At 40.9% G+C, this 57,671-nt stretch carries 58 protein-coding genes, 1 tRNA gene, 5 pseudogenes and 1 riboswitch (2 of these 65 cut by a window edge); of the genes and pseudogenes, 6 read left to right on the forward strand and 58 right to left on the reverse strand.

The genetic code is table 11. From position 1 onward, the window contains the following. Positions 1–110 carry the 5' end (the start) of a branched-chain-amino-acid transaminase gene (gene ilvE, locus ASG46_RS19985; protein WP_008342856.1) on the reverse strand. Its footprint begins 805 nt before the window's first position, so 110 of the gene's 915 nt are visible here — the first part of the coding sequence; it begins with the start codon at positions 108–110; its stop codon lies beyond the left edge, outside the window. Between the two features lie 432 nt (positions 111–542). On the opposite strand from ilvE, the gene ASG46_RS19990 reads away from it, so the two are divergent. Next, on the forward strand, positions 543–1,586 hold the full coding sequence (locus ASG46_RS19990; protein ID WP_056705895.1) for a lactonase family protein: 1,044 nt from the start codon (positions 543–545) through the stop codon (positions 1,584–1,586). A gap of 16 nt (positions 1,587–1,602) precedes the next feature. Here the strand turns inward: ASG46_RS19990 and ASG46_RS21655 are convergent. The 9 genes and pseudogenes from ASG46_RS21655 to ASG46_RS20030 form a co-directional block, all read right to left on the reverse strand. Continuing rightward, positions 1,603–1,804: pseudogene (locus ASG46_RS21655) on the reverse strand (hypothetical protein). Then, complete coding sequence (locus ASG46_RS19995; RefSeq protein ID WP_056705897.1) at positions 1,782–2,201, reverse strand: YkvA family protein; 420 nt, start codon at positions 2,199–2,201, stop codon at positions 1,782–1,784. Before ASG46_RS19995 ends, ASG46_RS21655 begins: the two are co-directional and overlap by 23 nt. A gap of 95 nt (positions 2,202–2,296) precedes the next feature. After that, the gene (gene dltD, locus ASG46_RS20000) at positions 2,297–3,463 is read right to left on the reverse strand and encodes a D-alanyl-lipoteichoic acid biosynthesis protein DltD (protein WP_056705901.1); all 1,167 of its coding nucleotides are present in this window, start codon (positions 3,461–3,463) and stop codon (positions 2,297–2,299) included. After that, positions 3,463–3,699, reverse strand: coding sequence for a D-alanine--poly(phosphoribitol) ligase subunit 2 (gene dltC / locus ASG46_RS20005; protein ID WP_017358152.1), 237 nt, complete (start codon positions 3,697–3,699; stop codon positions 3,463–3,465). Before dltC ends, dltD begins: the two co-directional genes overlap by 1 nt. A 21-nt stretch (positions 3,700–3,720) precedes the next feature. Further along, entirely contained in the window at positions 3,721–4,905 is a 1,185-nt protein-coding gene (gene dltB, locus ASG46_RS20010; RefSeq protein WP_008342868.1) for a D-alanyl-lipoteichoic acid biosynthesis protein DltB, read from the reverse strand. Next, positions 4,902–6,407 (reverse strand): D-alanine--poly(phosphoribitol) ligase subunit DltA, encoded by a 1,506-nt coding sequence (dltA, locus tag ASG46_RS20015; RefSeq protein WP_056705903.1) that lies wholly within the window; start codon positions 6,405–6,407, stop codon positions 4,902–4,904. Before dltA ends, dltB begins: the two co-directional genes overlap by 4 nt. A 14-nt stretch (positions 6,408–6,421) precedes the next feature. Beyond that, the gene (locus ASG46_RS20020; RefSeq protein WP_024427820.1) at positions 6,422–6,571 is read right to left on the reverse strand and encodes a teichoic acid D-Ala incorporation-associated protein DltX; all 150 of its coding nucleotides are present in this window, start codon (positions 6,569–6,571) and stop codon (positions 6,422–6,424) included. A 254-nt stretch (positions 6,572–6,825) separates the two neighbouring features. Continuing rightward, positions 6,826–8,091 (reverse strand): Kelch repeat-containing protein, encoded by a 1,266-nt coding sequence (locus ASG46_RS20025; RefSeq protein WP_056705906.1) that lies wholly within the window; start codon positions 8,089–8,091, stop codon positions 6,826–6,828. A 765-nt stretch (positions 8,092–8,856) separates the two neighbouring features. Then, entirely contained in the window at positions 8,857–9,036 is a 180-nt protein-coding gene (locus ASG46_RS20030; RefSeq protein ID WP_017358156.1) for a hypothetical protein, read from the reverse strand. Between the two features lie 268 nt (positions 9,037–9,304). Here ASG46_RS20030 and ASG46_RS21020 point away from each other — a divergent pair, with 268 nt between their 5' ends. Next, a complete protein-coding gene (locus tag ASG46_RS21020) occupies positions 9,305–9,661 on the forward strand; it encodes a hypothetical protein (protein ID WP_056705909.1) in 357 nt (118 codons plus the stop codon). Between the two features lie 83 nt (positions 9,662–9,744). Here the strand turns inward: ASG46_RS21020 and ASG46_RS21395 are convergent. The 23 genes and pseudogenes from ASG46_RS21395 to ASG46_RS20130 form a co-directional block, all read right to left on the reverse strand. After that, positions 9,745–10,044: pseudogene (locus ASG46_RS21395) on the reverse strand (HNH endonuclease); the annotation flags it as partial. Further along, on the reverse strand, positions 10,034–10,390 hold the full coding sequence (locus ASG46_RS20040; protein ID WP_056705912.1) for a hypothetical protein: 357 nt from the start codon (positions 10,388–10,390) through the stop codon (positions 10,034–10,036). The pseudogene ASG46_RS21395 and the gene ASG46_RS20040, both read right to left, overlap by 11 nt. A 40-nt stretch (positions 10,391–10,430) precedes the next feature. Next, a complete protein-coding gene (locus ASG46_RS20045) occupies positions 10,431–11,024 on the reverse strand; it encodes a hypothetical protein (RefSeq protein WP_056705915.1) in 594 nt (197 codons plus the stop codon). A gap of 159 nt (positions 11,025–11,183) precedes the next feature. Then, the gene (locus tag ASG46_RS20050; RefSeq protein ID WP_056705918.1) at positions 11,184–12,413 is read right to left on the reverse strand and encodes a PIN domain-containing protein; all 1,230 of its coding nucleotides are present in this window, start codon (positions 12,411–12,413) and stop codon (positions 11,184–11,186) included. Positions 12,414–12,612: 199 nt separating this feature from the next. Continuing rightward, on the reverse strand, positions 12,613–12,813 hold the full coding sequence (locus ASG46_RS20055) for a hypothetical protein (RefSeq protein ID WP_056705924.1): 201 nt from the start codon (positions 12,811–12,813) through the stop codon (positions 12,613–12,615). 183 nt (positions 12,814–12,996) lie between these two features. Further along, positions 12,997–13,416 carry a nucleotide excision repair endonuclease gene (locus ASG46_RS20060; RefSeq protein WP_056705927.1) on the reverse strand — a complete coding sequence of 140 codons (420 nt, stop codon included), beginning with the start codon at positions 13,414–13,416 and terminating at the stop codon, positions 12,997–12,999. A 145-nt stretch (positions 13,417–13,561) separates the two neighbouring features. Then, a pseudogene (locus ASG46_RS20065) lies at positions 13,562–14,091 on the reverse strand (tyrosine-type recombinase/integrase). Beyond that, positions 14,088–14,569 (reverse strand): annotated as a pseudogene (locus ASG46_RS20070) (ArpU family phage packaging/lysis transcriptional regulator). The pseudogenes ASG46_RS20065 and ASG46_RS20070 overlap by 4 nt, the downstream one beginning before the upstream one ends. 14 nt (positions 14,570–14,583) lie before the next feature. Continuing rightward, positions 14,584–14,706 (reverse strand): hypothetical protein, encoded by a 123-nt coding sequence (locus ASG46_RS21500; protein ID WP_257787580.1) that lies wholly within the window; start codon positions 14,704–14,706, stop codon positions 14,584–14,586. Between the two features lie 94 nt (positions 14,707–14,800). Further along, a complete protein-coding gene (locus tag ASG46_RS20075) occupies positions 14,801–15,523 on the reverse strand; it encodes a hypothetical protein (protein WP_056705930.1) in 723 nt (240 codons plus the stop codon). A 508-nt stretch (positions 15,524–16,031) separates the two neighbouring features. Further along, the gene (locus tag ASG46_RS21400; protein WP_235562261.1) at positions 16,032–16,196 is read right to left on the reverse strand and encodes a hypothetical protein; all 165 of its coding nucleotides are present in this window, start codon (positions 16,194–16,196) and stop codon (positions 16,032–16,034) included. A gap of 29 nt (positions 16,197–16,225) precedes the next feature. Further along, positions 16,226–16,357: a hypothetical protein gene (locus ASG46_RS21505; protein WP_268414074.1), complete on the reverse strand. Its 132-nt coding sequence runs from the start codon at positions 16,355–16,357 to the stop codon at positions 16,226–16,228. Between the two features lie 365 nt (positions 16,358–16,722). Beyond that, positions 16,723–17,141, reverse strand: a pseudogene (locus ASG46_RS21660) (DNA cytosine methyltransferase); the annotation flags it as partial. A 277-nt stretch (positions 17,142–17,418) separates the two neighbouring features. After that, a tRNA-Arg gene (locus ASG46_RS20085) sits at positions 17,419–17,492 on the reverse strand. Between the two features lie 120 nt (positions 17,493–17,612). Then, a complete protein-coding gene (locus tag ASG46_RS20090; protein WP_008345914.1) occupies positions 17,613–18,137 on the reverse strand; it encodes a YfcE family phosphodiesterase in 525 nt (174 codons plus the stop codon). 14 nt (positions 18,138–18,151) lie between these two features. Then, on the reverse strand, positions 18,152–18,754 hold the full coding sequence (locus ASG46_RS20095; protein ID WP_200939638.1) for an XTP/dITP diphosphatase: 603 nt from the start codon (positions 18,752–18,754) through the stop codon (positions 18,152–18,154). Positions 18,755–18,764: 10 nt separating this feature from the next. After that, entirely contained in the window at positions 18,765–19,493 is a 729-nt protein-coding gene (rph, locus tag ASG46_RS20100; protein WP_007501599.1) for a ribonuclease PH, read from the reverse strand. 151 nt (positions 19,494–19,644) lie between these two features. Beyond that, positions 19,645–20,706, reverse strand: coding sequence for a GerMN domain-containing protein (locus ASG46_RS20105; protein ID WP_056705936.1), 1,062 nt, complete (start codon positions 20,704–20,706; stop codon positions 19,645–19,647). 101 nt (positions 20,707–20,807) lie between these two features. Then, positions 20,808–21,626 carry a glutamate racemase gene (racE, locus tag ASG46_RS20110; RefSeq protein WP_110487332.1) on the reverse strand — a complete coding sequence of 273 codons (819 nt, stop codon included), beginning with the start codon at positions 21,624–21,626 and terminating at the stop codon, positions 20,808–20,810. A 7-nt stretch (positions 21,627–21,633) separates the two neighbouring features. Next, a complete protein-coding gene (locus tag ASG46_RS20115) occupies positions 21,634–22,074 on the reverse strand; it encodes a MarR family winged helix-turn-helix transcriptional regulator (RefSeq protein WP_007501606.1) in 441 nt (146 codons plus the stop codon). A gap of 149 nt (positions 22,075–22,223) precedes the next feature. Further along, the gene (gene gerE / locus ASG46_RS20120) at positions 22,224–22,448 is read right to left on the reverse strand and encodes a spore germination transcription factor GerE (protein ID WP_003184172.1); all 225 of its coding nucleotides are present in this window, start codon (positions 22,446–22,448) and stop codon (positions 22,224–22,226) included. A 206-nt stretch (positions 22,449–22,654) separates the two neighbouring features. Further along, complete coding sequence (locus ASG46_RS20125) at positions 22,655–23,971, reverse strand: CitMHS family transporter (RefSeq protein WP_017358236.1); 1,317 nt, start codon at positions 23,969–23,971, stop codon at positions 22,655–22,657. Between the two features lie 155 nt (positions 23,972–24,126). After that, positions 24,127–24,987, reverse strand: a complete 861-nt coding sequence (locus ASG46_RS20130) for a LysR family transcriptional regulator (RefSeq protein ID WP_007501609.1) — start codon at positions 24,985–24,987, stop codon at positions 24,127–24,129. 135 nt (positions 24,988–25,122) lie between these two features. Between ASG46_RS20130 and ASG46_RS20135 the strand changes: the two genes are divergently transcribed. Further along, on the forward strand, positions 25,123–26,253 hold the full coding sequence (locus ASG46_RS20135; protein ID WP_048002079.1) for a 2-methylaconitate cis-trans isomerase PrpF family protein: 1,131 nt from the start codon (positions 25,123–25,125) through the stop codon (positions 26,251–26,253). A 141-nt stretch (positions 26,254–26,394) separates the two neighbouring features. Here ASG46_RS20135 and ASG46_RS20140 read toward each other — a convergent pair whose 3' ends face one another. The 5 genes from ASG46_RS20140 to ASG46_RS20160 all read right to left on the reverse strand — a co-directional run bounded on the left by ASG46_RS20140 (position 26,395) and on the right by ASG46_RS20160 (position 30,937). Continuing rightward, the gene (locus tag ASG46_RS20140; RefSeq protein WP_026050129.1) at positions 26,395–27,111 is read right to left on the reverse strand and encodes a biotin--[acetyl-CoA-carboxylase] ligase; all 717 of its coding nucleotides are present in this window, start codon (positions 27,109–27,111) and stop codon (positions 26,395–26,397) included. A 71-nt stretch (positions 27,112–27,182) separates the two neighbouring features. After that, on the reverse strand, positions 27,183–27,641 hold the full coding sequence (locus tag ASG46_RS20145; protein ID WP_007501614.1) for an acyl-CoA thioesterase: 459 nt from the start codon (positions 27,639–27,641) through the stop codon (positions 27,183–27,185). A gap of 123 nt (positions 27,642–27,764) precedes the next feature. Further along, on the reverse strand, positions 27,765–28,529 hold the full coding sequence (gene sdhB, locus ASG46_RS20150; protein ID WP_008345969.1) for a succinate dehydrogenase iron-sulfur subunit: 765 nt from the start codon (positions 28,527–28,529) through the stop codon (positions 27,765–27,767). A gap of 1 nt (position 28,530) precedes the next feature. Beyond that, positions 28,531–30,291, reverse strand: coding sequence for a succinate dehydrogenase flavoprotein subunit (gene sdhA, locus ASG46_RS20155; protein WP_007501620.1), 1,761 nt, complete (start codon positions 30,289–30,291; stop codon positions 28,531–28,533). Between the two features lie 37 nt (positions 30,292–30,328). Next, positions 30,329–30,937 carry a succinate dehydrogenase cytochrome b558 subunit gene (locus ASG46_RS20160; RefSeq protein ID WP_007501622.1) on the reverse strand — a complete coding sequence of 203 codons (609 nt, stop codon included), beginning with the start codon at positions 30,935–30,937 and terminating at the stop codon, positions 30,329–30,331. A gap of 283 nt (positions 30,938–31,220) precedes the next feature. Here ASG46_RS20160 and ASG46_RS20165 point away from each other — a divergent pair, with 283 nt between their 5' ends. After that, complete coding sequence (locus tag ASG46_RS20165) at positions 31,221–31,664, forward strand: YslB family protein (RefSeq protein WP_008345974.1); 444 nt, start codon at positions 31,221–31,223, stop codon at positions 31,662–31,664. A gap of 168 nt (positions 31,665–31,832) precedes the next feature. Here ASG46_RS20165 and ASG46_RS20170 read toward each other — a convergent pair whose 3' ends face one another. From ASG46_RS20170 to zapA, 15 genes are all read right to left on the reverse strand, one after another. Continuing rightward, positions 31,833–33,068 carry an aspartate kinase gene (locus ASG46_RS20170; RefSeq protein WP_056705939.1) on the reverse strand — a complete coding sequence of 412 codons (1,236 nt, stop codon included), beginning with the start codon at positions 33,066–33,068 and terminating at the stop codon, positions 31,833–31,835. 131 nt (positions 33,069–33,199) lie between these two features. Continuing rightward, positions 33,200–33,377: riboswitch (Lysine riboswitch) on the reverse strand. A 61-nt stretch (positions 33,378–33,438) separates the two neighbouring features. Further along, positions 33,439–35,211 (reverse strand): excinuclease ABC subunit UvrC, encoded by a 1,773-nt coding sequence (gene uvrC, locus ASG46_RS20175; protein WP_056705941.1) that lies wholly within the window; start codon positions 35,209–35,211, stop codon positions 33,439–33,441. Between the two features lie 139 nt (positions 35,212–35,350). Then, positions 35,351–35,665 (reverse strand): thioredoxin, encoded by a 315-nt coding sequence (gene trxA, locus ASG46_RS20180; RefSeq protein ID WP_007501629.1) that lies wholly within the window; start codon positions 35,663–35,665, stop codon positions 35,351–35,353. A gap of 246 nt (positions 35,666–35,911) precedes the next feature. Continuing rightward, entirely contained in the window at positions 35,912–37,390 is a 1,479-nt protein-coding gene (locus ASG46_RS20185; protein ID WP_041506755.1) for an alpha-N-arabinofuranosidase, read from the reverse strand. A gap of 75 nt (positions 37,391–37,465) precedes the next feature. After that, positions 37,466–38,443, reverse strand: a complete 978-nt coding sequence (locus ASG46_RS20190) for an electron transfer flavoprotein subunit alpha/FixB family protein (RefSeq protein WP_017358243.1) — start codon at positions 38,441–38,443, stop codon at positions 37,466–37,468. 44 nt (positions 38,444–38,487) lie between these two features. Further along, positions 38,488–39,261, reverse strand: coding sequence for an electron transfer flavoprotein subunit beta/FixA family protein (locus tag ASG46_RS20195; RefSeq protein ID WP_056705944.1), 774 nt, complete (start codon positions 39,259–39,261; stop codon positions 38,488–38,490). A gap of 31 nt (positions 39,262–39,292) precedes the next feature. Beyond that, positions 39,293–40,072, reverse strand: a complete 780-nt coding sequence (locus tag ASG46_RS20200) for an enoyl-CoA hydratase (protein ID WP_056705947.1) — start codon at positions 40,070–40,072, stop codon at positions 39,293–39,295. A gap of 25 nt (positions 40,073–40,097) precedes the next feature. Further along, on the reverse strand, positions 40,098–40,682 hold the full coding sequence (locus ASG46_RS20205; RefSeq protein WP_017358246.1) for a TetR/AcrR family transcriptional regulator: 585 nt from the start codon (positions 40,680–40,682) through the stop codon (positions 40,098–40,100). A gap of 174 nt (positions 40,683–40,856) precedes the next feature. Then, a complete protein-coding gene (locus ASG46_RS20210; protein WP_056705950.1) occupies positions 40,857–42,566 on the reverse strand; it encodes an AMP-binding protein in 1,710 nt (569 codons plus the stop codon). A gap of 100 nt (positions 42,567–42,666) precedes the next feature. Beyond that, a complete protein-coding gene (locus ASG46_RS20215; protein WP_056705953.1) occupies positions 42,667–43,122 on the reverse strand; it encodes an Imm63 family immunity protein in 456 nt (151 codons plus the stop codon). Between the two features lie 162 nt (positions 43,123–43,284). After that, positions 43,285–43,689 carry a DUF350 domain-containing protein gene (locus tag ASG46_RS20220; protein ID WP_007501637.1) on the reverse strand — a complete coding sequence of 135 codons (405 nt, stop codon included), beginning with the start codon at positions 43,687–43,689 and terminating at the stop codon, positions 43,285–43,287. Between the two features lie 14 nt (positions 43,690–43,703). Further along, positions 43,704–46,061, reverse strand: coding sequence for an endonuclease MutS2 (locus tag ASG46_RS20225; RefSeq protein ID WP_056705974.1), 2,358 nt, complete (start codon positions 46,059–46,061; stop codon positions 43,704–43,706). A 21-nt stretch (positions 46,062–46,082) separates the two neighbouring features. Continuing rightward, entirely contained in the window at positions 46,083–47,795 is a 1,713-nt protein-coding gene (gene polX / locus ASG46_RS20230) for a DNA polymerase/3'-5' exonuclease PolX (protein WP_056705956.1), read from the reverse strand. 114 nt (positions 47,796–47,909) lie between these two features. After that, entirely contained in the window at positions 47,910–48,443 is a 534-nt protein-coding gene (locus tag ASG46_RS20235; RefSeq protein ID WP_025207758.1) for a CvpA family protein, read from the reverse strand. Positions 48,444–48,450: 7 nt separating this feature from the next. Beyond that, on the reverse strand, positions 48,451–48,708 hold the full coding sequence (gene zapA, locus ASG46_RS20240) for a cell division protein ZapA (RefSeq protein WP_008345998.1): 258 nt from the start codon (positions 48,706–48,708) through the stop codon (positions 48,451–48,453). 134 nt (positions 48,709–48,842) lie between these two features. Between zapA and rnhC the strand changes: the two genes are divergently transcribed. Next, positions 48,843–49,766, forward strand: coding sequence for a ribonuclease HIII (rnhC, locus tag ASG46_RS20245; RefSeq protein WP_041506750.1), 924 nt, complete (start codon positions 48,843–48,845; stop codon positions 49,764–49,766). A 41-nt stretch (positions 49,767–49,807) separates the two neighbouring features. Here rnhC and pheT read toward each other — a convergent pair whose 3' ends face one another. The 3 genes from pheT to ASG46_RS20260 all read right to left on the reverse strand — a co-directional run bounded on the left by pheT (position 49,808) and on the right by ASG46_RS20260 (position 54,392). After that, positions 49,808–52,222, reverse strand: a complete 2,415-nt coding sequence (gene pheT, locus ASG46_RS20250) for a phenylalanine--tRNA ligase subunit beta (protein ID WP_041506749.1) — start codon at positions 52,220–52,222, stop codon at positions 49,808–49,810. Positions 52,223–52,237: 15 nt separating this feature from the next. After that, entirely contained in the window at positions 52,238–53,272 is a 1,035-nt protein-coding gene (pheS, locus tag ASG46_RS20255) for a phenylalanine--tRNA ligase subunit alpha (protein WP_041506748.1), read from the reverse strand. A 376-nt stretch (positions 53,273–53,648) separates the two neighbouring features. Further along, positions 53,649–54,392 carry a TrmH family RNA methyltransferase gene (locus ASG46_RS20260; RefSeq protein WP_056705959.1) on the reverse strand — a complete coding sequence of 248 codons (744 nt, stop codon included), beginning with the start codon at positions 54,390–54,392 and terminating at the stop codon, positions 53,649–53,651. 113 nt (positions 54,393–54,505) lie between these two features. On the opposite strand from ASG46_RS20260, the gene sspI reads away from it, so the two are divergent. Then, positions 54,506–54,727 (forward strand): small acid-soluble spore protein SspI, encoded by a 222-nt coding sequence (gene sspI / locus ASG46_RS20265; protein ID WP_056705962.1) that lies wholly within the window; start codon positions 54,506–54,508, stop codon positions 54,725–54,727. A gap of 45 nt (positions 54,728–54,772) precedes the next feature. Here sspI and cstA read toward each other — a convergent pair whose 3' ends face one another. Further along, a complete protein-coding gene (gene cstA / locus ASG46_RS20270; protein ID WP_039168858.1) occupies positions 54,773–56,569 on the reverse strand; it encodes a carbon starvation protein CstA in 1,797 nt (598 codons plus the stop codon). A 349-nt stretch (positions 56,570–56,918) separates the two neighbouring features. After that, positions 56,919–57,671: the 3' portion of a M42 family metallopeptidase gene (locus tag ASG46_RS20275; RefSeq protein ID WP_017358255.1), read on the reverse strand. Its footprint extends 336 nt past the window's final position; 753 of the gene's 1,089 nt are visible here — the last part of the coding sequence; the start codon falls outside the window, past its right edge; its stop codon occupies positions 56,919–56,921.

A 57,671-nucleotide genomic window follows, 5' to 3' on the forward strand; every position in this document is an offset into this window, starting at 1 on the left:
AACACACCGTCACCATATAAGAAGCCATGATCATAAACTGAAATTTTCGCATCCTCTTTTTTCACGAGTTCATCGTTTAAAAAGATCCACTGTTCCTTTTGGTCTTCCATCTTCAGTGAGCACCCTCTCTTTCAAACAAAAAGTAGTTGAATTTTCAGACACTTTATATTGAAGTGTCTCACGCTTACTCTGCGTGTCTGTTTGCTTTTGTTGAACCCATCTTACGCCGCTTTCCATACAGTGTCAACAGCATTTTTAAAATTATTAGACAATTTAGACTAATCAAAATAAAATGTATACGCTTACACCTTTGCTAGACAAGGAATGAAAAAACTTAAAATTTTTTGTATTTTTTCTTCAATTTATTTACTCTACATGAACGGTTTTCTTTTGAACAAGCTTTTGTAATATTTTTTCACACGGTTTTTGAAGAATATTGTGAGATTTCATTGCGTTTGTTTTTTCCTTCATCATGCCTTTCTAAAGCGTTTTCCTATGAATTTGTGATAGAATGAGAGCATCTAATAGAAGGAGGGCAATACATGGCTAACATCAGAGGTTATATCGGAACGTATACAAAAGGTGACAGCAAAGGAATCTATTCTTTTACTTTAAATACGGACAAGCAGCAGATTGAACAAGTAGAAGTGGCTGCAGAACTTGAAAATCCTACATATTTAACTGTCTCAGATTCCCAAAAGTTTGTGTATGCTGTTGTGAAAGAAGGAGCACAGGGCGGTCTTGCTGCGTATCAAATTGATGCCGACACCGGCGCACTTCGTTTCATCAACCAAGAGCTTGCCGATGGGGCTTCTCCTTGTCACGTCAGCGTGGACAGCCAAACGAAAACAGCGTTTACAGCAAACTATCATAAAGGAACAGCAGAGATGTACGAAATTGATGCTGAAAACGGCTCAGTGATCCGCACGCTGTCACAGGCGCAGCATGAAGGCACTGGACCAAACGAAGACCGTCAAGAAAAACCGCACACTCACTTTATGGGTTTGACACCTGAGGAACAATTTGCAGTAGCTGTTGACCTTGGCACAGACGGAATTTATACGTATAAGAAAGAAAACGGCAAACTTGAGCTTGCCCATACATTTGAAACAAAACCAGGAAGCGGCCCTCGTCATATCACATTCCACCCAACGAAACCTGTGGCCTATGTGATGACAGAGCTCAGCTCAGAGGTCATTGTACTTCGTTACTTTGAAGATGGTCATTTCGAAGAGATCCAAACGATCGCAACCATTCCTAATGACTTCACAGAGAATAATCAAGGCAGCGCCATTCATGTGTCTTCTGACGGTCACTTTGTGTATGCAGGAAATCGTGGACATGACAGCATTGCCATTTTCAAAGCAGATCATGACGGCAAACTAAGCCTCGTTGAAATTGCTTCTTCTGAAGGAAATTGGCCTAGAGACTTTGTCCTTGATCCAACAGAAGAATTTCTCGTCGGCTCAAACCAAGAATCTAGCAACCTTGTGTTATACAAACGTGACAAAGAAACCGGTCGACTCACTGTCTTACAATCAGACATCACCGTTCCGCATCCGGTTTGTGTGAAATTTTTAGGATAATGAAAAAAGCCTCCGTTTAGGAGGCATTAGATTGTTGACAAAGGGCTAAAATGAACTTTATTTTAGCCCTTTGTCTTTTTTTCAGCGTAGTTGAAAACCCTTGAAGTCTAGGAAGAACGAGCACCGGAGCGCAGGACTGACAAAGAATGCGAGGGTTTGTCTACACGCTGAAGCCTCCGTTTAGGAGGCTTTTCTTTAAGCAGACGGCATACCGTCATCTTCAAGCTTTTGATCAATGAAAGACGTATCGCTTTTTTCACCGAACCATTTTCCCAGCCTGTCTTTTGCTTTTCCTTTGACATCGTCATCAATGTACATTGCGACTTGAAGCAGAGCAAATGTGATGGCGCCTAGATCATCTGTGTAGCCGATCCCCACCAATGTATCAGGGATCAGGTCAATCGGAAGGATAAAGTACCCTAGCGCCCCAATGATGAGGGTTTTCGCTTTAACCGGTACTTCGGGTTTTTGCAATGTATAATAAAGTAATAACACAGCATAGACAAGAGAAACTCCAGCTTTTTGTGCCGTCTTTTTTAACTTTTCCCAAAAGGCATGATCATTAAAATGCTTCTTTGAACGCTTTAATAGTTCTTTTTTCTCAGAACGATTCATCGTATCGCCTCCATATTCAGCATAGCCCTTCCACCTTATTTATACAAGAAATCCACTCATTCGACAAACAAAAAGCAGCAGAAAGCTGCTGCGTTCTACTGCTCTTTGTAAAATTTTTCGATCGCCTTATCGATGTATACCCATCCTTTATACGACACATGAATCGTATCCTTAAAGAAATATGGGTCATACTCATGCGAAGTCAAATCTGCGACTTCATACCCATTATCTCGAATTTGACGATTGATTTTTTGATAATAATCTGTACGTCCCTCTTTCGGAAAACCAGTGTAATCATACCATTTTCCGTTGACGGGAATCGTCACGAATAAAGGCTTCGCCCCTGCCTGTTTTAAAATATCCAGCATGATCTGGAAATCTTTATATTCAGGTGATGCTGCATAAGAATTGTCACGACGAGAACCCTTCATCTTTTTCATGATCGGCTTCAGCTTGCGGTCAAACAGTCTCTGATCAATATAAAACGGGTTGTCCCCTGCTTTTTCAGATCCTAAGACGCTCGCTTCTTTTTCAAGCTCAGTCCATGTTTTCCCTTTCACTGAAGGAGACGGACGAAGCTTGCGCTCATGCCCAGACCCGATCGTATAGTACATGTCTTTCTTTTGAAGCATGCCATAATACATTTTTGCAATAGGAGAAATCGCGCCATAGGCGAATTTGTTCCCAGAAAGCTCTGCTTTAAAAAGCTCTGTGATGACCATGTCGTTCTTTACTGCCTTAAACTTCATGATTCTTTTGATGAGCTCTTTTTTCACAGCTGGATCAATTTCTTTATTATAAGCGAGATCAAGCGCCTGAAGCGCTGAATAGTTAGGAGCAAAGTGATTCTCGTCTGATCCCCATTTGACAAACCACTGCGGGGACACGATAAACACAAGCTTTTTCCCTTTTAATTCATCCATATGCGCTGCAAAGTTCATGGCATGAATTAATGATTGCGATCCACCTTTTCCAACAAGATAAGGTGTAAACCCTTGAGGATTTTCATGAAAGAAATTCGAAGGGTGATATGGATCAAAACGTGAGAGTTCAGAAGATCCATAGATCGGCAAATAAGTTGGATCTTTTAGCATTTCATCTTGTAAATAAAGCCCTTGGAACATCCCTGGATCTAATTCTGTGGCTGACTTTTGTAATTTGTCTTTTGGGATCAGATGTGAGAGCCATGTATTTGGTACAAGAAGAACACCAATGAATAGAACAGCCGCTAAAATAAGCGGCCCAAAAAAACGCTTTTTCATTACTTCATCTCTGCCAGCTGCTCAGCAATGTGATTCGGTGTATCCCACACATCACGATCAAATTCTGTAATCGGAACCATAATTCCTAGCTGACTTTCAATTGCCATGAGCAATTCAACTGTACCAAATGAATCAAGAAGACCTTCTTCAAAAATCGCAATCTCTGGATTTTCTTTCACAACGTCATCCTGACAAACCTCTGCAATAATACCGAATACTTGATTTTTAAATTCCATAATTTTCTACTCCCTTATCCATTAATGATGAAATGGTTTTCCTGAAAAAATATAAAAACCGAAACAAATGACGTGGAATGTAATAATGATCGACACAACCATTGTGACCTTATTATCCGGCCACCACTTGTGCTTTTTATTCCACTTCTCAAATAAATTGTAACCGGACATCACAACTGCATGGTATAGTCCGTAAATAATATATTGAAGGGCGAGACCATGCCAAGCACCCATCAATAGAAAGAGGACAAAGTACCCAATATTTGATACAGCCATCCGGTTCTTGATCCACTTCTTCTTTGTCATAAAGAACACAAATCTCATAAACACATAATCTCTGAACCAGAAGGATAGCGACATGTGCCAGCGATTCCAGAAGTCTTTAATATTACGGCTGATAAACGGTTTATTAAAGTTTTCTGGTGATTTAATACCCATGATATAACTCACACCTACAGCAAATGCTGTATATCCAGCAAAGTCAAAGAACAAATACATACTGTACGCATACATATACGTTAACTGTTGAACAAAGTGACTGCTGCTAATGTGATGAATATTCATCAGAATATATGTGTGAATGAGATAACCAATAATGAACTTATATAAGAACCCGATAAAAATTTTATGAATCCCTGCATATAAAAGATCACTGTACACTTCTTTTTCAGGCGGTGTATCCATATCCTTTTCAAACCGGCGGTAACGGTCAATTGGACCTGACGAAATCGTCGGGAAAAAGACGATGAAATAGACCAAACGGTGAATCGGGATTTTCTTTTTAATCAAGCCGTCTCTCGTCTCGATAATTAACTGAACACCTTTAAATGTTAAGTACGAGATCCCTAAAAAGCTCAGCCAGTTCATTGGTGGCGGTTGATGCGGCTGATGAGTTAAAAAGAACGGTAAAATCTTTGATAGTACAAGCGGCAAAATAGATGCCACCACTGCCATATAGAAGACAGACGCCTTGTTCGCCTTCAACCGGTACGCAAGATATAGGCGGATAATCAAGACTTGCCATACTGTGAACAAGAACAGCAACAAAGCGCCATGTGCATCCTTTGAGAAAATAAGCGCGAGTGCCACAACCGTTGCAAACATGTTGTAGCCCTGCATTCTTTTGCCGCGAAGACCAAGAATCATCGTCGGCAAAAGAAGAATACCAATTAGAATGAAGAAAAAGAATGAACTAAACGGAATCATAGAAGAACCTCTTTCGCGATTCTTTTACGGTCAACCTTCCCGTTTGGCGTCATGTACAGCTGCTCAAGATAGACAAACTTTCTTGGAATCATGTACGCAGGCAGTGAATCCGCCATTTCTTTCTTAATCGCACTTGTCAGCTGATATTCTTTTTCAAAGGAATGCTCAGTTGGGACAATGGCTGCAATTAAGTACTCCACATGCCCGTTTGGCTGGAATGGCACAATCACACAAGCATTGACATACGTTGTCTCGCTCACATGATATTCAATTTCTTCAAGCTCCATCCGGTATCCATGTAGCTTAATTTGGTAGTCCAGACGACCGTGGCACGTAATCAAACCATCCTGCGCCACACCTGCGTCACCTGTGCGGTAAGCAGGGCGTCCTTCGTATTCAAAGAACACTTTATCCGTTAAGGCTTGTTCACCTAAGTAGCCTCTCGTGACGCTTGGCCCCACGATGACAATTTCCCCTTTTTCCCCATCAGGGAGTGTCTTGCCTTCTTCATCTAAAATGACGATATCTGTATCCGGTTTGGCATAACCCACTGGTAAAGAATCGTGCTGTTCAAGAATCTCCTGCGTGACTTCAATCGATGTAATCGCAACAGTTGCTTCAGTTGGACCATACGTATTAAAGACCTGCGCCTTAGGAAAACGCTCAAGAAGCGCACTTACTACAGAGACAGGAAGTGCCTCTCCGCAGAAAAGGAAAACGTTTAGCTTTGGTAAAAGCTCACCTGTAAAGGATGGGTCCATTAAGCACATTTGCACAAAGGAAGGTGTTGATGTCCACACTTCAACGTCAGATTGACCAAGTGCTGCAAACATATCCTTCGGCTTATTCACAAGATCTTTCACTAAACAGTACAGCGTGCCGCCTGATTGAAGCGCTGGATAGAGATCCATCACTGATAAGTCAAAAGAAAATGGCGCTTGATTTAAGAACGTGCGCCCCTCACCAATTGGGAAATCGCGGCACATCCACTCTGTAAAACTTTCTAAATTATTGGCTGTTACCTGAACGCCTTTCGGTTTTCCGGTACTGCCAGACGTATAAATAATGTAGAAAACATCATCTTGTTGAACCCACTGCGTGGATGGCGGTGCTTCTTTTTCAAGTGCTAAAAGCGATGCCGCACTCTTCACTTCAATGTGTTCTTCTACATCTAATACATTCTTCTCATTTGCACATATCAATAGACTGGCTTTTGAGCTTTCAATGATTGAGACGATGCGCTCGACAGGTATGGAGATGTCGACCGGAATATAAGGTCTGCCTGATTTCACAGTACCTAAGAAAGAAATCAGCATCTCTGGCTCCATATGACCGTAGACAATGACAGGTGCACTGTCAGTTGCGACTGCATCGATCGCACCAGCCATTTGGTCTGATAAACGCCAAAGCTCATCATATGTGATCGAAGCATGTTGAGAAACAAATGCTGGCTGTGTCGGTTTCGTTTGTTGGTATTCATGAATCGTGTGTAATAGTTTCATAGTTTAATCTCCAATTAAAAATCGTTGTAAATGAATGATCCCGTATTTGCTGTATGGAATCCGTAAATAAAGAACAATAATAGCAAAATAAGTAAGTAAAAGCTTGTATATCCTATCCATTTTACAGACTTATTTTCTGATAGCTTTTTGAATAGCATATTGATAACCTCTTTTCTTTTGACACTTATAAAGACGCATGGATCATCAAAAGAGTTTCATATCAAAACATAAAAATTTTAAGAATTGATGAAAAAAAGATGTCCAAAGTATGAACGTGTCTTCGGGTAAAGCTGTCTTATTGTAACAAAGATTTAATATAATTGAAATGAAATAGAAGCTTAAATTTGCCTTAAAATTGCCGAAAACTGTCGAACAAACGTAAAAGCCACCTAGTTAGACTAGATGGCTTTGATGTTATTTACTTTTTATATTTATTCACTTCGAACATGAGAATGTTGTTGAATACCACATAGTCCTTTTTACTTTCAAAAGGACCTTTGTTGTTGTCATGCTCGTCAATTTCATAAAACCCTGGACCTTCGCCAGCATCACGTTTTTTGTACCATGATAGGAAGGCGTTGACTTCTTTCATTGAAAGGTCATACTCCTTTTGCAAACCATTGACCATTGTGATGATGAGAAGAGCATCGCCGTCTTCATCTGTTGTATCGTCTTTTGGTGGTGTGGTTGGTTCTGGGTCTTTGTCGCCAGGTGGTTCAGTTTCAGTGTTTTTAAGACTCTTTAATGAGATAGATAAATTAGATTTGAAATTTGCTCTAGCGTTAGTAGGGGCACTTGAACTTTGTTCAACTCCTCCAATTACATAGAGTGTATCATCAACAAGTGCGGATACATGTCCCATTCGATAAGGTGCAGAAGTGTTAGGTATAGTTTTTGATGTCTTAGTTTCTAAATCATAGAGTGTAACTCTAGAAACTCCACCCGTTCTTATAATATAATTTTCATACATGACTGCAGAATAATAGGGTGCAATAGCTCCACCACTACTAACTCCCCTCCATTGATCTACTATAGGATCATATTCATAAATTCCTTTTACTAAGACCTCTGATCCAGATAAAATGTAAAGCTTATTCTTCACAACCACTGCATTTCCCGAAGTAGCTTCAAAATTAAATTTTTTCTTTTTGGTCCATTCTTTTGTTTTCAAATCATAACTAAAGGTATTGTTGTACCTATCTGCCTTTAATGCACTATCGTATCCAACTACATAGATCTTCCCATCAATGGCACCTGCATATAAATTGTAAGCAGATACCTTTCTTTCAAACGGGAGCTCTACTGAATCTTCCCAAGTATCCATTTTGATATTATAAACTTCTACGCTATTTGTTAATCCTTGTTCTGTTCTCCCCCCCATTACATATATACGATCATCAACAATTACACTGGCAGCACCCATGCGGCCTGTCTTCATACCAGCTTTTTCTGACCATTTATCTAACTTCGGATCATATACATAAGTAGTATTAGAATATGCCTTACTTGGACCCGTTCCACCTATTACATAGATTTTCCCATCATATACTTCACTTACAGCTCCTACTCTTGCATCTGGTAACTCTTCTCGTTTTTCCCATTCAAGCGTTTCTGCTTTTATTGATTGTAATGGATAACTTAATGCAGAAAATAATAAAATGAAAATAAAAAACCATTTTTTCAAGATAACCACACTCCTTCAATTTGTTTACACAACAAATATCGGATAGTTATTTATTTTTTTCATGTTTTTGTTACTTATATATATATTTATTACTTATTTACTTACTGCTTCCCCAATGCGCCTATAAATTTCCAAAATCAGACTTCCTCATTAGAATCAATTCATATTTTTGTATTCCTCCATCAAAAAAACCCATGATTCATGGGTTTCTTCTCAGTCCGTTATTAAAAAATCCGTCACAAGGCAAACAAGTTCCACGTTTTCATCCAGCCCTCAAAAGCTTTGATACACACGTCCCCAAAACCAATAGAAAGGATCTCTAAATCAGGTTTCTCCTGAAAGCGCGTGACTAACTAGCTTCTTGTATCCTCATAACATTTCTCAAATTTCTCTTCAAGTGCATCATATAAGTAATCATGTTCGGAAAGTATAAATCTCAAAGCATGCTCTTCTATAAAATACCCTTTTCCAGTATCAACTCTATAGCCAAAGAACTGCTCCCCTTGTCAATCACTGATTTGATTTTGTACACCCCAGAATTCCTCCTTACTCATTTCATATTCTCCTTCTACTATACACCTTAATTTTTTAAGTTAGAGAAAGAATGTTCTTTCTATTTAACATTAATCTCTGCGATGACTGAGCAGGAGATTCGTAAGGCTGTTAAGAAGCTTGTCTTAATTAATGGTGTATTAGGATGAGATAAAGAGAAGAAAAAATGAAGGTTCATAAAAAAACGCCCTTCCAGTGGGAGGGGCTGTGTAATTAACTATTTTCTTTGGAGTATTTTTTTATCAATGATTCACTAATCCTGCTTACGATATAGATCGCAACCGCTAAAATTAGCATCAACGGAAACATACCTAAACGATTATCTGCAACATAAACAATGATCCCCACAATGATAGCTACTACGATTGCCGTTAAAAAATGCTTCACCGCCATCTCACCCCTTTGTTTAAATCATATACATTTTATTACATAAAAATTGGAATTAAAACACCTTTTTGCTTATAATAAATTATATTACATTTTCTTACAGAAAGAAGGTTGGTGAAAATCTTGAGATCTTTGTTTCTTGTTAGTTTGTCTTTGGTGTTAATGCTTTCTGTCAACAGCACTCCTTTATTGGCGCAGCAGAATGAAGTGATTTCTAAAAATCAAATAAACTATGAACCTTCCCTATATGTTACTAGTGAGAACTTATTAAATAATGAATTGGAAGCTCGAGCAAAATTGGGACGGACAATTCTCATCTAATTACACTATACCTTCTTATGTAGTTGCATCAGCTGCCACCTATGGGATGTTTCATATTACAAGATACTTAACTGCAACTTTACAGCTTGGACCTGCTGCAGCTGCTGCGTTTGCTGGGATGGTATCTGGTTATGTCTCGGCAAAAGGTGAAATAAAATTAAAAGCAGTACAAAAGTATAGATGGATTAAGAAGTATACTAAAGCTGAATACCAAGCAACCACAAAAATATATGTTAACGGCAAATACAAAACAACCACAACAAAAAAATGGATCTCGGAAGTAGATACTAACATCGATCGTGTTAAATAACAAAAAAGTCCCTTCATTATTATGGAAGGGCTTTTCAGTTTACTATTGTTACCCATCGTGATATTCAGAAGCAGACGTGATATACACATGCTTTCAAGGTTGTTTAAGTCTAATTCCAATATGTGATGAACCATGTCAGTAGGTATGAAACGCTCTAGTTTTAAACAGCTTTGACAAAGGTAATTGTCTCGCATTAGAACAAGTTGTCTTGTCTGTTCCCATTCTCGTGATTTATAGAAACTTGTTGATTGTTTATCTCGAACATGTTTGTTGTAATACTTCGCTTCCTGCTGCTTACCATCAGCATGAGCAGGACAATAACCATCCCTTGTTAACTCCCTGCACCCTCGCAGCTTACACTCTCTCAATGGTTTAGGTGGCATCTGATTCACCAGCTTTTCTCTTATCTATCATTGCAAACAAAACAAAGGCATGAAGATGCCCCACTTTCTGTACAGCATAAAACTCCCTGTACTCCCTCTGATATGATGCTAGATAGGATCGTGCTGCTTCATAGGGTAGAATCTGGCTGACATGCAGGAGGCTGTCTATAGCTTGCCTGTCCCTCACACCGTAAGAACCGAGCATGCCTAACCCCCTGATGATCTTCCCATCTGCCCATATGCATCCCCTTTTATTAAGGGCTTTAAGTCCGTTATACAATTGGTCTGTCCTTATTGCGTGTCCAATTGCTGTGTTAATGATTAGTTCCCTGAGTGAGTTGTCCACGTTGTGTCCCTCCCCAAAATAAAAAGCACCCCGAAGGATGCTAATTTCTATAATATCTATATTTAGCTTTTACACTTTTCTTTCCATCTTCCAACGCCTTGAATATATATCTGCATTTTTCAACCTTACTATACAGATTTTCATAATCATATTTTTGTCTATTGATAAATATAAATTGTTGGTGAGATTCAATTAGTTCTACCAAATCGTAATCAATATATCTATACACAATATTTTTGTTTTCTGCTAGGATTTTATTAAATTCTCCAACGAATGTATGAAAGCCAGCTTTCACTTCTTCTTCATTAATGTCAGAATTATTGAAAGTAAGCTCTAACAGATACAAGCCATTAAAACTGGGTCTTAGCAAATATAATAATTCATCAATTTTAGTCAAAGTTTCAGTTACATTGCTCATAAAAACTTCTTTTTCTCTGTGCTGGATCTGAATCCTAACTCCGTAATACGTAATTGCCCCGCCTAATATCGCTCCTGTAAAAGCAATTATTCCGGCCCACATAGTTTCTTTATCCTTAAAAAACAAATTTATAATTCCTGAATAAATCAGTAAATCTCCAATAAATAGAGAAAGTATTATAAAGATTAGTATGATGTCTTTTTTATCAAGCCTCATATCTTATCTCCTACCATTTATATTGGAAGAAAGCGATTAAACGGGCCTATCCGAAAAATTATCGAAAGTACCTCTAAAAGATTCTTTTTATTTTTAGAAATTCTTATAACTTCAATTTGTCATTCTAGTGACAAACAGTCATTTGATTGCAAATTCACTTCAAGAAATTTCATTAAATACATATGAGCTAAATTCGTCTATATCCAACATTGCATTACCTGATTTATCTATTCTCATACTTATTCCAATATCGTTAAGTAATATATCCATTATAGATTTTGAGGTAAATTGGCCAAATTTTTTTGTTGCTAAATCCGCTAAATTACTCAAGTAAAGATCTCCTTGTTCAAAAAATACATCGAGCTCTATGACTATAAATTCACAAAATTCTTTCATTAATTTCTTCTTCTTTTTTTCATGAAACTCCCTTGCTGTAAGTTGAAAAGGAGTATTCCTTTCTTGCATTGAAGAAAATGCCCGATTATCAGAAATAGACATAGCATTATATGCTTCGCTTACTTTTTTAACTTCTGAAACAGCAGATTGATCCAAACCACCTTTTACCTCTATGAAACCAAGGGAACTAAACATATAGAAGCTCTTCTTTGAATGAAAAGAAAATTCATTGAGAAGCTCTATTCTAGGACCAATAGTTCTTCCTTTTGCTTCATACCACCAGTCTTCTTTTTTTTCATCAGTTAGAAAAATTACACTGGATTTATTTTTTTTTGCATAATCTAATACTTGTCTCCAAAGAATATAGTCACCATACTTATTTTGTATCTGTACTCCATTGTAAAACCTAATACCTTTTTTATCTTTTAAGTCCATATATCCAGGAGGTATATTCTTAGAGAATCTATCGTCTGCATCTACCATTATTACTTTAAGTTCATCCTCGGTATAAGGGTCACCCACTCTATTTTTATATAGTTCGTTAATTTCAGATCTAATTAAATCTTCTTTCAATAGATCGTCTTTTTCACTTATGTTTTTAAGATCTTTAACCTTTCCTTCAATCACAGTTTTAATTTCTTTCACTAAGAACTCCACATCATTTATGTGTCTTTTTTTATACCTTGATAAATCACTATCAAGAAATTCTTTAACTTTTTTCGGGATTTTTTCAAAAGCATCACATACTTTATCATTTGATCCCCTCTGTTCTAAAATAACTGATTTTCTATTGTAATGATATTCTAAACCCACTTGATGTGGCATCCATAAATTATCTTTATATTTATTAAGTAGTTTAAGAATTTGTTCTGATGTTTCCTTGGTATATCTGTACAAATTGAGTAAAACATTTGTGTCTAAAACAATGATAGACTCTCTCCAAATTTTCTCATCACTTTTATCAAAGTAAAACTCGCGGAATTTTTCTTTCAATTTATTTTCCCCCAATTATATGCTCATATTATTTATCGAACTAAATTGGATAATTTGAATAGGTTGTGTATTTTGTCGAACGAAAAAACGACCTCCTCTATGGAAGCCGCTCTTAATATATCACCTAATACCATCATAACCGCTATTAGACAAAACGCTTTGCCAAGATCGTTCCAATAGAAAAGCGTCCTTTAGACGCTCACTTAACTTTAAGGATGCTAACACTGGTCACATTATCTAATTGAATTAGATAATCTGTTTTTCTATTCACATCAGTATACTCAAACCAACCGCTAGTATTTTTAATTTTGCCTGAAAGTTCTTCTTTACTATCAGCTGAAATCAAAGTTGTTCTTGTATTATCGTTATCGAACTTAAAAACCACTTTAAAATTAGGCAATTCGCTCACCTCCCACCTTTATATCGACAGGACAGAAGCATTTGAAATGATTTTGCAAACTTTGTCGAACGAAAAAGCGCCCCCAAAAGGGAAGCCGCTCACAATTTATCACCTAATACCATCATAACCGCTCTCAGACAAAATGCTTTGCCAAGATCGTGCCAAAAGTGTGTCATTTTCAAATTAAAGTCCAAATTGATCCATTGACTCATCAATTCTCTTTTGCTTCTCCAAACTACGCTGCTTAGCTTCTTCACTTAGAAATACATCATCAAATCTTGAAGTTTTATAAGTATATGCCTTTTCGACATTTAATTTGGGTTTCAATATATTAATTATGTAAGTTTCATAGATGTCTCTTTCTGTTTCGTCATCGCAGAAGAAACCACTCACTTCGTAAAAGTTATGAGCCACATCTTTTAGCGATGTTTTCCCTGCAAAATGGCCCTTCACTCTGCCTCTCATATCTTTTGCCTTACCAACATACAAAACGTCATCGTTACATCCAAAGATGATATATATCCCGCTCCGATTTGGGATGTTGTGTAATTCATCATTTTTAAAACTGAATATCATTTGAGGAATTTCGATCTTGATAGACATTAATATTTCTCTCCTTCTACTACACCATAACATATAGCGTGTTGTACTCGCGAAATCGCTGTAATGCTTGATACATAAAGGTATTTCTAAACCTCTTTAACGACTGCACTCTAGGATATTTTTTGGTGCAGTAATATTTTAACAATTATATCTTAAACTTCATCATTGCGTAATCCATATTGTCTTGATTAATTCCGATGTACCTCAATGTGATATCTGGACTAGAATGAGTGAATATTTCTTGTAGCATGGCCACATCCTTTGTCTGTAGCCGAAGGTCTTCCTTAATGTGTGCGTGCCTATTTCAGTAATTTTCACTTTCTCAGCCGCTTCCCTAAGAATGCGATATGCAACAGATCTATCTATAGCTTTGTTTTCCCCTTGCCTGCTTTTAATCACATATGAACCGTCTTTTAGGTCCTTGGCATATGCTATCAATTCATTTCTAACCGATGGCGGTATGCGAATTCTCTTTTGCTTCTTCGTTTTTGTCTCCCTGAGGACCAGATGTGTTTTCAACAAATCTTCTTTTTTGATCTTAAGGATATCAGATATCCTTAATCCGGTACTGATCCCCAATATGAACAATATATAATTCCTTCTATTTTTCCTTTTTAGATAGGCCTTCATTTGCTCCACTTTGTCAAAATCTCTTATCGGCTGAACAAAATTCATGGCTTGCCCCCCTTGTAGACTTCTTCTCTAAGTGCGAAGGCTAAACGGTAAAAGGCCTTATTTTTAAATCGGTAATAGTTCCGCTGGCTCAGACCCATTTCCGTGTAAATCTCGTAATCAAACATTTCTTCGTCTTGCATATAAAGCATGACCAAGATGCGTCGCTCTTTTTGCGTTAGACGATTAATACACCTTTCGATTCGCTTCATATATTTTTCACGCTCAATCTCCCAATACATTTTTTAAGCGCTGCTTCTTCTGTGGATGAGTGGAACTGATTTGAAAAACTCGGCGGCGTAATGGTGTAAGTTGTTGTGATCTTTGGAAGAAAATCCTCAGGCGTTTGGAGCCTTAACATTTTATACTTTTCTAGCATTCTTTCCATCTTGAATCTTGTTTTTTCCTCGTCAATTTGAGGGATATCTAAATTCATTTGATCTGTTTGTTCTTTTGGGTTCTTATCATTTTTATTAGTCATCCCAATCACTCCCTTTATTTTCGACGCATGGCCCCGCCTTTGGCTCTTCTCAGTCTTTGCATGTTTTGCCCCATCAACTCTCTTAAATCTCTGTCAGTGAGCTTCTGCGGCTGTTTCTTTGGCTTATCCTTCTTCATGGCTGCTCCTTTCCGACAAATAAAAAACGGACACCAACCAGCACCCTTAAAAGGTGTTGATCAGTGTCCGCAGGCTCTCCGTCTTGGACTTAATCTACTCAATATGAAATGTCTTTCCATATAAATCTTCTTTTTTGAGAAGCTTGGTTTTCTTACATAGAATATAATCTTTATGATCTCCTACCAAGAATGAATTCTTATCTATAAGGTGAATTAAATACCATTTGTTTTTCTCTTTATCTTCCCAGTAAAGTACTCTATCTGTATACCATTTTATACATTTGAAAATAGGTTTCATTATTGATGGCACTGGCAATGTAATAATAAATAATATTAAACCTATAACTAAAACTTCTTTAAATGTCCCGCCATTATCAATCGCTAAAACCATATTATAAAATGCAAAATAAAAACATAGAAAACATGCAAAAAAGAGAATAACAACAATGCATTTCAACCATTTATTTGATGTTATTATTCTGGAAATTTTGCTTTCTTTATTTGTAAAAGTAGACTGAATAAGCAACCATATAAATTGCCCTAAAATTAATATACTCACCTTAGCATCTTCATTTATTTTTATTAAAATAAATGTTGCTCCAGTGTATAAAATAATTGTCCATAACAATGTATGAAAAATGTGCTTAACAGCATTAAAGAAAAATAATTTTTCTTTAGAAAAAAACTTTTTTTCAACAATACCCGCTGAAATAAATGAAATTGGCCTTATGGCACTAAAAACAATTATCAATGTTACTACAATACTTGGAATCTTATAATATTCTTTCAATCCTTTTAAGATTTCATTGATATCCATTTAAGTCTCTCCCTTTTTATTTTTTTAATATAGAAGGATTAATTACAAATATGTCAAATTAAAGATAATTGTACCAAAAAATACTTTAAGGAAGGAGGTTAAATGATGAAATGTATTTACTGTACTAGTGAAACATCTTTTATAACAATTGATCATGATTATATTTGTGAACCATGTGCAACTTCCAATAATTATGAGGTATGTACTAAGTGTGGGAATTATTTTGTTAATGGCTCATCAAATAGTTCATCTTGTCCAAGTTGTGAAGAAAAAGGATTAGATTAAAATCTTAATGTTTTATTAACGAGTCTTAAAAACTCATTTTAAGACTCGTTTTAATATCAGATAGATTTTTTGAATAAAAATCCTTCTTTCGCTTGTGAATGAGTTATTTAAAGGCGTTCATTCTTTAATGATTTGATTTTGTTGCTTTTTATTAAGTTTCATATGTTTTCTCCTATCCAAAAGTCGCTTCCGGCTCTTCATCCGGCGTCACTTGATCAATTTCTCATTCAATATCGAGATCGAGCTTCACTCCATTTTGACTTAATCTCATTAGCAAGATTTCAAAGTCATTTATATGTCTCAGCGACTTCAATTCGTGGCTTGTTCGATAGTTAATAGCCCATTCCTTATCTCTTTTATAAAGAGAAATTGGTATCTCAAAATTCATGTTTTCGTCATGCTCACATTCAAATAAAATTATGGCGTGTTCAAAGATGCTCTATGATCTGTCCTCATTCCGTTCCACTTCAACTCTAAACTCAAACGTTCATACTCTGGTCCGTCATCAAATTCAACTTCAAGCCCGTCAGTTTCTACTTGCTTTGCCACATACTTCTTCCATTCATTAAAGAGGTCAGACAGTACGATAGTCTTTTCTTTTTACTCGATCATTAAATTCTTGAAGTTCTCAAGCAGTTTGCGGTTATCACATGATGCTTCTTATATCATTTCGACTAGCACATGATCCAGCTTGGTGATGTATTCTGAGTAAACGTAAGTTTTAAGGTACGGGACAATGACGCTTTCTATTTGTTTTCAATGACTTTTCTTGCTTCTCCACCATATGAAGCAAACAGGTCTTCAAGCGCTTTTGAAACTCCTTGCTTCAATTGTTCTGCGATCAAATTTTCAACGATTTCATTTTCTAATTGATAACATCTTTAATATTTTTTTCCTCCTAAGCCGCTAGGCTGTTAGTTTGCTTTATTATGATATTTGTTCATGTGTTCAAGTACACATAACTCAGGTAAATTCGCCCTGACCAGCTGCTCTGCGAATTGCGGCGGAACACTATTCCCCCCCTGCGTATTTGATCCGATTTGTTACCGATGTTAAATGTATATCCAGGCGGGAACCCCTGCCCTGCAAATAGTCCGTTTGGTTGCAACATACGCAATCCGATGTCTGCGATCCTCTGGCCATTTGTGCAAACTGTTGTTAATGGGAAACGGCCTTTTGTTGTAATGGTATACAATGGCTCGTCTAATTGCTGGCCTAAGCCTTGACCGTAATACTTAGTCAAAAAGGCAACGGTCACTAGTCCGAATCTATTGCCGCCAGCTGTGATCGTGTGTAATGGTCGATCAAGTGAAAGACCTTTTACAACCTTTTCTACTGCATATTAAAGAAATTAATGCGCACCGTTTAATAAATACCCACGCTAGTGTACTATTATTTAAAAGAGTCTCAATTTATTATGTTTCTGAGCGTTTAGGCCACAGCCACATAGATACAACACACTCATACTATGTTCGACGTTTGCATCTATGCTCGTTTAATTATATGAAAAATTTGCGCAAAAAATTTAAAACGAGAACTAGCAGAAAACAAAAAAGCCAGAAACATTGTTTTATCAATGTTTCTGGCTTTTTAATGGTTTTAAATAAGTACGTCCCAGGAGAGATTCGAACTCCCGACCGACGGCTTAGAAGGCCGTTGCTCTATCCTGCTGAGCTACTGGGACATGTTGTTATGTAGTGTGCTTTGGCGTATTACCTCAGCGACAAGATTTATTATATTACTATTGTTCTTTAAAGTCAACGGTTTTTCGAAAGTTTTTTCATAAGGGGCAAATGCTGCCCCCTTATGAAATACCTTCCAATGTGACAGTGTTTTCGAGGTCTTGTATGACGTGACCTTCGTCCGTGAAAAACTGTACGTTTGCTTCGCTTCCATCTAGTGTCAGTATAGCATAGCTGCGCTCTTTGCGCACTCTTGGCAGGTGCACACTGCCTGGGTTAATGAGCAGTTTTCCTCTTAGCAGTTCACTGCCAGGGATGTGCGAGTGGCCAAAGCAGATAATGTCTGCGCCTAGCTCTTCTGCACGGTAGTAGACTTGGAGCAAGGATTGTTTGATGCCATGCAGATGTCCGTGAGTGAGAAATAGTTTTCCGCCTCCGTCGAGTGGGAGCAGGAGCTCTTCTTCAAAATCGCCCATAAAGTCACAATTTCCTTTGACGACTTTGTATCCTTCGAGTGCTGGGTGGTTCGTTTCGAGTTCTGAATCTCCGCAGTGAATCATCATGTCCACTTCAGCCGCATGCCGTTTGGCAATGGTTTGAAGTTCGTCTGTGAGTCCATGACTGTCACTAATGATGAGTATCTTCATGGCTTCATTCCCCCTTATTCATTTGCGTCTAGCAGTGATGAAAGCTTTTGAAGCGCGACCGCTCGATGGCTGATCTTGTTTTTCTCCTCTGGTGATAACTCGGCCATCGTCTGGTCTTTGTCTTTGACGATGAAAATTGGGTCGTATCCGAAGCCGTTTTCGCCGATCGGTTCTTCGGCGATGAAGCCTTCTACTGATCCTTCTACCGTTTGAGTCTCTTTGCCCGGTATACTGACAGCCAGGGCACATCTAAATCTAGCAGTGCGGTCTTCTTTTTCAATGCCTTGCAGCTCATTCAGCACCTTTTCCACGTTCTCGGCATCGTTTTTATGCTCACCCGCATACCTCGCTGAATAGACGCCAGGTTTTCCGCCAAGGTAATCAATCGACAGACCCGAGTCGTCTGCAATCACCATTTCACCTACTTTGGCTTGAATGGCCTCGGCTTTGATGATCGCATTTTCTTCAAAGGTATGTCCTGTTTCTTCGATCTCTTCCGTAAATCCGATGTCCGCTAGTGTTTTGACCGTGAATCCTTTTGGCTCAAGAATGGCTTTGAATTCTTTCGCTTTGCCCGCATTGTGCGTTGCGATGATGGCAGTTTTCATCCTGATCAAACCCTTCTCTTTATTCGATAACTTCTCCTGTCACTGCTTTTTGCTTTTCAATTAATTCTTTGATGCCTTTTTCGGCTAAATCAAGCAGTCCGTTTAGTTGTTCTCTTGAGAATGTCGCTTCTTCGCCAGTACCTTGAAGTTCAACAAAGCGTCCAGCGCCTGTCATGATGACATTCATATCCACTTCAGCTGAAGAATCTTCTTCATAATTTAAATCTAACAGAAGTCCCTGTTTAGAATCAATTCCGACGGATATCGCAGCTAAATAATCAGTGATCGGATTTTCTTTCAAAACGCCTTCTGATTGAAGCTTTTGAATCGCTAGTGTCATGGCAACAAATGCACCTGTAATAGAAGCTGTGCGTGTTCCGCCGTCTGCTTGAATAACATCACAATCAATCCAAATGGTGCGTTCACCAAGCTTTTCTAAGTCAACGACTGCGCGCAGAGCTCGTCCAATTAAACGCTGGATCTCCATTGTACGTCCTGTGACTTTTCCTTTAGATGATTCTCTTATCGTTCTTTGAGCTGTTGCTCTTGGAAGCATGCTATATTCTGCTGTAATCCAGCCTTTTCCTTCTCCTCTTAAAAAAGGAGGTACGCGGTCCTCGATAGATGCGTTACAAATCACCTTCGTATTTCCCGCTGAGATTAAGACAGAGCCTTCTGGGTGCGTAATGTAGCCTGCCTGTATTTCAATTTTTCTTAATTCGTCGTATTGTCTTTCATCTAATCTCATGTTTTACCTCCGTTACAATATACATTCCGCGCGGGTGTCAGCGGGGTTCTCCTATTAACTTTGACAACCTCGATCCGTTCTAATCGCTTGGAATAAAAAAGAGGCAGCGAATGTGCATGCCTCTTTTTATCCATTATATCAATGTGTGACGTTAAAAACTACCTGTATTCACTTGTTCTGGTCTTGAAACTGGCTTTGTGAGCTCTGCTCCTTTTTCGTTCACAAGCTCTGCCTTTCCGTTTACCTTCACAGACACGCTTTTCACATCTGGCAACTCTGTTAATGTCAGCACAATGCTATCAAGAACTTTTTGTGAAATGACCTTTTTCTTTTCATCTGCACTGCCAAAAATGGATTCATTGAAATCTAGTGTCACATGACCGTCTTTTACTTTCGGGACATCATTGAGCTTCACATCTTGATCAAAGTCTGTCAGCAATTGGCTTGTTTTGCTTGGCCCAGAGACGAGCTCATCAATGGCTGCTATAATTGGATCATCCTCGTCTTTTGGTGCTCTTTTGGTCACCGGGACATAGTAGGTCTGTTCATCAGATTCAGCTAAATAGTAGACGGTCACAGGCTTTGTTGATGTCATATCAGCCGCAGCCTCGTGCTGAATATTAATGCCGTCCTCTCTGCTTAAATCATCTGAAATCGGTGTCCCATTCACAGGCATCTCTTTTAATTCATGGCCATTCATCTTTAATTTGACTTTCGCTACCGAATCAAACTGCGTTAATGTCCAAGTGACTGATTGTAAAATGCGCTGTTCGTCTTCTTTTTTATAGTTTTTGAATTCATTTGAGAAATCAACAACCGCAGTGCCATCTTTAATATCGACAGATACGCTCGTGTCCGCCGGCAGCACGGCTCTGAACCCATTTGGCATCAGGTTAGAAATCGGTCCCCCGTCTACGAGGTATTCAAGTGTTTGTTTCGCACTTCCTTCGTTCTTCGGCAGCGGAATGGATTGAGACACAACATATCCATTTTTATCAATTAAATATAATTCTCTCATGACGGTATCTGCTTGCTTCTCTTCTTTTCCTTCTTTCGCTGTTTGTTTCTCTTCTTTATTTTCTTTCACAAACGTGACATTTTGTGGTGGATCAATCTCTGTTTTCGCTTGGTCTGTTTGAAACAATCCGCATCCTGATAAAAGCATGGCTGACGCAATACACGTAACAGCTGCTGTAGTTCCTTTTTTCAGCATACTTCACCCTCCTCTAGTGGTTTGTACTAGTATGTATACGAGCTCCCTCAGAGGATTAGACCCTTTTCATAAAAAAATAACCCACTTCCATGAGAAGTAGATTATTGCTGATATACGTGTTCAAGCGAAACCGTTTCGACCTTTCCTGGCAGGTAGCCGAACCAGTCTTGAGCGATGTTTTGAAAGTTTTGCTGCTGCCCTGTTGTATAAAAAGTATGAACAGGCTCTTCCTTCGAATCATTTAACAGCCCTTTATATGAAAGAATTGTGCTCGCTTCTCTCGCTGTCTCATCTCCTGATGAAATGATATTGACGCCACTGCCCATAAAACGCTGAATCGGTTCTTTTAAAATCGGGTAGTGCGTGCAGCCAAGAATGAGCGTATCAATGCCTGTTTCTTTCATCGGTTCAAGAGAAGCTTTTACGACTTCATCTGCTGCATGATCTAAAAACGTACCACTTTCCACAAATGGCACAAGCAATGGACATGCCAGACTTTGAACAGTTAGTCCTGCTTTTAAAGAGAGCAGTGCTTCTTTATAAGCTTCACTTTTGATCGTATTGGCAGTGCCGATCACGCCAATATGCTGATTGTTTGTGACCTTGATCGCTGTGCGGGCTCCGGGCTGGATCACACCAATGACCGGGATATCAAGTGTTGCTTTAATTTCATCAAGTGCTATCGCCGTCGCAGTGTTACATGCAATGACTAGCATTTTAATATGGTGATGTCTTAATAGGTAGTGCGCCATTTCCCATGTATATTGAAGAACCTCTTCTTCTGCTCGAGGGCCGTATGGACATCGTTTTGTGTCGCCTACATAAATAATTTTTTCTTTTGGCAGTTGTCTCATGATTTCCTTCGCAACGGTTAAACCGCCTACGCCGGAATCAATCACGCCGATGGGTTGATCCAACAAAATCGCCTCATTTTCTTTTCATTTGCTGCTGTAGTTTCGTTAAAGACTGGTTGAAAACGATGGCTTCTTCTTCTGAGAAAGCCCCTAGAAGTTCACTGACGTATTCTTGGCGTTTGACAATCACTTCTTGAATGATCCGCTCACCTTCAGGTAATAAATGAATGCGAACCACGCGGCGGTCAGACGGATCTTTCACCCGTTCAACAAGTTCACTTTTTTCCATTCGGTCAATTAAATCGGTTGTCGTGCTGCAAGCCAAATACATCTTTTGTGATAGCTCACCTATTGTCATATCTCCGAATTCATAAAGCCACTGAAGCCCTACAAATTGAGGAGGTGTAATCGTATATTGATTCAGAATTTCTCTACCTTTTTGCTTAATGATTGCAGCAATATGGCGCAATGATTTTTCAATTTCTGCAACATGGCCTGACTCATTCGTTTCCATTTCATTGATACCTCACTATAGCATCTCACTTTGATTAAAACGTACATTCCTATTTTCCTCGTTTTTCAATGAAATTGCAAGAAGAGACTCATGGAAACGATATAGAAATAACCGGCTCCTCCCTGGTGCGGAAGGAAAACCGGCTGACGTTAGAGCTCTAGCTCACCCATACGCAGAAGCTCGACTACGGCCTGTGAACGACCTTTGACTCCTAGCTTTTGCATGGCATTCGAAATATGATTTCGAACAGTCTTTTCGCTAATAAAAAGCTCGCTTGCAATTTCTTTTGTTGTTTTATCTTGGACGAGCAATTCGAATACTTCTCTTTCTCTTTTGGTTAATAGCGGCTTGGATTGAAACTCTTTCTCCTTCAAGTATTGTAACCCTCCTTGCTAAGGTGAGAGCTCTAGTCTCTATAGAATGGGATTCTGTATAGTCGAGATATCATATGCCGGGTACTTGAGGTAGGTGACGTTAAAATCGAGAATTCCCGCAGATGAGCGTCCAATTTCCTCCCCTTCAAGCCGCACAAAAAAGGACGAGTCCCCTATAGAGACATCGTCCTTGATCAAACAAGCTTTTAAAATATCGAAATGGCTCCTGTTAAAAGAGCAATAAGTGTTGTAAACAGGGCTGTGAGTACGGTCCATAGCAGTGCGTACTTTTGCAAATCACCAATATCTTTATTCAGCATACTCACAAGCAGTAATGTTGAAGCGACAAGCGGACTCAGCAAATGGACAGGCTGTCCGATAATAGAGGCGCGCGCAATTTCTACTGGATCAATTCCGTAAGCTGCGCCGGCTTCAGCTAAGATTGGCAGCACCCCGAAATAATACGCATCATTTGAAAGAACAAATGTAAATGGCATACTCGTCAAAGCGACAATGAGTGGAAAAAATGAGCTGTATGAATCTGGAATCATGTAAATGACCAAGTTAGCAATGGACTCCACCATTTTTGTTCCCGAAAAAATGCCTGTGAAAATTCCTGCTGCAAACACAAGGGTAATGACCGTTAAGGCATTTCCTGCATGCGATAAAATCCGCTCACGCTGATCTTCAACTTTTGGATAGTTGATCATAAGCGCAATGACAAAGCCAATGAGAAAGAGTACAGGAATCGGTACGATATCCAATACAAGTGTTACCATGACAGCAATCGTCAGGAAGAAGTTAACCCAAATCAAGTTTGGTCTCTTCATATCTGCAACGCCATCTTCAATTGATGCCGCCAATTCAGGAGAGATCGAGACCTCTTCTTTATACTGAATCTCGGCAACCCCAATGCGCTTCCGTTCTTTTTTTCCAAGAACATACGCTGTAAAAAGGATAAAAAGACCGCCCCCTATCATCGTCGGGAGTAATGGAATGAAGAATTCCGCTGCATCTAAACCAAGTGCAGCAATCGCACGAGTAGCTGGACCGCCCCAAGGCGTCATTCCACTCATAATGCCTAGTGATAATAATGAAATCGTCCCTAAAATCAGTGGGTTCATCCCAATTCTTAAGAAAAGTGGCAGCATAGCTGATACGGTAATCATGTACGTTGTCGTTCCATCACCATCTAATGCAACAAGCATAGACAAAATCGCTACCCCAAAAGCAATTTTGACCGGATCGCCTTTCACAAGGCGTAAAATCAGTTTGATCAACGGGTCAAACAATCCAGCATCCAGCATGACACCGAAGAATAAGATGGCAAATAACAATAAAGCAGCCGATGGTGCAACGGTCTTGAGTCCATCAAGCATCATGTCCCCTAATCCGCTGTAAAATCCACCGATTAATGCAAAGATGATTGGCACAACGGTTAGAGCCACCACCGGATGCATACGTTTTGTCATAATAAGAAATGTAAAAGTCACGACCATCAAGATCCCTAAAATAGCTAGCACTTCATATCCCTCCATCCTCTTCTGTACACGATCCACAAGCGCCCCTTTTGCACTTGCGGCCCGAAATGTTAGCGCTTTCTATTTCAAGGATATAATAGCTTTTTTTATAATGAAAATATCGATTTTTTCGTCTATTCAATAAATTTTTTTTATAATTAGCCTTGCTGACTTCTTAAAAACTCAATGAATGCTTTCACAACAGACAAATGAAGGGAATCCGGCTGGTACATGAGCCATGTATCTCTTAAAACAGGCTGTCCATCTTTATACGAAAGACCTTTTACAAATAGCTCATCACTTGGTCTGAGGCAAATTTCCGGGACAATGGCATAACCTAAACCATGCTTCACCATCTCTTTTGATGTATCTTGCCTGTCTGTCTCCATTGTCACAAGCGGAGGCATCGTGAACGTCTCCTGCCACCATCTGTTAATCAATCGTTTTAATGAACTATCCGTGTGATAGTCAATGAGCGGCAGTTTCGGAAGGTCCTTTAGCTGTATTTCTGATTTTGAAATGATACAAAGGCGTTCTTTATCAAGCAAAAATCGCTCTCCATTCCAGTCGTAATCTCCTCTTAAAATCCCTAAATGTACACTTGATGTCCCTAATAAATCCATGACTTTTGTGCTCCATCCTGTGTTCACCATAAATTGAACATGTGGATACTGCTTAGAAAACTCTCTTAAAATTTCCGGCAGTTTATATTGAGCAAAGTTACTCGACACCCCTAACCTGATCGTTCCTTTGACCTTTTTTTGCATATTGAGCATGCCATCTTTCGTTTGCTGGAGCTGCTTGAGCATGTCATTTGCGTATTTAGCCAAGTATTCGCCCTCTGATGTAAATTCAATGCCTCGCTTTCTTTTAAAGAAAAGCTTCATGTCAAATTCCTCTTCAAGCTGTTTCAATCGATAACTTAAGGCAGGCTGCGATACAAATAATTTTTCTGCCGCTTTTGTGATGTTCTTCTCTTCATATAGCACCTTTAAAAACCGCCAATCTTTCTCATCCATTGTGTGCCCTCCTTTTGACCTTGTTATAAAAATATTTTATCAGTTTCTCTTAAAATAATGTATTTAACTTATTTCTTATTATACTTTACCATTTTGATTAGATAAATAGTAACTAAACAATTGAGGGTGAGAGCAATGAGAAAAGTTCCAATCACAATCATGCGAGGCGGTACAAGCAAAGGGGTCTTCATTCAAGCAAATGATGCACCTTACGAACACGATGAGCTCGAAGCATTTCTATTAGACATTATGGGCAGCCCTGACCGGCTGCAAGTTGATGGAATCGGGGGCGGTAATTCTTTAACAAGTAAGGTGGCCATTATCGATAAAGCCACTCGTCCAGATGTGGATGTAAACTATACGTTTGCACAAGTCAGCATCAATGAAAGGTTTGTCGACTTTAAAGGAAACTGTGGGAATATCTCATCAGCAGTTGGACCGTATGCCATCATTAAAGGACTTGTCCAAGCAGTTGAGCCTGTCACAACGGTACGTATTTTGAATACCAACACGAATAAAATCATTGTGGCAGAGGTAGAAGTCGAGAATGGAGAAGTGAAATTTGAAGGACAGGCAGAAATTCCAGGAGTGAAAGGAACAGGTTCTCCCATTTATTTATCCTTTGAGAAACCTGAAGGCGCTGTCACAGGTAAAACCTTTCCGACTGGAAACAAAATGGATACGATCCAGACAAAGTTTGGAGAGATTCCGATCTCAATCGTAGACATTGCAAATCCAATCGCCTTTGTCCGTGCCAAAGATATTCAATTAAAAGGAACTGAATTGCCTGAGGAGTTTACAGACGAATTGCTGGATGATTTAGAAGAGATTCGTTCCATCGCTGCTGAAATGTGTCACTTCGCACCAAAAGAACTGGCCACATTACAGTCTCCTGCTGTTCCAAAGCTTGCGATCATCAGCGAGCCTGCTGATTATGTAGATACAAATGGAATATTGAGAAGAGCAGCAGATATGGACATCATCGTTCGGATGCTATCGATGCAAAGACCGCACCAAGCACTTGCCATCACCGGATCTGTCTGTGTGTCAGCCAGCTGTTTCATGGATCAAACGCTTCCGGCACAGCTGTTTCAAGGTCAAGATGATACACTTCGAATTGGTCATCCTGCTGGTATTATGCAAACTGAAATTGATATCTCACAAAATAGAGTGAAAGTCATTCGAACCGCAAGAGAAATCCTAGATGGAGTGGTCTTTACAAAAAAAGACTACATGGTTCAACCTCAAATAAAAAAAGAAGCATAAATGAGACGTCATCATGTCGACAAAGAGCTAAAATGAACTGATTTTAGCTCTTTGTCTTTTTTTCAGTGTGAAGATCTTAAAGCAATCCGTTCTAACATCGAATGCAACGGTTTTATACACACTCATCGAACGAGAAATTGTCTAATTGGGCGGTGCATCAATATCTCCTGCTGAATGGGCTTTTATATGTCCTTGATCATCTTTTAACTGAATATGACCATAACGATTCACACCACAGCAAATCCCTTCCTGCCATGTTTGCTTTTCACGATCTAGTGAAATACGAAGCGGTTGATTCAGCCGATATAATCGTTTGTTATAAAGGGCAGTGAGGGCTTCAAATCCTTCCATTTGCCAGCGTGCATGGTATTTTTCAAAGGCCGCTACCAAATCTTTCACTAGCTGGTCCGCTTTCACCTCAGTCAGTTCTGATAGGCAAACGGTTTTATACGGAACGTGCTCGGGCTTTGTCTCTACATTGATGCCCACACCGATGTAAATGGCGCTACGGTCTGCTTCAATTAATGTGCCAGATACTTTCGCTTCATTAATCAATAGATCATTTGGCCATTTGATCGCCAGCTGATCCTCTGCTCTCATGAGTGGTTTGAGTACATCATAAATCGCGAGTGCCGTCAGCGGGGCAATCGTTGATTGGGTGGAGATATCTACTGGCGGTTTTACTGTCATCGTGACAGCCACATTTCCTGTAGGCGTTTCCCACGGTCTGCCAAGCCTGCCTCTCCCTGCTGTCTGCTGCCGGGCATATACAGCAAATGAAGGGATTTCTCCTTGCTGAATGAGCCTTTTCGCTTCATTATTTGTACTATCAATGGTGTCGTATTGAAAAATCTTCATGTGCTCTCCTTTTGTTTCATCTTCATATGATCTTTTTATTATAACAAAATGAAACATGTGACCGTGATTCTTTAATGTCGCTGGGCCTGAAAAGTCTCTTTTTCCTCTTCTGTAAACGGTACAGGGGCACCGGTGTCTTTACTTATTTGCACCATCGTGACTGAGCCTGTAAAACACGGTTCTTGCTGTTCATTTTCTCCTAAATAATGAAGGATGAGAGAGCTTGATCCAACCTTTTCTGGCTTTACATACACACGCAGCCTCTCACCGATTTCCACTTGCTTGATGTAATCACATTGAAGGTTTGCCACGACCGTAATCGTCTCTCTCGCTCGCTTCATTCGTTTATCTACAATTCCCGTTTTTTGAAAGAAGGCAATCCGCGCCTCTTCAAAATACACAAACGGGGTGACATTGTTCATGTGACCAAACATATCCGTTTCTGAAAAACGGACGGTTGTTTCCACATAAAATCGAAACGATGCCCTCCACTCTTCAAACGGTTCTTCAATATATGACGGCAGCCTCATTTGATCCACTCCTTATTCGCAAACAAAACGCCTCTCCCGTATTGGAAGAGGCGTTTGTTATGTTTTTGCATCCAGCCTCTTGTAAACACTCATCATGATTGGCAAGGAGGACTGAATGTGATGTTATTCTGCGTGATCGCTTCCGAAGAAGTTACGGAAAGCTTGTAATGTTGTATCTCGGTTAAGTGCTGCAATTGATGTTGTGAGCGGGATTCCTTTCGGACAAGCCTGCACACAGTTTTGAGAGTTCCCGCAGTTTGCGAGACCGCCATCACCCATAATTTCTTCTAAACGGTCAGACTTATTCATTGCACCTGTCGGATGTGCGTTAAATAGACGAACTTGTGAAAGCGGTGCAGGGCCCATAAAGGAAGACTTATCATTCACGTTTGGACAAGCTTCAAGGCAGACACCACATGTCATACATTTTGAAAGCTCATACGCCCATTGACGCTTTTTCTCAGGCATTCTTGGTCCAGGTCCAAGATCATATGTGCCATCGATCGGCACCCATGCTTTGACTTTTTTCAATGAATTGAACATACGGCTTCGATCAACCTGCAAGTCTCTCACAACCGGGAACGTTTTCATCGGCTGAAGACGGATCGGCTGCTCTAACTTGTCAATCAGTGCAGTACATGATTGGCGAGGCGTTCCATTAATGACCATGGAACAAGCGCCACATACTTCTTCAAGACAGTTCATGTCCCAGTTGATCGCCGTTGTTTTTTCACCTTTTTTATTGACCGGATTACGTCTGATTTCCATGAGTGCAGAAATGACGTTCATATTCGGACGGTAAGGGATTTCGAATTCCTCATCATAAGGCTTGCCATCTGCTGTATCTTGACGTGTGATAATAAATTGAATCGTGTTTTTTTCACTCATCTTATTTCTCCACCTTTTTCTTCGAGTAATCTCGTTTACGAGGTGCAATTAACGATACATCGACGTCCTCATAGTGGAATGCAGGTTTTTGGTTTTTCCCTTTGAACGTAGCCATCGTTGTTTTTAGGAATTCTTCATCGTTTCTTTCTGGGAATTCCGGTTTATAGTGTGCGCCTCGGCTTTCATTCCGGTTGTAAGCCCCAATCGTAATCACACGTGCCAGCTGAAGCATGTTGTCAAGCTGACGCGTGAAGGCAGCGCCTTGGTTGCTCCATGAAGCTGTATCGTTGATGTTAATATGCTTATAGCGCTCCATCAGTTCTTCAATCTTCTCATCTGTTTTTAAGAGCTTCTCGTTGTAACGAACCACTGTAACGTTGTCCGTCATCCATTCTCCAAGCTCTTTATGAAGCACATATGCATTTTCTGTGCCATCCATGCTAAGGATGTTGTCCCATTTCTCCTGCTCTTTCTTCACGGCACTGTCGAATGTTGCAGATGATAAATCTTCTGCAGACTTTTCAAGACCACTAATGTATTTCACAGCATTTGGTCCAGCAACCATTCCACCGTAAATCGCAGAAAGCAATGAGTTTGCACCAAGTCTGTTTCCGCCGTGCATAGAGTAATCACATTCTCCGGCAGCAAACAAGCCTTTGATATTCGTCATTTGATCATAATCAACCCATAATCCGCCCATTGAATAATGAACAGCCGGGAAAATTTTCATCGGAAGCTTACGCGGGTCATCACCCATGAATTTTTCATAGATTTCAATGATTCCACCAAGCTTAATATCAAGCTCTTTTGGATCTTTGTGAGAAAGATCTAGGTACACCATGTTCTCTCCGTTGATGCCAAGCTTTTGCTCCACACATACATCGAAAATTTCACGCGTTGCAATGTCACGCGGTACAAGGTTCCCGTATGCTGGGTACTTTTCTTCAAGGAAGTACCAAGGTTTTCCGTCTTTATATGTCCAAACACGTCCACCTTCACCACGAGCTGATTCACTCATGAGACGCAGCTTGTCATCTCCTGGGATCGCTGTTGGGTGAATTTGAATGAATTCTCCATTAGCATAATGAGCACCTTGCTGATAAACGATCGATGCAGCTGATCCGGTATTAATCATGGAGTTCGTTGATTTACCGAATACGATGCCAGGACCGCCAGTTGCCATGATGACAGCATCTGAACGGAAGGATTCGATTTCCATTGTCGTCAAGTTCTGCGCGACAATGCCTCGGCATACTTCCTCGTCATCTAAGACAGCGCCAAGGAATTCCCAGCCTTCATATTTCGTCACAAGCCCCGCTACTTCATAGCGGCGAACCTGCTCATCTAGTGCGTATAATAACTGCTGACCTGTTGTCGCACCAGCAAATGCTGTACGGTGGTGCTGTGTTCCCCCGAAACGGCGGAAGTCCAGTAATCCTTCTGGTGTTCTGTTAAACATTACACCCATACGATCAAGTAAGTGGATAATGGACGGCGCTGCTTCACACATTGCCTTTACTGGCGGCTGGTTAGCTAAAAAGTCTCCGCCATATACAGTGTCATCAAAATGCTCATAAGGTGAATCTCCTTCACCTTTTGTATTGACCGCTCCGTTAATTCCGCCCTGTGCACAAACAGAATGCGAACGTTTCACAGGTACGATTGAAAATAATTTAACAGCTGTTCCCGCTTCTGCTGCTTTGATAGTTGCCATGAGACCAGCTAAGCCGCCTCCGACAACGATGATGCTAGAATTACTCATTGTAGCCCCTCTCCCTCTTCTACTAATCTATTTCCTCTTAAACAAAAGCGAAAATTGCTCTTAGCCCTACATATGAAAGCGCTATAAATATACCTAATGTCACATATGTGGAGATTCTTTGTGAGCGTGGTGAAACTGTAATTCCCCAGCTGACAGCAAATGACCACAAGCCATTAGCAAAGTGGAAAATAGTAGATAAAACGCCGACAATATAGAAACCTAGCATAAATGGAGAGCTTAAAATATTCGCCATCATGTCATAGTTTACTTCAGCTCCAAGCTGCGCTTGAATGCGTGTTTCCCATACGTGCCAAGTGACAAAAATCAATGTGATGATACCTGTAATCCGTTGCAGTCTGAACAACCAGTTTCTTAAGTAACTGAAGCGAGACGTGTTGTTTTGTGCCGTAAAGGCTATGTACACCCCATAAACAGCATGATAGATCAGTGGTAAGAAAATCACGAACAGCTCAAGTGCATATCTGAATGGAAGCTGTTCCATAAAGTGTGCAGCTTTGTTAAACGCCTCTGGTCCATTCGTCGCAAAGTGGTTAATCACTAAGTGCTGTACTAAAAATAGACCGACCGGAATGACGCCAAGCAAAGAATGCAATCTCCGATAAAAAAATTCTTTGTTCCCCGACATTACTTTACCCCCTAGTAAAAAAAGTGCAATTGCTTGAAAATTGTCTTACCCCCGCTTCTTTCAATTGTAAGCACTTTATTCAAATTTATTGACAATTTCATTTTACTCCTATGTCAAAAAAGCGTCAAGAAACCGCGTACATAAATTAAAATTTTCCGAAATTTAAAAGTTTTAAATCAAAATTCGTTTTACTACAATAAGAATTTCTTAGACTTCAGGGAAAACTCTGTCATCATATGCCCACATAAGCTATAATAAATTGTTGAAAGAGGGGAGCCATACAATGAATAAATTCGAATCTAACTTAGAACAGCTAAAAGAAATTGAAGTCAATGGATTTGCCTACGAGCTGATACGCGAAGTTCTGCTGCCTGACATTCTTGGTCAGGATCATTCATCTATGATGTATTTTGCGGGTAAACTGCTTGCTCGTAAATTTCCTCAAGAGTCATGGGAAAAGATCCCCGAATTTTTCCATGATGCCGGATGGGGAACTCTCACGATGGTCCATTCTAAAAAACAGGAAATTGAGTTTGAGCTCGAAGGTCCACTTGTATCGAATCGACTCAGCTATCAAAAGGAGCCATGCTTTCAAATGGAAGCAGGTTTTATCGCTGAACAGATTCAGCTTCTCAATGAGCACGTGGCTGAATCCTATGAACAAGTAAAAAAGCGTGCTGATAAAGTCATTTTAACCGTTAAATGGGATTTAAGAGACCCTAGCTAACACTGTTTATGAAAGGCGATGACTTCGTGTCACGCCTTTTTTATATACCCTTCTATCATAGCACAGTTGGCGTACCGGTTTACGCACGTTTTTCTTTCTTCATATGCTGATGATTTCCAATATAAAAAAGAGGTGTATCTTTTTACGGAATACACCTCTTTTGAAGATTTAAGAATGAGCAGCGGCGCTCACCTTTGATAATTCAAACGCATCATGAAGGGCTTCTACAGCTTTCACCATATCTTCACGATCAACGACTGTTGAGACTTTGATCTCAGACGTACTGACCATTTTCACTTGAATGTCTTTTTGAGCTAACACAGCGAACATTTCAGCCGCAACGCCTGGGTTTGAGACCATACCAGAGCCAACGATAGATACTTTGGCTAATTTGCTTTCTGTCTCAATCTGCTCATAACCAAGCGCACCTTTGTATTCTTCTAATACTTCAACTGTTTTAGACAAATCATCCGTTTTCACAGAGAAAGAGATGGAGGTCTGATTGGTGCTTGTGACAGACTGAATGATGATATCGACATTGATATTTTGCTTTGCAAGTGTCGTAAAAATCGTCGATAGCGTTGTTAAACCGCTTGAAAGGCCGCATACCGTCACGCGTGTCATCTGATCTTCAAATGCAATGCCTCTTACAACTAAATTTTGTTCCATGGATGATTCCTCCTCAATTAACGTACCCGATTCATTTTCAATACTAGAACGGACTTCTAGTGGGATTTGATAATTTTTCGCAAATTCGACCGCTCTCGGATGCAACACACCTGCTCCTAAATTGGCTAACTCAAGCATTTCATCGTATGAAATGCCTGCAAGTTTTCGCGCAGACGGTACATAACGAGGATCTGTTGTAAACACACCTGGTACGTCCGTATAAATATCACATTTGTCCGCTTTGAGTGCCGCAGCTAGTGCCACTGCTGTCGTATCTGATCCACCACGCCCAAGTGTTGTAATATGTAGATCATCCGCAATTCCTTGGAAACCTGCTACAACGACGACTTTTCCTGCACTCAGTTCTTCTTTGATTCTTGCTTCATCGATGTCCACGATTCTTGCATTTCCGTGCACCTTCTCTGTTTTCATCCCAGCTTGCCAGCCTGTAAAGGAAATGGCATCATAACCTTTTGCTTGCAGTGCCATCGCTAATAATGAAATGGTCACCTGCTCACCAGTTGTCAGTAGCATATCCATTTCTCTTTTGCTTGGATCATCTGTGAGTTCTTTCGCTAGGTCTACTAGAACATCCGTTGATTTGCCCATCGCAGACACAACCACGACCACATCATTTCCTGCCTCGCGTTCAGCGATGACTCTCTCTGCGACATTGCGAATTTTTTCTGTCGATCCAACAGATGTTCCACCAAATTTTTGTACAATTAGTCCCATGTCTACCACCCTTTTTCAAAAGATCACGTGTGAGAGAAGAGGCTGCGGAGACTGCTCTGTTCACTGCAAATAAAAAAGCAATGAGAGAACAAATCTCCCATTGCTTTAAAATCATCATCAAACGATGCAAACAATGAGATAGCCCTCCAAGAAATACATTCTTGACAGCCCTACATTTCTTCAATGTACAGCCAGCGAATAAAATGAGTGGATTTTATTCGCTTCGGCGACGCTCCCCTTTCAGCCCTCTTCCTAGATCCCCTCGATCTCTGAAGGCTTACTCTTGAAGTTCGCACCTCTATCTTCAACAAACAACACGTTCATTTATTAAATTAGTCACATCTTAACAGACTTTTGGAAAAAGTACAATCTATTTTTTTAATGCCTCCATTAAAAGTTCAGCCGTTTGTTTCGGAATACCAGCGTCCTGAAAATCCTGGATAGAGGCTTCTTTCATCTTTTTCACAGAGCCAAAATGTTTAAGTAACTGCTTTTTGCGCTTTTCCCCGATACCTGGGACATCGTCTAGAATAGACTGGAATGCATTCTTCCCGCGCAGCTGCCGGTGAAAACTAATCGCAAATCTGTGCACTTCATCTTGAATACGCTGCAATAAATAAAAGGCCTGACTATTCCGTTCGAGCGCAACAATTTCAAGCGTATCACCCATCATAAGATTCGATGTCCTGTGTTTTTCATCTTTCACTAGACCTGCCACAGGAACAGACAGATTTAATTCATTTTCGAGCACATCTATGGCTGCGTTGATTTGTCCTTTTCCTCCGTCGATTAAAATCAAGTCAGGAAGCGGCAGTTCATCCTTTAACACACGGGTATACCGCCTTCTAATGACTTCACGCATGGAAGCATAATCATCGGGCCCCTCAACGGTTTTAATTTTGTATTTTCGGTATTCCTTTTTATACGGCTTCCCGTCTTGGAAGACAACCATAGCGGATACGGGGTCTGCTCCTTGGATATTGGAGTTATCAAATGCCTCAATCCGGTATGGCATATAAATATTGAGTGCATCGCCAAGCTGCTCCACTGCACCAATTGTCCGTTCTTCATCACGCTCTATAAGCGAGAACTTTTCTTTGAGAGCAATTTTGGCGTTTTGGTGGGCAAGTAAAAGCAAATCCTTTTTCTTTCCTTTTTTCGGCTGATGAACATTCGTTTCAAGCAATTGCTCAATCAACTCTTGATCGACGCTGTCTGGCACCAAAATTTCCTTCGGCAGAAAGTGGTTGTTTTTTTCATAAAACTGCCCCATAAACGTGAGAAATTCTTCTTCAGGGTCTTGATACATCGGAAATAGGCTGACATCACGTTCAATTAATTTTCCCTGTCTGATGAAGAAGACTTGGACACACATCCAGCCCTTATCATAAGCATAGGCAAACACATCGCGATCGGATAAGTCACTCATCGTCATCTTTTGCTTTTCCATCGTTGAGTCAATGTATGCGATTTGATCTCTCAGCTCTTTTGCCCGCTCAAATTCTAATTGTTCGGCCGCTTCTTGCATCTTCTCTGTTAATTCTTTCTTGATTTGCTGATGTCCTCCGTTTAGAAATCTTGTGATTTCGTCGACGAGCTGTTTATTCGTTTCTTCAGAAATGTCATACACACACGGAGCAAGACATTGTCCAAGATGATAATAAAGGCAGACTCGGTCAGGGAGTGTCGCACATTTTCTAAGCGGATATAAACGGTCGAGTAGCTTTTTCGTTTCTCTTGCTGCTTGTACGTTTGGATATGGACCGAAGTATTTCCCTTTATCCTTTTTCACATTGCGGGTGACAATCAGCTTAGGATGACGTTCATTCGTAATTTTAATAAAAGGGTATGTTTTGTCATCCTTGAGCATGACATTGTATTTCGGGTCATATTTTTTGATTAAATTCAGCTCTAAAATAAGTGCCTCAATATTTGAAGAGGTGACAATGTATTCAAAGTCTTCGATTTCACCGACAAGCCGCTGCGTTTTGGCATCATGAGATCCTGTAAAATAAGAGCGGACCCTATTTTTTAATACCTTTGCCTTTCCCACATAAATGATCGTATTTTGTCTATCTTTCATTAAGTAACAGCCTGGTTGATCAGGTAAGACTGACAGCTTTTCTTTGATCAATTTGTTCATATTTTCATCCGTCCTTGTTTTCCACTTTCACTCCTTCTAGTGTATCACGAACATTTGTTTTATACCACGATGAAAGAAAAGCGGCTCTCGACTATACGAGAACCGCTTTTGAGATCATGCCACGCGGGCATAGATCGGTTTATAGATGTTTGTTTACAAGCTCAGCTAGTGCTTCTTTTGGTTTGAAACCAACAGACGTTTCGACGACTTCACCGTCTTTTAAAACAAGAAGTGTTGGGATACTCATAACGCCGTATTTACCAGCAGTTTCTTGGTTATCATCCACATCAATTTTTACAATTTTCATTTTATCGCCCATTTCTTGATCAAGTTCTTCAAGAACTGGAGCAATCATTTTACAAGGTCCGCACCAAGGTGCCCAAAAGTCTGCAAGAACAACACCTTCTGCAGTTTCTTGTGAAAATGTTGCGTCAGTAGCTTTTACGATTGCCATTATTCATTCCTCCAATGTAAATTATGCTTTTTAGTATAGCATCTACCAATGTGACTTGCGAATGAAATGCTTACGAATCATTTTTTATGAAATGAATTAAAAAACAAACCGTATAATCGCACCAATAACAACAATCGCACCAATGATCATCAGAATGGTTCTAAGCATATGACATGACTCCCTTTCCGCTTCATTTACAATGTATGATGCCCCAACATTCTTCTCATCAAACATTGAAATATGCGATCAAGCTAGATCGACGGTCAACATTACAACAGACATAGGCGGCAGATCAATAGTCAGCTCGCCGTGCTTAACAGCAAATTGCCGAAAGTCCGCAGGCTGAACGGAATGAGGATCATCGAACGTGTTGTGCGCATTCATCCGATCTGCAGTCAGCACACGGCCAGTGACCTTCGCTTTTGCATCGATTCCCTTTATCGCAAGAGATACGTCTGCTTTTTCATGGGGATTCACATGACAGAAACTAATATGCATCTTGTCAGATGACCGCGAGGCTGACACACTGACTTGAGGGATTTTTTCACCCCGGCGTTCATACGAAGGAGCATTCAATTCTACTTCAAGCGCTTCTTCTTCTTGATGCACTTGAAACATGTGAAATACATGATAGGTAGGTGTCAGGAGCATCTTTTCGTCCTGCGTTAACACCATCGCTTGCAACACATTGACGGTCTGGGCAATATTCGCCATATGAATCCGCTGGCAATGGCGATGAAAAATATGAAAATGCAAGGCACAGACTAGAGCATCTCTTAATGTATTTTGCTGATACAAAAACCCTGGATTTGTCCCCGGTTCTGGATCATACCATGTCCCCCATTCATCAATAATCATCCCGATTCGCTTGTCTGGGTCATAACGATCCATGATCTCTCCGTGTTCCACGACAAGCCGCTCCATTTCAGACGCCTTTTTCAGCGTTGTAAACCACTCATCCTCATCAAAATCAGTCGCTGACCCTTTCTTCTCCCATGTTCCTGGGACCGTATAGTAATGCAAACTGAGCCCATCCATCCATGGCGCTGCACGCTCCATTAATACTTTTGTCCAATTCACATCATTTGAATTCGCACCGCATGCTATTTTGTAAATGCGCTGACCAGCAAACTCTCTCACATACGTTTGGTAGCGTTTATATAAGTCTGCATAATACTCTGGCGTCATATTTCCACCACATCCCCAGCTTTCATTGCCTACACCAACATACGTCAGCTCCCACGGTTCTTGTTTTCCATTTTGAATCCGCCAATCCGACATAGGTGTCCCTTTAGGAAATGTGATATATTCAATCCATTCTGCTAATTCTTGAACAGAGCCGCTTCCAACGTTTCCACAAATATAAGGCTCACATTCAAGTAATTCACACAGTCTCATAAATTCATGTGTACCAAACGCATTTGATTCAACGGTGCCACCCCAATGAGTATTCACCATCGGCTTTCGTTCACTAAGGTCACCGACGCCGTTTGCCCAATGATACTCGTCTGCAAAACAGCCGCCCGGCCACCTCAGCACCGGGATATGTAAGGCTTGAAGTGCCTTTAGTACATCGGTACGCATCCCCTCAATATGGTCAATCGATGAGTCTTTCCCTACCCAAATGCCGTCATAAATTCCTCTTCCTAAATGCTCTTGAAAGTGTCCATAGATGTGTTTAGAAATGCGTCCAATCACTTCATTCACTTTTACTGTCCCATTCACTTGTAAACCGCTCCTTTGTTTCGTGATGACATACAAAAAAACCCAGAATACCTAGGCATTCTGAGTGTATGAGCGTTAAGAATGGATATTCATCTTTTTTAACTCTTCATTTAAAAGCGGAACGACTTCGAATAAGTCACCGACAATTCCGTAATCGGCAATTTTGAAGATTTCAGCTTCTGGGTCTTTGTTGATCGCAACAATGACTTTACTGTTGGACATACCGGCTAAATGCTGAATAGCTCCTGAAATCCCGCAGGCAATGTAAAGGTCAGGTGTGACGACTTTACCGGTTTGACCAATTTGCAGGGCATAATCGCAGTAGTCAGCGTCACATGCACCACGCGAGGCACCGACTGCTGCGCCAAGCGTTTGGGCAAGTTCTTTCAGCGGTTCAAAGCCTTCTTTGCTCTTGACCCCCCTGCCTCCTGCGACAATGACCTTCGCTTCAGATAAATCTACACCTTCTGATGTTTTTTTAATGACTTCCTTCACGATCGTTCTTAGGTTTTGAATATCGACAGAAACTGGCGTCACTTCTCCGCTGCGTGACGCATCACGCTCCAGCGGTGCCACGTTGTTTGGACGGATAGTAGCCAAAAGCAGACGATCTGTTGAAATGACTTTTTCAAAAGCTTTTCCTGAATAAATCGGTCTAGTGAAAACAAGATGTTCACCGGTAACGCTTACATCTATTGCATCTGAAATTAAGCCTGTTTGCAGGCGTGCAGCTATTTTTGGTGACAAGTCTTTTCCGATCGATGTATGACCGAACAGCACTGCATCAGGATTGACTTGATCTAATATTGCTTGAAGCGCCTGCGCAAAACCATCAGACGTATAATAAGAAAGATGCGGGTGCTCGACGATCATCACATGATCCGCTCCATAATAAAGCAGTTCATCCGCTTGGTCTTTGACGTGATCCCCTATTAAAACGCCAATCACTTCACCGCCATCAGCCACCTCGTGAGCGGCAGCAATCGCTTCAAACGTCACATTTCTTAATTTACCGTCACGACTTTCTCCAAGTACAACAACTTTTTTACTCATCCTTTAAGCTCCCCCTTGTTCTCGTGATATCGTAAAGTGGATGTTTAGATGACTTTTGCTTCATTTCTTAGCAGGTCTGTCAGTTCCTTGACCTGATCCTGAAGCTCGCCGCTCAGCACCTTGCCACCCTCTTTTTTCTCCGGTAAGAAACGTTCGATTGTTTTGATTTTATATGGCACATCGTCTTCATCTAAATCTAGATCGTCTAATTCTAATGCTTCTAAAGGCTTTTTCTTCGCCTTCATGATGCCTGGTAACGATGGATAACGAGGCTCATTGAGACCTTGCTGCGCGGTGACCACTAGCGGGAGCTCGGCAGAAATCACTTCTACATCACCCTCTGCATCTCGCTCAATTGAAGCTGAGCCGCCGTCGATTTGAATACTTGTAATGGTTGTGACATATGGAAAACCGAGTAATTCAGCAAGACGCGGGGCCACCTGTCCAGACCCGCCGTCAATCGCTACATTCCCTGCTAAGATCAAGGAAGCTTCTTTATCCTTGAGATAGTGATATAGAATTGTAGAAGCGGAAAACTGATCCCACTCCTCCAAATCATCTTCAACATTTAATAAAACGGCTTGATCGCAGCCCATTGCAAGTGCTGTTCTAAGTTGCTTCTCCGCATCTTCATTGCCAACTGTCACGACCGTTACTTCTCCCCCGTGCTCATCCCGAAGCTGAATCGCTTCTTCAATTGCGTACTCATCATAAGGATTAATAATGAACTCTGCCCCATCTTCTTGAATAGCACCAGACTGAATAGAGATTTTCTCTTCCGTGTCAAACGTACGCTTCATTAAAACAAAAATATTCATTCATTTCTCCCCCTTGTGTCGTACTAATCCCTTATTCCCCTTTAAAATTCGGTTTACGCTTTTCGATAAAAGCCTGGATGCCTTCTTTGGCATCATTCGACTGGAACACCTCAGCAAACTTTTTGGCTTCCAGCTTCATTCCGCCATCATATGAGTACACTTTTGTCGCATTCAATAACTCAAGCACATACTCAAGTGTTTTAGGGCTTTTCGCTGCAAATTTCGCCGCCAATGTTTTGGCTGTTTCCAGCGCTTCTTCTTCTGTTTCCGCAAGTTTTGAAACAAGTCCGCAAGCAAATGCTTCTTCTCCTGTAATCGGCTCAGCTGTTCCCATCATTTCAAGTGCTTTAGCTGATCCAACATAGCGAGGCAGGCGCTGCGTTCCGCCGAATCCTGGGATAATACCGAGATTTAATTCCGGCAGTCCCAGCTTTGCATCTTTTGTTGCGATTCGAATATCACATGACATCGCCAACTCAAGCCCGCCGCCTAATGCTGCCCCGTGAATGGAAGCAATCACCGGTTTTGGACATTGTTCAATTCGTTCAAACACTTGCTGTCCTCTGTCTGCAAGGCTGGCATAATCAGACTCTTCCTGCAAGGTCGTAAATTCTTTAATATCAGCACCTGCTGAGAAAAATCTACCTTCTCCATGAATGACAATAGCTCTCACTTCACTGTTTTGCTCAAGCTGATCAAACATGTCGTTGAGTTCAGTGAGAAGCTGAGAGGATAAGGCATTTGCAGGTGGGTGTTGAATCGTGATGAGTGCTGTCTGTTCGTCTTGGTGTAAGCTAAGTATTTTTCCCATGTCAATCATCCTTTTTCAATTGTCTTTAAGATTGATGTATTCCGTTTAAGAGAAGATCATGTACACTTTCTGCGAGTGCAGGCAGGTCATACTTTTGATCATTCATAACCCATGTTGTAGCGGTTTCGTCAATCGTCCCAAATACCATTTGTCTCGCTAAGCGGACATCTAGATTTTGTCTAAATTCTCCTGTCTTCTTTCCTTCGGTTAAAATGGAGTCTAGCATATTTAAATACCCTTTCAGCACCTCATTGATTTTTTGGCGCAGTTCAAGGTTTGACTGCCTGAGTTCAAGCTGTGTCACAAGAGCCAAATGATGGTCTTGCGATAGCAGGCGAAAGTGTTCTCGAATGAGGAGAAGAAGCTTTTCTTTGGCAGACGGTTTCTTTTGAATATCTGTTTCCATCCGTTCGATGAATTGTCCCATTTTTTCTTTGAACAACGAGATCAAAATGTCCTCTTTGTTTTTGAAATAGAGATAAATGGTTCCGTCTGCTACCCCTGCTTGTTTGGCAATCTTTGAAACTTGTGATTGATGGTAGCCGTTCTCTGCAATCACCACAACGGCTGCATCAATAATTTGCATGTACTTCGGTCTTTTCTGCTTCAATGTGCTTCGTCCCTTTCTAAATTGAATGAGCATTCATTCATAACTTTATGTTAAAAAGAAACGAGTGATTTGTCAAGTGCTGTTCTTCTTTCTTTTCAACCTTTAGCATACCAGAGCAGACACCTACAATTCAAATCATCCGGCCGCTTGACCGGATGATGCTGGTTCATTCTCTCATTGATCGACTGGTTCTTCTGTTGAAGATGATTGCTTTCTTTTTTCTTCTTCAATTAACACTCTGCGCAAGATTTTCCCTACAGCCGTTTTAGGCAGTGATTCCTTAAATTCGTAGACACGCGGCACTTTAAATGGGGCAATTCTTGTTCTAACAAAACGATCCAGTTCATCCTCTGTTACATAGGCATCCTTTTTCGGGACAACAAAGGCTTTTACTGTTTCCCCTCTATACGGATCTGGAATACCCGCCACAACCACTTCTTGTACAAGCTCATGCTCATAAAGGGCTTCTTCAACCTCTCTTGGGTAAATATTATAGCCGCTCGCGATGATGACATCTTTTTTCCGGTCTACGATATAGAAAAAACCATCCTCATCCATATACCCAATGTCTCCTGTGAAAAACCAGCCGTCTCTTAACACTGCCGCAGTCTCCTCCGGCTGATTCCAGTATCCTTTCATGATTTGAGGACCTTTGACGATAATCTCTCCGTGCTCATATGGCGCTTTGAGTCCACCCGTTTCTTCACAATAAATACCGGCATCTGTATTCGGCCAAGGGCACCCGATACTTCCTATTTTGTTCGCTCCCCATAAGAAATTAGCATGAGTGACAGGAGAAGTTTCTGAAAGTCCATACCCCTCCACCAGCCTTCCTCCTGTTAGTTTTTCAAAACTCTGTTTGACTTCAACAGGAAGAGCGGCCGATCCGCTTAAGCATGCGGTGATGGATGATAGGTCATACTTTTCAATATTCGGATGATGAAGCAGGGCAATATACATCGTTGGTGCTCCTGGGAACAGCGTCGGTTTCTGTTTTTCAATGGTCTTCAAGGCATCCGCTGCATCAAAACGCGGAAGAAGAATCATTTGATGACCTTCCTTGACTGCAAGGTTTAGCACGGTCGTCATGCCGTATACATGAAAAAACGGAATGATCCCAAGAATCCGCTCTTTTCCGCGGTTCGTTTTATACATCCATGATGTACACATTTCTGTATTGGCTACTATATTTTCATGTGTGAGCATGACCCCTTTTGGTAAACCGGTCGTTCCGCCTGTATATTGCAAAACTGCGACATCCTCTTTCGGTTGAAAGGATATTTGCGGAATCCGTTCTCCTGACGATTCTTTCATGATCTGTGAGAAATGATGAATGGTCTCACTCTTCTCCACTTGGATGACCATGTTGTTTTTCCTTCGCTGGACAATCGGAAACAATATGTTTTTCGGAAATGGCAAGTAATCTTGTAATTTTGTGATGATCAAATGTTCCATACTTGTCAGCGCTTTCATTTTATAGGCCTTTGGATACAGTAGATCGAGAGTGATCAGCACCTTAGAGCCGCTGTCCTCCATTTGATATTCCAGTTCTTTCTCCGTATAAAGCGGATTGGTTTGAACGACAATGCCGCCTGCTATTAAAACCGCATAATAAGAAATCACCGATTGCGGGCAGTTTGGCAGCATAATCGCTACTCTGTCGCCTTTTTTGACACCGATGTCAATCAAGTGACTGGCTAATTTCAGTGCATCTTCTTGTAACTGCTGGTAGGTGATGTTTTTTCCTAAAAAATGAATGGCTGTATGCTCAGGTGCTGCCTCTGCGGAGCTGAATAAGTAAGATTGCAACGTTTCATTTGGGATGGTGAGTTCGTGGGGAATTTGATTCGGGTAATGCAGAAGCCAACGTTTATCTGACTGCATAAAAACCCTCCTTCCTGAACTTTCGTACTATTTTATTATAGCAAACTTTTCCTTATGGCTGTTTGCTTTTTTCAAATCGAGCTCGTTCCATGACACATCTTCATTTTTTCGCCGGTGTTTCTATAGAGGCTCTTTTCCCTTCATGATGCCACTTTTCGTATAATCCACCGATCGCACGAAATGACTCATGGACTCTCTCCACAATCTGTTTATGGATACTAGGGTCATTAGGTAAATGTGTGTGGATGTTGTCCACTTGATATTGTCTCATCATGTCTAGATACACAGATAGAAAGATGGTGTCTTCTAAAATCCAATAAACGACTTCATCCGCCTCTTTTGTTCTTTTATGAAGCACTTTAATCCCTCGTTCATATTGAATAAGAATATAGCCGGCTGGATCAATTTCAATATAGGGGCTCAAATCATCAAAAAAACCAGTCGTTTGAAAAGGACGTGCAATATACGGTTCATATATGTCTTGGGGAAGAGATGTCTTTTTGAGACAACTGTCAATGCGCTTTATGAGTTCGTCTTTTTGCAAAATTTGATTCATTCTGATTCGCCGCCTTTGATGAGTGAAAAGCTGTCAAGGTTTTCCCTGACAGCTTTCTAGAATGTATTCTTCATTTTACAGGAACATGTAAACGGCACCAATAACCGCAAAAGTGCAGGCAACTACAATTAATACTTTGGCTAGTTTTTCCATGTCGTCTCCTTAAATGCCGGCTGCTACTACATAAGACAGCCCAACAGAAATAATGAGTGAAATAAACCCGACCGCTCTATTATCATTCTCAATCTCTTTGTCTACTTTAAATCGTGGTGTTAAAAATTCAAAAATGAAATAGCTGACGAGCAGCATCACAAAGCCGTATACGCCCCATCCGACCATTTGAAGAAGCGAGTTGTGCTGGGCGATGGAATGCTGAAAGACATTGGCAATCCCAAAAATCTTCCCGCCGGTTGCCATAGCAACAGCTAAGTTCCCCCGCTGAATCTCTTCCCAGTTTTTATAGGAGGTCACGAGTTCAAATATGGTAAGAAATAAGACAAGACATAGGACGGCCACGCTGTAATAGGCGGCAATTTCCACAAGTTCATTTTCCCAAAAGGCTTTCATGCGTTTTCTCCTTTTTACTTTAATTCGACGATGGTGACGCCTGATCCTCCCTCGCCTTGTTCTCCAAAACGAGCATTTTTTACACTACGGTGCTGTTTTAATAATTCCTGGACCCCTTTTCTCAAGGCGCCAGTGCCTTTACCGTGAATGATCGACACACGCGGATAGCCAGCTAAGACGGCATCATCTAAGTATTTCTCGACTCTGCTTAAGGCATTCTCATAACGCTCTCCTCTTAAATCAAGCTCAAGTGATACATGATAGTCTTTTCCTTTGACCGCCGTGATGGCTTTCTCTTGTTTAAATTCCGGTGCTGATTTGATAAATTCCATATCTTTTTCTTTTACTTTCATTTTTAGAATGCCCATTTGGACACTCCATTCTTTGTTACCCGTTTGTTCGATGAGCGTTCCTTTTTGGCCAAACGTCAGCACTTTGACTTCATCGCCTGGCTTTAGCTGTCTTGCTGCTTTTTTCACCGGCTCTGGTTTTTTCTTACGGTCAAACTCAGGGACAGCTTCTTCAAGACGCTTTCTCGCATCAATGAGTTCATGTTCTTTGAATGAACGATGCTCACTTTTAATGGACCGAAGCTCCTGAATAATCTCTTCTGCTTCTTTTGTTGCTTGTTCAATTTTTTCTGTCGCTTTTTGTTCGGCTTCTTCAAGCAGTTTGTCCTTTTGTTCATTCCATTCAAGGATTTGTTTTTGCAATTCTTTATGGAGCTTCTCTGCTTCTTTTCTATAGAATTCCGTCTCATGCAGTTCTTCTTCTGCTTGTTTTTTGCTGTCTTCTAATGAAGCAATCATCTGATCGACTTCATTATGTTCCGCGTGCATATCTGCTTTTGCACGATCAATTAAATGATGAGGCAGTCCTAGACGCTTGGAAATTTCAAATGCATTACTTCGTCCCGGCACCCCGATGAGCAAGCGATATGTAGGGGATAAGGTTTCAATATCAAACTCTACACTCGCATTTGTGACGCCTTCTCGGTTATATCCGTATGCCTTCAGCTCAGGATAGTGAGTCGTTGCGATGACGCGCGCATTTGTTTGATGAACTTCATCTAAGATGCTCATCGCAAGTGCTGCACCTTCAGCAGGATCTGTCCCCGCACCTAATTCATCAAATAACACAAGTGAATTAGACGTCAAATGCTTTAAGATATCCACAATATTGACCATATGAGATGAGAATGTACTCAAGCTCTGTTCAATAGACTGCTCGTCTCCAATATCAGCAAAGACTTGATCGAATACAGCCACTTCTGATCCTTCTTCGACTGGAATATGAAGACCTGCCTGCGTCATCAGCGTAAGAAGTCCGAGTGTTTTTAAAGTGACGGTCTTACCGCCTGTATTTGGACCTGTGATGACGATCGTAGAAAAATCTTTGCCCAGCTCAATATCATTTGCCACAACCTGATCTCGGGGCAATAGGGGATGTCTTGCCCGTTTTAAATAAATCTCCCCTTGGTTATTCACAGTAGGTTTTGTGGCTTTTTCTGCTTTTGCATATTTGGCTTTGGCGAAAATAAAGTCTAATGTCTGAAGTTCATTCACATTATGAAGCAATTCATCAATGTGCTCTGACACACTCGCTGTCAGCATTTGCAAAATCTTTTCAATCTCTTGCTTTTCTTTTAGGCGAGTTTGCTGCAAGGTGTTATTTAAATCCACGACCACTTGCGGCTCAATAAAAAGAGTTGCGCCTGAAGAAGATTGATCGTGAACAATCCCCCCATAATTCGAGCGGTACTCTTGTTTTACGGGAATGACAAACCGATCATTACGAATGGTCACAATGGTGTCTGACAGCATTTTCGAGGCAGATTGCGAACGAATCATTGATTCTAATTTATCTCTTACTTTTGATTCTAGTGATCGTAACTGCGTTCGTATGGTGCGGAGGGCTGGCGTTGCGTGATCAAGCACTTCTCCATTATCACCAATACAGCTTTCGATTTCTTTTCTCACGTCTGGCAGTAAAATCAGCGATTCTGCATATGTATGAAGACGGGGTATCTCTACTCCGTCCTCATACATAGAGGCGAGAAAGTGCTTCATGTTTTTTGTGGTATATAACAGCGCCGCAATTTCCATCAGCTCAGCAGGGCTTAATATACTGCCTATTTCTGCTCGTTTGACGCCTCGTCTAATATCCGTTAACCCGCCAAACGGCGCAGATCCTTTTAAACGAATCACATCTTGCGCTTCTGCTACCTCTTCTAGCAGATGCTGAATGCTCTCGATATCTGTGAGTGGTATTAAGTCCTGCGCTTTTTCTTTCCCTAAAGTCGAAGCAGTATAGGACATGACTTTTTCTTTTACTTTATGAAATTCTAATGATGCTAACACTTTTTGTTGCAGCATGGTCCAGCCTCCTAACGACTACCTGTCACGCGTTAAAAACTTTTTCATCTCATTGAGTGAAAATGTATTCACGACATTTGCTTTTGGTGTCCAGCCCTTTCTTGCAGCTGTGACACCGACGTCCATATGATCGAGCATAGCGATGTTGTGTGCATCTGTATTGATCATGATGTTCACACCCGCTTCGTTTGCTTTTATTAAATGCTCTGTTTTTAAATCAAGTCTTGACGGGTTGCTGTTGAGTTCCAGTGCAGTGCCCGTTTTTTTCGCAAGCTCTATGAGCTGATCAATATTTAAGGCATAGCCGTCTCGTCTACCGATCAAACGGCCAGTTGGATGAGCAATTAAATCCACATGCTGATTATTCAAGGCATTTTCTAGGCGCTCCATAATGACTTCCTCCGGCTGAGAGAAGCTAGAATGAATAGACGCAATGACAAAATCCATGTCTGCTAGAAAGTCATCATCATAATCTAACGATCCATCCGGCAGAATATCCATTTCGACCCCTTTGAAAATGTGAAAATTTTCGAGTTCTTGATTCAGCTTGTCAATTTCTTTTGCTTGCAAACGCAAACGTTCTTTTGTTAAACCGTTTGCTACTTTTAAATATTGTGAGTGGTCTGTAATGGCCATGTATTCATAGCCTTTTGCGATACATGCCTCTGCCATTTCGCGAATAGAAAAAGCGCCATCACTCCATGTCGAGTGCATATGAAGATCGCCTTTGATATCTTTTCGTTCTACAAATTGCATACTTTCTTTATACGTATCAATCTCTGCTCCGGTTTCACGAATTTCTGGCGGAATGAGCGGTAGTTGGAAATGTGCATAAAAAGCGCTTTCGTCTTCAAATGTTTTCACATCCCCAGTTTCGATCGTTTCAACCCCATATTCACTAATACGCTCACCGCGCTCCTTCGCAAGCTGTCGCATACGAATGTTATGATCTTTTGAGCCAGTGAAATGGTGCAGCGTTGTTGCAAATTGGTCTGTTGTCACAAGCCGGAAATCTACACTGATTTCAAAATCAAGTGCAAGCATGACAGATACCTTCGTATCACCGCTCGCAATGACATCTTTGACATCATCAAGAGCAACAAGTTGTTCTCTCACTTGTTCAGGATTATCAGTCGCAATGATGTAATCTAAATCTTTGACTGTTTCACGCGCACGTCTTAAACTGCCCGCTCTTGAAAAACGGATGATTCCCTCCATTTGTTCCAGCGCATGATCAATTCGTTCTGCCACATCTAATGCAAAACCTATTGGCAGTCGTTCTGGCTGCTTCCCTGCCTCCTCAAGAGCGGCAAGAATCTTTTCTTCTGTTTTTTTGCCAAACCCAGCAAGCGTTTGTACTTTTTCCGCTTCACATGCTTCTTTTAAAGACTGTGCATCGTGAACACCAAGCTCTTGGTAGAGCTTAGCAATCTTCTTCCCACCGAGTCCTTGCAATTTTAAGAGCGGGACAAGTCCTTCAGGCACTTCTTTTTTTAATTGTTCGAGTGTTTCAGACTGTCCTTTTTCGATATACTCTGTGATCACAGCAAAGGTTCCTTTTCCAATGCCGGGTAATGCTAATAGGTCATCTATTTGAGAAAGACTGCGGTCATCTTGTTCCAGTGCCGCAGCTGCTTTACGAAAGGCAGAAATTTTGAAAGGATTATCTCCTTTTAGCTCCATATAGACTGCAATTGTTTCAAGAAGTTTGATAATATCTTTTTTATTCATCTCTCATCCTCCAGCCGCTTTGGCATCTTCCTATATAAATATACAAACTTTCCCTTCATCCTACAACTTTCTGTCATGGAATGAGAAAAAACTTCTCCAAGAAAGGAGAAGTTCTTAAACTCCATACGTCGACCAGAGGTCTTTGACAAGACCGGACAGGTAAGGGGTGCTATTTACGATCACATCTGCTAACATTGATTTGCTCATCATGGTTTGAAGCGCATCGACTGGAAGTAATGCAGCCACAAACAATAGAATAAACACAAATAGATAGGTTTCAAGAAATCCTAAAACAGCGCCAAGTAGTTTGTTGACCTGTTTAATCACAGGGATACTTGCAATGGTTGTGAGCAATCCGCCGATGATAGCGAGCAGGATTTTGGTCAAGATAAACAGAATGATAAACGCAATGGTATTATAATAAGCTGTTTCTAAATTCCCACTAAAGAAAGCGAGCTGCGCTTGACCGCCGCTAAAATTAGGTGCTGGAATCCACGTAAGCTGTGGTGCAAGTGACTGATAAAACAGAGAAGCCACTAAAATAGAAACAACAAAGCTAATCAATTTAATAAATTGAAGAATAAACCCGCGTTTTAGACCGACAAGCGTTCCCATAAGAAGCAAAAACAAAATGATGATATCGATCACGGTAATTTCATTCCTTTTCTTTTAGATGAAGCTCTAGTTTTTCGTATTGCTCTTTTAATTTCAAGTAGTCGTGGACGACATTGACTGCTGTCAGTACAGCTAATTTGTTTATATCAAGGTATGGATTTTTTTCATTGATTTCTCTCATTTTATCATCAACAATTGAAGCAACATGTCGCATATGCATCTTCGTTTCTTGGCCGATGATCGTATAGGACTGTCCGTAAATCTCAACTGTTGTTTTCGTTTTACCGCCGTCAGACAACGTTTCTCCTCCATTCCACGAGAATCCTAGTCTCTATCATAACATGTTTAGACATTGAATGGAAAGACGAGCCCTTCCCTGTTATGGTACACTTTAGAAATCAATGATATCAAGGTAAAAAGGAGTTATCCACTGTGCCCCAATCCGTCTTAAAAGCAACATCAGAAGACATGAAAAAAATGAAGAGGATGTACGCTCAGCATTTAACTGACACTTTGCCACCAGGCGCTCTTTTTCAAGCAAAGGTTCCCGGCTGTACGATTACAGCCTACAAATCTGGAAAAGTACTGTTCCAAGGACAAAAGGCAGAAGCTGAAGCGAGTCAGTTCAACCATTTACAAACAGCTGAAACAAAAAGCAAAAAAACGCCATCCATCACACCGTACAGCCCACCACCCGGCATCGCTTCCATGTCGGTTATTGGCTCAGATGAGGTCGGTACTGGCGATTATTTTGGACCCATTACGGTCTGTGCGGCTTATGTTGATTCCAGTCAGCTTGCTCTCATGAAAGAGCTCGGGGTGAAAGACTCAAAAGGACTAAAAGATCCGCAGATTATCAACATTGCCAAAGACTTGATCAAAACCATCCCGTTCAGCCTTCTCGTGCTTCGGAATGAAAAATACAATACGATGCAGGAAAAGGGCATGAGCCAAGGGAAAATGAAGGCACTGCTTCATAACCAAGTCATCACCTCCGTGCTAGAAAAACTGGATGGCAAGAAACCAGAAGCCATTCTCATTGACCAATTTGCCGAACCAGGCATTTATTTCAGGCACCTTGCGGGGAAAAAGATCATTCGGGAGCGTACATATTTTAGTACGAAAGCAGAAGGCATCCACTTATCGGTTGCTGCAGCTTCTATTATTGCAAGATATGCTTTTTTAATTGAAATGGATAAATTATCAAAAGCAGCGGGCTTTGACATTCCAAAAGGGGCCGGTCCGCATGTTGACAAAGCGGCAGCAAAGCTGATGAAACAGCACGGTGAAGAGGCTTTACGCCAATTTACAAAACTTCATTTTGCCAACACCCAAAAAGCGAAAAAATGGTTATAATCAAAAAAGAGCTATCGCCCATAATGCGATAGCTCTTTTTATTATCCGCGCAAGACGGCTTGATACGTATCTTCTAATGCTTTCAATACGTTTGTATGAACAGCCGTGACTTCTTCCTCGGTCAACGTTTGTTCTGGGTTTAAATATTGCAGAGAGAATGCAACAGACTTTTTGCCTTCTTCCATATGCTCACCCTCATACACATCAAAGACGGAAAGGTCTGTGAGCAATTGGCCGCCAGCTTCATAAATGACTTGCTCCAACTGTCCGCTTGAAATATGCTGATCGACGACAAGTGCGATGTCTCTTGTCACTGCTGGGAATCTCGGAATAGCCGTATATTTCATATCCTCTGTTTCAGACGTCATCACATCTGTTAAATCAAATTCAAATACATACGTTTCTTTCAAATCTAATTCCTTTTCCACTACTGGATGAAGTGCAGCTACAAAGCCAATCACTTTTCCATTTAAATGAACATCGGCTGTACGTCCTGGGTGAAGGCCCTCACGCTCTGCTTGAACATACGTGATCTCTTCTGATACACCAAGCTTTTCAAACAGCCCTTCTGCAATACCCTTCGCAACATAAAAATCGACAGCTTTTTTCTCGCCCTGCCAAAGATTTTTATGCCAAAGACCTGTTAACGCACCTGCCACATGCTCTTTCTCTACTGGTTTTGCGCCTTCCGTTTCCGCTAAGAAAACAGAACCTGTTTCGTAAAAGGCAAAAGAATCAGCTTGCCTTGCTAAGTTATATGCGACAGAATCAAGTAAGTTTGGCAGAAGGCTTTGTCTCAGCACACTGCGTTCCTCACTCATTGGCAGGGAAAGTCTTGTTTGATAAGCTGGATTTAAAGCAAAGGCTGTGGACTTATGCTGATTCGTTAATGAATACGTAATCGCTTGAGAAAGACCTGCGCCCTCTAAGAAACGTCTCACCTTTCTGCGCTTCACTTGGTATGGCGTGAGACCGCCAACGGTACCAGCTGTCGCAGGCAGTGTAGATGGAATATTGTCGTATCCGTATAATCTCGCGACTTCTTCAATGAGGTCCTCTTCAATCGTAATATCCATTCTGCGGGAAGGAACCGTTACGACAAGCACATCATTTGATTCACCCACAGTAAAGCCTAGTTTGTTGAAAATCTGAATCATATCTTCTTTTGAAATGCTCATGCCAAGCACCTTGTTCACACGCTCAGTTGATACGTGGATGACATTCATACTTGTTTCAAGGTGGTTTTCCTCAACTGTACCACTTAGCACTTCGCCACCTGCATACATACTGATCAATTGCGCTGCTCTTTCGGCTGCTGATGTCGTCCGCTGCGGATCGAGCCCTTTTTCAAATCGTGTGCTTGATTCACTGCGAAGCCCTAAGTCTCTAGATGCTTGACGGACGGTTTGACCGTTGAAATATGCCGCTTCTAAAAGAATCGTTGTCGTCTCATCACGCACCTCTGATTCAAAACCGCCCATGACGCCTGCAACAGCATGCGCTTTTGTGCCATTTGTAATGACAAGATGCTTCGAAGACAATGTACGTTCTTGTTCATCCAGAGTTTGAATCATTTCATTTTCAGCCGCTTTACGAACGACCACCTGCTTTGAACCAAACCGGTCATAATCAAAGGCATGTAGAGGTTGACCGTATTCAAGTAAGACAAAATTCGTAATATCCACGACGTTGTTAATTGGGCGGATACCTGCATTCATCAATCTTGTTTGCATCCAAAGCGGTGCTGGTCCAATCTTTACATTTTTAATGATCTTCGCTGCATAAAGTGGATTCGCTTCTTGATCCTCAATTTTAACAGAAATATAGTCTGCTGCTTTTTCAGAAGAAGTGTCATGCGCTGTATCAGGAAGCTTGATGTCTCTCCCTAAAATGGCGGCAACCTCATAAGCCACTCCTAGCATATTAAGGGCATCGGCACGGTTTGGTGTTAAGCCAAGTTCAAGTACCGCGTCATCTAATTGAAGCGCTTGAAGGGCATCATCTCCTGGTTTCACGTCATTCGGGAAAACAAAGATACCTTCTGCATATTCTTTTGGTACGAGCTTGCTCTCTACGCCTAATTCTTGCAGAGAACAAATCATGCCATGAGACTCTTCACCGCGCAGTTTTGCTTTTTTAATTTTAAAGTTTCCGGGAAGGACTGCACCAACCGTTGCGACGGCCACATGCTGTCCTTTATCCACATTTGGAGCCCCGCATATAATTTGCACCGGTGCGTCTTCGCCGATATCAACAAGACATTTGTTTAATTTATCCGCATTCGGATGCTGTTCACGTTCAATGACGTGTCCAACGACAACGCCTTTGATGCCTTCGCTTTTATACTCAACGGCTTCCACTTCAATTCCGCTTCTTGTGATTTTCTCTGCTAATTCATCCGGCTGAATGCCTTCTAAATCGACATAGTCCTCTAACCATTTATATGAAACAAACATGTTGATTTCCTCCTCTTAGTCCTGCTTAAATTGCTTCGTGAATCTAATATCATTTGTGTAGAAATGACGTATGTCATCTATGCCGTATTTCAGCATCGCAATACGTTCAACACCCATTCCAAAAGCAAAGCCTTGATAACTATCTGGATCAAATCCGCTCATTTTTAATACATTCGGGTGAACCATTCCTGCACCTAAAATTTCAATCCAGCCTGTTCCTTTACATACAGAACAGCCTTTCCCGCCGCATTTAAAGCATGACACATCAACTTCAACGGAAGGTTCTGTGAATGGGAAAAAGCTTGGGCGCAGTCTAATTTCACGATCTTCACCAAACATTTTTCTTGCGACTGTCTCAAGCGTTCCTTTGAGGTCACTCATGCTAATATTGTGATCGACCACAAGTCCTTCAATTTGCATGAATTGATGGGAGTGAGTGGCATCATCGCTGTCACGTCTATATACCTTACCAGGGCAGATGATTTTCACAGGGCCTTGGCCTTTATATTTCTCAAGTGTACGTGCTTGAACGGGTGATGTTTGCGTTCTCATGAGTGTGTCTTCAGTAATATAGAAGCTGTCCTGCATATCACGTGCCGGATGTTCTTTTGGAAGATTGAGCGCTTCAAAGTTATAGTAATCTGTTTCCACCTCTGGGCCCTCTTCAACGGTATAGCCCATGCCGATAAATAAATCTTCAATATCTTCTACGACAATCGTTAATGGATGTCTTGCCCCGATTTTGATCGGACTTGCTGGTAATGTGACATCAATGGTTTGAGAAGCCAGTTTCTTTTTCACTTCTTCTGCTTCTAGCTGCTCATTTTTTTCAGCAATGGCACCAGCAATCTGCTCTCTCACTTCATTTGCAAGTGCGCCCATTTTTGGTCTTTCTTCAGCGGAAAGCTTGCCCATTCCGCGCAGCACTTCTGTAATCGGACCTTTTTTCCCTAAATATTGAACACGAATATCATTGACTTCTTTGAGCGAGCTGGCTGCTTCTACCTTCGCTATCGCTTCTGTTTCAAGCTGTTTTAACGTTTCTTGCATGAGTGTTATCCTCCTTTTAATATACAAAACCGTCTGAATAAACGGGTGTTTGATTGTTTGAAGACAATAAAAAAACCCGCCCCTCCAAAAAAGAAGGGACGAGTTGTGGTCGCGGTACCACCCTTGTTAAGCACAAATATATGTGCGAATAAGCTTCATTGACATAACGGAATCAAACGAATCCGGTCCACCTTTACGCAAAACCTGCGGTCCCGGTGACAACTCCAGAGGTGAATTCCTGTTTCAGCATTCCTTAAATGCACTTTCAGTCTACGATGCATTCTCCCTATTAGGACGCTCCGTGAAACAATCTTCCTCTATCATGGTTTTTAAAATATTAGTTTCATTATAGTGAAAAATAGGACGTGTTGCAACACTATCCGCGCAAATGATAGACAAGAACCGCTGCTGCCACAGCCACATTTAATGATTCCGCTTGTCCGTACATCGGAACATATAAATTTTGATCTGTCATTTGAAGAATCTCTGGATCAATACCTGCTCCCTCGTTGCCTACAATTAACGCAAATGGACCTTCTGATGCTATGTGTCTATACTCTTTCGCATCTTTCAAAGCACTCCCATATACGGGTATACCTTGCGCCTTTAATGCTGGAATTGTCTGTTGGAGTGTTTGTTTTAAGATAGGCAGGTGAAAATGAGACCCTTGTGCTGAACGGAGCGTTTTTCCGTTAAACGCATCAACGGTTCCATCCCCTAGGACCACAGCATCAAGACCCGCTGCATCTGCTGTCCGAATAAGTGTGCCTAAATTCCCCGGATCCTGTACTGCATCTAACAGAAGCATTCGTTCATGCTTTTTCTCCTCAAATACAGGAATTGTACAAACCGCTGCGATTTGCTGAGGTGTTTCCGTTTCCGTCATCGCAGTAAAAGCCTCTTCACTTAATTCATACAGCTCAATGTCAGGCTCGATGTCAGCAGGGAGCATGTCAGGTGTTGTGATCATTAACTCTTTCACAACCCCGCTTTTTAATGCTTCTTCTACTAAGTGTTTTCCTTCAACAAGGAACAGCCCTGTTTTCGTTCGTTCTTTTTTTGTATGGAGCTTTTTCCATTGTTTAATGTGTGCGTTTTTAGCTGATTCTATATATTTCAAGCGACTTTAACTCCTTTAAATATCATGAATTTATTATATCTCAAGCACACTACATAATAAACCTGTCTTTGAGACAGAATAGGGCTATCACCATCAAAAAAGGAGTGTGGGCAATGGATTTTAATTTAAGAGGCGCAGTGATTCAAAACATCACTGGCCATAATCAAGAGCAGCTTGAGCATACGATTTTAGATGCGATTCAAAGTGGCGAGGAAAAAATGCTACCAGGGCTTGGCGTTTTGTTTGAGGTGTTATGGCAAGAGGCATCAGAAGATGAAAAAAATGAAATTCTTGAAACATTAGAGCAGGGCTTAAAGCCTGAGCTTCAGCAATAACAAGAAGCCGGTTTGCTTATCTATGAGCAAGCCGGCTTTGTTCATTTAGCCAGTGATTGGCGTCTCCATTCGAAGAGCTGGATCGCGCCAAATCTCGATCCATTTTTTAATAGCGAACACAATAATGACAAAACCTAAAATCAGCATAATCATCGAAAGCACGGCGTTCAGTACACTGTAGCCAGATGCTTCAGGATTGAGATAGACATTCGCAACCATCCAATAACCCGCATAATTCACCGTCACATATAAGTAAGCAAGCGGAATTAAACAAGTCAACATATACCGCCTTTTATCCGCAATTTTTAATACAACCGTCGCCCCAATGATTAATCCGACCGAGGCCATTAGCTGGTTTGACACGCCAAAGAGTGCCCAAATGGATCCAATGTCTCCAGAGTAAAGCAAGTATCCCCACATAAAACAAGCAAGTGCACTTGCAAAGACTGACCCTGGTACCCAGTCATTTCGTTTCAGCGGTTTATATGCTTCTCCAAAGAAGTCTTGGATCAAATATCGCGCGACACGGGTTCCTGCGTCAATCGCCGTTAAAATAAAGACGGCTTCAAACATAATCACGAATTGGAAGAAATAAGAGGCCAAATGACTAAAGAACGGAATACCCGTAAAGATGTACGCCATCCCTACAGCTAATGTAACAGCTCCACCTGTTCTTCCTTCTAAGTCAAGACCGATTTCTTTGCTTAGTTGAGGAAGATTCTCGACACTCATACCAAGCGTACGGAACACTTCAGGTGTACTATTAATTGCAAAATAATCTCCCGGATGAAGCGCAGTAGCGGCAATTAACGCCATGATTCCCACTAAACATTCTACGAGCATCGCGCCAAACGCCACCGGCTTCATATCACTCCAACGATCTAGCATTTTTGGCGTTGTGCCTGAGCCAACAAATGCATGAAAACCAGAAATCGCACCACAAGCAATGGTAATCGAAATAAAAGGCCATACAGGTCCAGCTAAGACAGGCCCTCCTCCATTTACAAACTCCGTAAACGCCGGAAATTGGATGGTTGGATTAACCACAAAGATTCCCGCAATGAGCGCGATGAAAACACCAATTTTCATAAAACTGCTTAAATAGTCTCTTGGTGCCAAAAGCAACCAAACCGGCAGGGCCGCAGCAAAGAACGCATAGATTGGCAGGGCAAGAGCAAGCGTTTTTGTATCAAGTGTTAACAAATCTCCAAGTGCTGTTCCTTGAATATTCGGTCCAAGGAATACCCCCAACATCAGTAATATGAATCCTGCAGATGTCGCCAGCTTTAAATTGCCTGTCTTTTTATAATAAAGGCCGACTCCCATCGCTATTGGAATGGTAATACCAACTGCAAAGGTTCCCCAAGGATTTCGTTCTAAAGCATGAAGCACAACCATGGACAGTCCTGCCATTGTAATTGTAATAATAAATAACATGGCGAGCCCTGTGCAAAATCCTGCCACAGGACCAAGCTCCTCTTTCGCTACCTCGGATAGTGATTTCCCCTTTTTTCGCATCGAAGCAAACAAGACCACAAGATCATGAACAGCTCCGCCAATCACCGCTCCAATTAAGAGCCAAAGGAGACCAGGTAAATACCCAAATTGTGCGGCTAAAATCGGACCAACTAATGGACCGGCAGCGGCAATTGCAGCAAAGTGATGCCCAAATGTAACCCATTTGTTTGTTGGCACATAATCTTTCCCATCCTCGAGTGCATGAGCCGGTGTAGGATGATCATCTGTGACCTTTAATACCTTCACCATCATAAACGTGCCATAGAGGCGATAGGCAATCGCTAAAATACACATCGATCCTATCACAATTGAAACCGCATTCATTTAACCATCCCCTTTGTATAAACAATTTGTTACAAATATAACATAAATTGAGTGATTTTTCTTTCTTTTAAAACCAAGTTGACAAATAAGAATAATTGATTTAATCTAAAATAAGCTTCACCTACTTCCATAAACTCTCTTTTGACAGAGCCTCAATTGGCTCTGTCCTTTTTATTGATTTCATCTTACATAAATACAAGATGGATCACATGTGCCTTCCTCACTAGAAAAATATCACTTTATTTACTGAAAACAGTTCTTTTGACACAACTTACATTCCAAAGTTCATTTCCTGGGAAATTCAACGCAATTAAAAAACCTTTCCCCATACTGAGGAAAGGTTTCATCATTAAGAACCGTACGTAATTTGTTCGACCGTTTTTTGATCAAGCCTTTTGATGACTTCTGTTAAAAGCTTCACCGCATTTTCATAATCATCTCGATGAATCATGGCTGCATGGGTATGAATATATCTGCTTGGAATTCCGATGGATAGTGATGGAACGCCATGACCTGTTAAGTGAATACCTCCAGCATCTGTTCCTCCACCTGGCATGGAATCATATTGATAAGGAATGTTTAATTCATCTGCAGTTTGGACAACAAAATCGCGAAGCCCTTTATGAGAAACCATGGAAGCGTCGAATACAACAATCGTTGGTCCTTTGCCAAGTTTGCTTGTTGCTTCTTTTTCAGTAATACCTGGTGTATCACCTGCTACTCCAACATCAATAGCAAATCCAATATCAGGCTGGATGGTAGCTGCAGCTGTTTTAGCTCCTCGCAAGCCAACTTCCTCTTGGACAGTTGCTACACTGTATGCAATATTTTCATGCTGAGTATCCTTTAAATTCTTCATGACATCAATCGCTACTGCACAGCCGATACGGTTGTCCCAGGCTTTTGCAAGAAGCATTTTTTCGTCATTCATTACCGTAAACTCAAAGTAAGGTACGATTTGATCTCCAGGGAGGACGCCCCATTCCATTGCCTGTTCTTTGCTCGAAGCCCCAATATCAATGAACATATCTGTGATTTCGATTGATTTCTTTCGTGCTTCTGGTGATAAGACATGTGGCGGTTTAGAACCAATCACACCTGT

The organism is Bacillus sp. Leaf49, assembly GCF_001426125.1.
Classification (GTDB): Bacteria; Bacillota; Bacilli; order Bacillales; family Bacillaceae; genus Bacillus; species Bacillus altitudinis.

What these genes read in the sequence shown, in the direction of transcription:
- pheS (WP_041506748.1), bottom strand. Translation starts at nt 53,272, where the DNA reads ATGCAAGAAACGTTAAAACAGCTTGAAACAGAAGCGATAGCGAAGGTA.
- ASG46_RS19995 (WP_056705897.1), bottom strand. Translation starts at nt 2,201, where the DNA reads ATGAATCGTTCTGAGAAAAAAGAACTATTAAAGCGTTCAAAGAAGCAT.
- ASG46_RS20130 (WP_007501609.1), bottom strand. Translation starts at nt 24,987, where the DNA reads ATGGATGAGAAAGATTGGCGGTTTTTAAAGGTGCTATATGAAGAGAAG.
- ASG46_RS20140 (WP_026050129.1), bottom strand. Translation starts at nt 27,111, where the DNA reads ATGAAGATTTTTCAATACGACACCATTGATAGTACAAATAATGAAGCG.
- ASG46_RS19990 (WP_056705895.1), top strand. Translation starts at nt 543, where the DNA reads ATGGCTAACATCAGAGGTTATATCGGAACGTATACAAAAGGTGACAGC.
- dltA (WP_056705903.1), bottom strand. Translation starts at nt 6,407, where the DNA reads ATGAAACTATTACACACGATTCATGAATACCAACAAACGAAACCGACA.
- sdhA (WP_007501620.1), bottom strand. Translation starts at nt 30,291, where the DNA reads ATGAGTAATTCTAGCATCATCGTTGTCGGAGGCGGCTTAGCTGGTCTC.
- trxA (WP_007501629.1), bottom strand. Translation starts at nt 35,665, where the DNA reads ATGGCAATCGTAAAAGCTACTGACGCAACATTTTCACAAGAAACTGCA.
- polX (WP_056705956.1), bottom strand. Translation starts at nt 47,795, where the DNA reads ATGAATAAAAAAGATATTATCAAACTTCTTGAAACAATTGCAGTCTAT.
- ASG46_RS20190 (WP_017358243.1), bottom strand. Translation starts at nt 38,443, where the DNA reads ATGAGTAAAAAAGTTGTTGTACTTGGAGAAAGTCGTGACGGTAAATTA.
- ASG46_RS20220 (WP_007501637.1), bottom strand. Translation starts at nt 43,689, where the DNA reads ATGAAAGCCTTTTGGGAAAATGAACTTGTGGAAATTGCCGCCTATTAC.
- dltC (WP_017358152.1), bottom strand. Translation starts at nt 3,699, where the DNA reads ATGGAATTTAAAAATCAAGTATTCGGTATTATTGCAGAGGTTTGTCAG.
- uvrC (WP_056705941.1), bottom strand. Translation starts at nt 35,211, where the DNA reads ATGAACAAATTGATCAAAGAAAAGCTGTCAGTCTTACCTGATCAACCA.
- ASG46_RS20115 (WP_007501606.1), bottom strand. Translation starts at nt 22,074, where the DNA reads ATGGAAACGAATGAGTCAGGCCATGTTGCAGAAATTGAAAAATCATTG.
- ASG46_RS20145 (WP_007501614.1), bottom strand. Translation starts at nt 27,641, where the DNA reads ATGAGGCTGCCGTCATATATTGAAGAACCGTTTGAAGAGTGGAGGGCA.
- ASG46_RS21500 (WP_257787580.1), bottom strand. Translation starts at nt 14,706, where the DNA reads ATGAAGAAGGATAAGCCAAAGAAACAGCCGCAGAAGCTCACTGACAGA.
- ASG46_RS20195 (WP_056705944.1), bottom strand. Translation starts at nt 39,261, where the DNA reads ATGAATATTTTTGTTTTAATGAAGCGTACGTTTGACACGGAAGAGAAA.
- ASG46_RS20160 (WP_007501622.1), bottom strand. Translation starts at nt 30,937, where the DNA reads ATGTCGGGGAACAAAGAATTTTTTTATCGGAGATTGCATTCTTTGCTT.
- ASG46_RS20075 (WP_056705930.1), bottom strand. Translation starts at nt 15,523, where the DNA reads ATGGATATCAATGAAATCTTAAAAGGATTGAAAGAATATTATAAGATT.
- ASG46_RS20215 (WP_056705953.1), bottom strand. Translation starts at nt 43,122, where the DNA reads ATGAATCAAATTTTGCAAAAAGACGAACTCATAAAGCGCATTGACAGT.
- ASG46_RS20105 (WP_056705936.1), bottom strand. Translation starts at nt 20,706, where the DNA reads ATGCTGAAAAAAGGAACTACAGCAGCTGTTACGTGTATTGCGTCAGCC.
- ASG46_RS21400 (WP_235562261.1), bottom strand. Translation starts at nt 16,196, where the DNA reads ATGAATTTTGAGATACCAATTTCTCTTTATAAAAGAGATAAGGAATGG.
- dltD (WP_056705901.1), bottom strand. Translation starts at nt 3,463, where the DNA reads ATGAAAAAGCGTTTTTTTGGGCCGCTTATTTTAGCGGCTGTTCTATTC.
- dltB (WP_008342868.1), bottom strand. Translation starts at nt 4,905, where the DNA reads ATGATTCCGTTTAGTTCATTCTTTTTCTTCATTCTAATTGGTATTCTT.
- ASG46_RS20060 (WP_056705927.1), bottom strand. Translation starts at nt 13,416, where the DNA reads ATGTCTATCAAGATCGAAATTCCTCAAATGATATTCAGTTTTAAAAAT.
- ASG46_RS20045 (WP_056705915.1), bottom strand. Translation starts at nt 11,024, where the DNA reads ATGAGGCTTGATAAAAAAGACATCATACTAATCTTTATAATACTTTCT.
- pheT (WP_041506749.1), bottom strand. Translation starts at nt 52,222, where the DNA reads ATGTTTGTTTCATATAAATGGTTAGAGGACTATGTCGATTTAGAAGGC.
- ASG46_RS20030 (WP_017358156.1), bottom strand. Translation starts at nt 9,036, where the DNA reads ATGGCGGTGAAGCATTTTTTAACGGCAATCGTAGTAGCTATCATTGTG.
- ASG46_RS20210 (WP_056705950.1), bottom strand. Translation starts at nt 42,566, where the DNA reads ATGCAGTCAGATAAACGTTGGCTTCTGCATTACCCGAATCAAATTCCC.
- ASG46_RS20165 (WP_008345974.1), top strand. Translation starts at nt 31,221, where the DNA reads ATGAATAAATTCGAATCTAACTTAGAACAGCTAAAAGAAATTGAAGTC.
- cstA (WP_039168858.1), bottom strand. Translation starts at nt 56,569, where the DNA reads ATGAATGCGGTTTCAATTGTGATAGGATCGATGTGTATTTTAGCGATT.
- ASG46_RS20090 (WP_008345914.1), bottom strand. Translation starts at nt 18,137, where the DNA reads ATGAAGATACTCATCATTAGTGACAGTCATGGACTCACAGACGAACTT.
- sspI (WP_056705962.1), top strand. Translation starts at nt 54,506, where the DNA reads ATGGATTTTAATTTAAGAGGCGCAGTGATTCAAAACATCACTGGCCAT.
- ASG46_RS20200 (WP_056705947.1), bottom strand. Translation starts at nt 40,072, where the DNA reads ATGGGAAAAATACTTAGCTTACACCAAGACGAACAGACAGCACTCATC.
- ASG46_RS20135 (WP_048002079.1), top strand. Translation starts at nt 25,123, where the DNA reads ATGAGAAAAGTTCCAATCACAATCATGCGAGGCGGTACAAGCAAAGGG.
- sdhB (WP_008345969.1), bottom strand. Translation starts at nt 28,529, where the DNA reads ATGAGTGAAAAAAACACGATTCAATTTATTATCACACGTCAAGATACA.
- ASG46_RS20170 (WP_056705939.1), bottom strand. Translation starts at nt 33,068, where the DNA reads ATGGGACTAATTGTACAAAAATTTGGTGGAACATCTGTTGGATCGACA.
- ASG46_RS21020 (WP_056705909.1), top strand. Translation starts at nt 9,305, where the DNA reads ATGAATTGGAAGCTCGAGCAAAATTGGGACGGACAATTCTCATCTAAT.
- rph (WP_007501599.1), bottom strand. Translation starts at nt 19,493, where the DNA reads ATGAGATTAGATGAAAGACAATACGACGAATTAAGAAAAATTGAAATA.